The 55,356-nt window shown below is 74.5% G+C and carries 49 protein-coding genes, 3 pseudogenes and 3 riboswitches (1 of these 55 only partly in view); of the genes and pseudogenes, 25 read left to right on the top strand and 27 right to left on the bottom strand.

What is annotated here, in order from left to right; genetic code table 11:
- Positions 1–1,903: the 5' portion of a GMC oxidoreductase gene (locus ACFRAV_RS18450; RefSeq protein WP_382556766.1), read on the bottom strand. The gene continues 599 nt to the left of window position 1, outside the view; the window shows 1,903 of its 2,502 coding nt (coding positions 1–1,903); it begins with the start codon at positions 1,901–1,903; its stop codon lies off the left edge, out of view.
- Between the two features lie 200 nt (positions 1,904–2,103).
- Entirely contained in the window at positions 2,104–2,847 is a 744-nt protein-coding gene (locus ACFRAV_RS18445) for a metallophosphoesterase (protein WP_382556763.1), read from the bottom strand.
- A gap of 157 nt (positions 2,848–3,004) precedes the next feature.
- Here ACFRAV_RS18445 and ACFRAV_RS18440 point away from each other — a divergent pair, with 157 nt between their 5' ends.
- Entirely contained in the window at positions 3,005–3,631 is a 627-nt protein-coding gene (locus tag ACFRAV_RS18440; protein WP_382556809.1) for a CGNR zinc finger domain-containing protein, read from the top strand.
- A gap of 28 nt (positions 3,632–3,659) precedes the next feature.
- Here the strand turns inward: ACFRAV_RS18440 and ACFRAV_RS18435 are convergent, their stop codons facing one another.
- Positions 3,660–6,065 carry an ATP-binding cassette domain-containing protein gene (locus ACFRAV_RS18435; protein ID WP_382556761.1) on the bottom strand — a complete coding sequence of 802 codons (2,406 nt, stop codon included), beginning with the start codon at positions 6,063–6,065 and terminating at the stop codon, positions 3,660–3,662.
- Between the two features lie 341 nt (positions 6,066–6,406).
- Between ACFRAV_RS18435 and ACFRAV_RS18430 the strand changes: the two genes are divergently transcribed.
- Both ACFRAV_RS18430 and ACFRAV_RS18425 read left to right on the top strand, forming a co-directional pair.
- On the top strand, positions 6,407–6,778 hold the full coding sequence (locus ACFRAV_RS18430) for a phage holin family protein (RefSeq protein ID WP_382556808.1): 372 nt from the start codon (positions 6,407–6,409) through the stop codon (positions 6,776–6,778).
- Positions 6,775–7,077 carry a DUF3618 domain-containing protein gene (locus ACFRAV_RS18425; protein ID WP_382556759.1) on the top strand — a complete coding sequence of 101 codons (303 nt, stop codon included), beginning with the start codon at positions 6,775–6,777 and terminating at the stop codon, positions 7,075–7,077. Before ACFRAV_RS18430 ends, ACFRAV_RS18425 begins: the two co-directional genes overlap by 4 nt.
- Before the next feature lie 205 nt (positions 7,078–7,282).
- On the opposite strand, the pseudogene ACFRAV_RS18420 reads toward ACFRAV_RS18425, so the two are convergent.
- Positions 7,283–8,335: pseudogene (locus ACFRAV_RS18420) on the bottom strand (shikimate kinase); the annotation flags it as partial.
- Between the two features lie 383 nt (positions 8,336–8,718).
- Here ACFRAV_RS18420 and ACFRAV_RS18415 point away from each other — a divergent pair.
- The 5 genes from ACFRAV_RS18415 to ACFRAV_RS18395 all read left to right on the top strand — a co-directional run bounded on the left by ACFRAV_RS18415 (position 8,719) and on the right by ACFRAV_RS18395 (position 16,961).
- Positions 8,719–10,116: a condensation domain-containing protein gene (locus ACFRAV_RS18415; RefSeq protein ID WP_382556756.1), complete on the top strand. Its 1,398-nt coding sequence runs from the start codon at positions 8,719–8,721 to the stop codon at positions 10,114–10,116.
- A 135-nt stretch (positions 10,117–10,251) separates the two neighbouring features.
- Positions 10,252–10,380, top strand: a riboswitch (cobalamin riboswitch).
- A gap of 41 nt (positions 10,381–10,421) precedes the next feature.
- Positions 10,422–14,018 (top strand): cobaltochelatase subunit CobN, encoded by a 3,597-nt coding sequence (gene cobN, locus ACFRAV_RS18410; RefSeq protein WP_382556806.1) that lies wholly within the window; start codon positions 10,422–10,424, stop codon positions 14,016–14,018.
- Complete coding sequence (gene cobF / locus ACFRAV_RS18405) at positions 14,015–14,758, top strand: precorrin-6A synthase (deacetylating) (protein WP_382556754.1); 744 nt, start codon at positions 14,015–14,017, stop codon at positions 14,756–14,758. Before cobN ends, cobF begins: the two co-directional genes overlap by 4 nt.
- Positions 14,755–16,236, top strand: coding sequence for a cobyric acid synthase (locus tag ACFRAV_RS18400; RefSeq protein ID WP_382556751.1), 1,482 nt, complete (start codon positions 14,755–14,757; stop codon positions 16,234–16,236). Before cobF ends, ACFRAV_RS18400 begins: the two co-directional genes overlap by 4 nt.
- Positions 16,233–16,961, top strand: coding sequence for a cobalt-precorrin-6A reductase (locus tag ACFRAV_RS18395; RefSeq protein ID WP_382556748.1), 729 nt, complete (start codon positions 16,233–16,235; stop codon positions 16,959–16,961). Before ACFRAV_RS18400 ends, ACFRAV_RS18395 begins: the two co-directional genes overlap by 4 nt.
- Before the next feature lie 12 nt (positions 16,962–16,973).
- On the opposite strand, the gene ACFRAV_RS18390 is transcribed toward ACFRAV_RS18395, so the two are convergent.
- From ACFRAV_RS18390 to ACFRAV_RS18360, 7 genes and pseudogenes are all read right to left on the bottom strand, one after another.
- Complete coding sequence (locus tag ACFRAV_RS18390; protein WP_382556746.1) at positions 16,974–17,351, bottom strand: signal peptidase I; 378 nt, start codon at positions 17,349–17,351, stop codon at positions 16,974–16,976.
- Between the two features lie 11 nt (positions 17,352–17,362).
- On the bottom strand, positions 17,363–18,073 hold the full coding sequence (locus ACFRAV_RS18385) for a hypothetical protein (protein WP_382556744.1): 711 nt from the start codon (positions 18,071–18,073) through the stop codon (positions 17,363–17,365).
- A 163-nt stretch (positions 18,074–18,236) separates the two neighbouring features.
- Entirely contained in the window at positions 18,237–19,244 is a 1,008-nt protein-coding gene (locus ACFRAV_RS18380) for a cobalamin biosynthesis protein (RefSeq protein WP_382556741.1), read from the bottom strand.
- Positions 19,226–20,239 (bottom strand): Rv2231c family pyridoxal phosphate-dependent protein CobC, encoded by a 1,014-nt coding sequence (gene cobC, locus ACFRAV_RS18375; RefSeq protein ID WP_382556804.1) that lies wholly within the window; start codon positions 20,237–20,239, stop codon positions 19,226–19,228. Before cobC ends, ACFRAV_RS18380 begins: the two co-directional genes overlap by 19 nt.
- A 42-nt stretch (positions 20,240–20,281) precedes the next feature.
- Positions 20,282–21,604, bottom strand: a pseudogene (locus tag ACFRAV_RS18370) (cobyrinate a,c-diamide synthase); the annotation flags it as partial.
- 65 nt (positions 21,605–21,669) lie between these two features.
- A complete protein-coding gene (cobO, locus tag ACFRAV_RS18365; RefSeq protein ID WP_382556738.1) occupies positions 21,670–22,284 on the bottom strand; it encodes a cob(I)yrinic acid a,c-diamide adenosyltransferase in 615 nt (204 codons plus the stop codon).
- Positions 22,284–24,401 (bottom strand): VWA domain-containing protein, encoded by a 2,118-nt coding sequence (locus ACFRAV_RS18360; protein WP_382556735.1) that lies wholly within the window; start codon positions 24,399–24,401, stop codon positions 22,284–22,286. The genes cobO and ACFRAV_RS18360 overlap by 1 nt, the downstream gene beginning before the upstream one ends.
- 42 nt (positions 24,402–24,443) lie before the next feature.
- Positions 24,444–24,590, bottom strand: a riboswitch (cobalamin riboswitch).
- Positions 24,591–24,622: 32 nt separating this feature from the next.
- Between ACFRAV_RS18360 and cbiE the strand changes: the two genes are divergently transcribed.
- Positions 24,623–25,888: a precorrin-6y C5,15-methyltransferase (decarboxylating) subunit CbiE gene (cbiE, locus tag ACFRAV_RS18355; protein WP_382556733.1), complete on the top strand. Its 1,266-nt coding sequence runs from the start codon at positions 24,623–24,625 to the stop codon at positions 25,886–25,888.
- Here cbiE and cobM read toward each other — a convergent pair.
- From cobM to ACFRAV_RS18335, 4 genes are read right to left on the bottom strand one after another with little or no spacing between them, the layout of a single operon-like run.
- Positions 25,860–26,627 carry a precorrin-4 C(11)-methyltransferase gene (gene cobM, locus ACFRAV_RS18350; RefSeq protein WP_382556731.1) on the bottom strand — a complete coding sequence of 256 codons (768 nt, stop codon included), beginning with the start codon at positions 26,625–26,627 and terminating at the stop codon, positions 25,860–25,862. The two genes, cbiE and cobM, sit on opposite strands and share 29 nt — an antisense overlap.
- Entirely contained in the window at positions 26,624–28,201 is a 1,578-nt protein-coding gene (locus ACFRAV_RS18345) for a precorrin-2 C(20)-methyltransferase (RefSeq protein WP_382556729.1), read from the bottom strand. Before ACFRAV_RS18345 ends, cobM begins: the two co-directional genes overlap by 4 nt.
- Complete coding sequence (locus ACFRAV_RS18340; RefSeq protein WP_382556727.1) at positions 28,198–28,890, bottom strand: precorrin-8X methylmutase; 693 nt, start codon at positions 28,888–28,890, stop codon at positions 28,198–28,200. The genes ACFRAV_RS18345 and ACFRAV_RS18340 overlap by 4 nt, the downstream gene beginning before the upstream one ends.
- Entirely contained in the window at positions 28,887–29,774 is an 888-nt protein-coding gene (locus ACFRAV_RS18335) for a hypothetical protein (RefSeq protein ID WP_382556724.1), read from the bottom strand. The genes ACFRAV_RS18340 and ACFRAV_RS18335 overlap by 4 nt, the downstream gene beginning before the upstream one ends.
- 54 nt (positions 29,775–29,828) lie before the next feature.
- Positions 29,829–30,034, bottom strand: a riboswitch (cobalamin riboswitch).
- A gap of 54 nt (positions 30,035–30,088) precedes the next feature.
- Here ACFRAV_RS18335 and ACFRAV_RS18330 point away from each other — a divergent pair.
- Positions 30,089–30,934 (top strand): DUF1028 domain-containing protein, encoded by an 846-nt coding sequence (locus ACFRAV_RS18330; RefSeq protein WP_382556723.1) that lies wholly within the window; start codon positions 30,089–30,091, stop codon positions 30,932–30,934.
- A gap of 286 nt (positions 30,935–31,220) precedes the next feature.
- Here ACFRAV_RS18330 and ACFRAV_RS18325 read toward each other — a convergent pair whose 3' ends face one another.
- From ACFRAV_RS18325 to ACFRAV_RS18315, 3 genes are all read right to left on the bottom strand, one after another.
- Positions 31,221–31,988, bottom strand: a complete 768-nt coding sequence (locus ACFRAV_RS18325) for an alpha/beta fold hydrolase (RefSeq protein ID WP_382556722.1) — start codon at positions 31,986–31,988, stop codon at positions 31,221–31,223.
- 63 nt (positions 31,989–32,051) lie between these two features.
- Positions 32,052–32,633, bottom strand: coding sequence for a GNAT family N-acetyltransferase (locus ACFRAV_RS18320; RefSeq protein WP_382556720.1), 582 nt, complete (start codon positions 32,631–32,633; stop codon positions 32,052–32,054).
- Between the two features lie 62 nt (positions 32,634–32,695).
- Complete coding sequence (locus ACFRAV_RS18315) at positions 32,696–33,220, bottom strand: YcxB family protein (RefSeq protein ID WP_382556718.1); 525 nt, start codon at positions 33,218–33,220, stop codon at positions 32,696–32,698.
- A gap of 165 nt (positions 33,221–33,385) precedes the next feature.
- Here ACFRAV_RS18315 and ACFRAV_RS18310 point away from each other — a divergent pair, with 165 nt between their 5' ends.
- From ACFRAV_RS18310 to ACFRAV_RS18285, 6 genes are all read left to right on the top strand, one after another.
- The gene (locus tag ACFRAV_RS18310; RefSeq protein WP_382556717.1) at positions 33,386–34,465 is read left to right on the top strand and encodes an MFS transporter; all 1,080 of its coding nucleotides are present in this window, start codon (positions 33,386–33,388) and stop codon (positions 34,463–34,465) included.
- Entirely contained in the window at positions 34,462–36,762 is a 2,301-nt protein-coding gene (locus ACFRAV_RS18305) for a molybdopterin oxidoreductase family protein (RefSeq protein ID WP_382556715.1), read from the top strand. Before ACFRAV_RS18310 ends, ACFRAV_RS18305 begins: the two co-directional genes overlap by 4 nt.
- A gap of 8 nt (positions 36,763–36,770) precedes the next feature.
- Positions 36,771–37,370: a 4Fe-4S dicluster domain-containing protein gene (locus tag ACFRAV_RS18300; protein ID WP_382556713.1), complete on the top strand. Its 600-nt coding sequence runs from the start codon at positions 36,771–36,773 to the stop codon at positions 37,368–37,370.
- Positions 37,367–38,044, top strand: a complete 678-nt coding sequence (locus tag ACFRAV_RS18295; RefSeq protein ID WP_382556710.1) for a ubiquinol-cytochrome c reductase iron-sulfur subunit — start codon at positions 37,367–37,369, stop codon at positions 38,042–38,044. Before ACFRAV_RS18300 ends, ACFRAV_RS18295 begins: the two co-directional genes overlap by 4 nt.
- Entirely contained in the window at positions 38,041–38,424 is a 384-nt protein-coding gene (locus ACFRAV_RS18290; protein ID WP_351116850.1) for a hypothetical protein, read from the top strand. Before ACFRAV_RS18295 ends, ACFRAV_RS18290 begins: the two co-directional genes overlap by 4 nt.
- 160 nt (positions 38,425–38,584) lie before the next feature.
- Complete coding sequence (locus tag ACFRAV_RS18285) at positions 38,585–39,778, top strand: nitrate/nitrite transporter (protein ID WP_382556802.1); 1,194 nt, start codon at positions 38,585–38,587, stop codon at positions 39,776–39,778.
- On the opposite strand, the gene ACFRAV_RS18280 is transcribed toward ACFRAV_RS18285, so the two are convergent.
- Complete coding sequence (locus ACFRAV_RS18280) at positions 39,762–40,712, bottom strand: aminoglycoside phosphotransferase family protein (RefSeq protein WP_382556708.1); 951 nt, start codon at positions 40,710–40,712, stop codon at positions 39,762–39,764. The genes ACFRAV_RS18285 and ACFRAV_RS18280 overlap by 17 nt on opposite strands.
- Positions 40,713–40,969: 257 nt before the next feature.
- Between ACFRAV_RS18280 and ACFRAV_RS18275 the strand changes: the two are divergent.
- Positions 40,970–42,241, top strand: a pseudogene (locus ACFRAV_RS18275) (molybdopterin-dependent oxidoreductase); the annotation flags it as partial.
- An 84-nt stretch (positions 42,242–42,325) separates the two neighbouring features.
- Here ACFRAV_RS18275 and ACFRAV_RS18270 read toward each other — a convergent pair.
- On the bottom strand, positions 42,326–42,745 hold the full coding sequence (locus ACFRAV_RS18270; RefSeq protein ID WP_382556706.1) for a VOC family protein: 420 nt from the start codon (positions 42,743–42,745) through the stop codon (positions 42,326–42,328).
- A 204-nt stretch (positions 42,746–42,949) separates the two neighbouring features.
- On the opposite strand from ACFRAV_RS18270, the gene ACFRAV_RS18265 reads away from it, so the two are divergent.
- Entirely contained in the window at positions 42,950–43,384 is a 435-nt protein-coding gene (locus tag ACFRAV_RS18265; RefSeq protein WP_382556704.1) for an MscL family protein, read from the top strand.
- Positions 43,385–43,407: 23 nt separating this feature from the next.
- Here ACFRAV_RS18265 and ACFRAV_RS18260 read toward each other — a convergent pair whose 3' ends face one another.
- The gene (locus tag ACFRAV_RS18260) at positions 43,408–44,127 is read right to left on the bottom strand and encodes a TetR/AcrR family transcriptional regulator (RefSeq protein ID WP_382556702.1); all 720 of its coding nucleotides are present in this window, start codon (positions 44,125–44,127) and stop codon (positions 43,408–43,410) included.
- Between the two features lie 123 nt (positions 44,128–44,250).
- Between ACFRAV_RS18260 and ACFRAV_RS18255 the strand changes: the two genes are divergently transcribed.
- Genes ACFRAV_RS18255 through ACFRAV_RS18245 form a run of 3 tightly spaced genes read left to right on the top strand, consistent with a single transcriptional unit; the run spans position 44,251 to position 46,072 of the window.
- Positions 44,251–44,715, top strand: coding sequence for a hypothetical protein (locus ACFRAV_RS18255; RefSeq protein ID WP_382556699.1), 465 nt, complete (start codon positions 44,251–44,253; stop codon positions 44,713–44,715).
- Positions 44,716–44,741: 26 nt separating this feature from the next.
- A complete protein-coding gene (locus ACFRAV_RS18250; protein WP_382556698.1) occupies positions 44,742–45,212 on the top strand; it encodes a low molecular weight protein-tyrosine-phosphatase in 471 nt (156 codons plus the stop codon).
- Complete coding sequence (locus ACFRAV_RS18245) at positions 45,209–46,072, top strand: fructosamine kinase family protein (RefSeq protein ID WP_382556695.1); 864 nt, start codon at positions 45,209–45,211, stop codon at positions 46,070–46,072. Before ACFRAV_RS18250 ends, ACFRAV_RS18245 begins: the two co-directional genes overlap by 4 nt.
- 13 nt (positions 46,073–46,085) lie before the next feature.
- Here ACFRAV_RS18245 and ACFRAV_RS18240 read toward each other — a convergent pair whose 3' ends face one another.
- The 5 genes from ACFRAV_RS18240 to ACFRAV_RS18220 all read right to left on the bottom strand — a co-directional run bounded on the left by ACFRAV_RS18240 (position 46,086) and on the right by ACFRAV_RS18220 (position 51,137).
- Complete coding sequence (locus tag ACFRAV_RS18240; protein WP_382556692.1) at positions 46,086–47,126, bottom strand: hypothetical protein; 1,041 nt, start codon at positions 47,124–47,126, stop codon at positions 46,086–46,088.
- 54 nt (positions 47,127–47,180) lie between these two features.
- The gene (locus tag ACFRAV_RS18235; protein ID WP_382556690.1) at positions 47,181–47,738 is read right to left on the bottom strand and encodes an isochorismatase family protein; all 558 of its coding nucleotides are present in this window, start codon (positions 47,736–47,738) and stop codon (positions 47,181–47,183) included.
- Positions 47,739–47,866: 128 nt separating this feature from the next.
- Positions 47,867–49,063: a fumarylacetoacetase gene (gene fahA / locus ACFRAV_RS18230; protein WP_382556688.1), complete on the bottom strand. Its 1,197-nt coding sequence runs from the start codon at positions 49,061–49,063 to the stop codon at positions 47,867–47,869.
- The gene (locus tag ACFRAV_RS18225) at positions 49,060–49,941 is read right to left on the bottom strand and encodes a hypothetical protein (RefSeq protein WP_382556686.1); all 882 of its coding nucleotides are present in this window, start codon (positions 49,939–49,941) and stop codon (positions 49,060–49,062) included. Before ACFRAV_RS18225 ends, fahA begins: the two co-directional genes overlap by 4 nt.
- A complete protein-coding gene (locus ACFRAV_RS18220) occupies positions 49,938–51,137 on the bottom strand; it encodes a homogentisate 1,2-dioxygenase (protein ID WP_382556683.1) in 1,200 nt (399 codons plus the stop codon). The genes ACFRAV_RS18225 and ACFRAV_RS18220 overlap by 4 nt, the downstream gene beginning before the upstream one ends.
- Positions 51,138–51,524: 387 nt before the next feature.
- Between ACFRAV_RS18220 and ACFRAV_RS18215 the strand changes: the two genes are divergently transcribed.
- Positions 51,525–52,241 carry an IclR family transcriptional regulator gene (locus ACFRAV_RS18215; protein ID WP_382556681.1) on the top strand — a complete coding sequence of 239 codons (717 nt, stop codon included), beginning with the start codon at positions 51,525–51,527 and terminating at the stop codon, positions 52,239–52,241.
- A gap of 159 nt (positions 52,242–52,400) precedes the next feature.
- On the opposite strand, the gene ACFRAV_RS18210 is transcribed toward ACFRAV_RS18215, so the two are convergent.
- Positions 52,401–53,030, bottom strand: a complete 630-nt coding sequence (locus ACFRAV_RS18210; protein WP_382556679.1) for a CAP domain-containing protein — start codon at positions 53,028–53,030, stop codon at positions 52,401–52,403.
- A gap of 219 nt (positions 53,031–53,249) precedes the next feature.
- Here ACFRAV_RS18210 and ACFRAV_RS18205 point away from each other — a divergent pair, with 219 nt between their 5' ends.
- The 3 genes from ACFRAV_RS18205 to ACFRAV_RS18195 are packed head-to-tail and all read left to right on the top strand — an operon-like array spanning position 53,250 to position 55,302.
- Positions 53,250–53,714: a phage holin family protein gene (locus ACFRAV_RS18205; RefSeq protein ID WP_382556676.1), complete on the top strand. Its 465-nt coding sequence runs from the start codon at positions 53,250–53,252 to the stop codon at positions 53,712–53,714.
- Positions 53,711–54,736: a DUF3618 domain-containing protein gene (locus ACFRAV_RS18200; RefSeq protein ID WP_382556674.1), complete on the top strand. Its 1,026-nt coding sequence runs from the start codon at positions 53,711–53,713 to the stop codon at positions 54,734–54,736. The genes ACFRAV_RS18205 and ACFRAV_RS18200 overlap by 4 nt, the downstream gene beginning before the upstream one ends.
- Before the next feature lie 26 nt (positions 54,737–54,762).
- A complete protein-coding gene (locus ACFRAV_RS18195; protein WP_382556672.1) occupies positions 54,763–55,302 on the top strand; it encodes a hypothetical protein in 540 nt (179 codons plus the stop codon).
- Positions 55,303–55,356 lie beyond the last annotated feature (54 nt).

The raw sequence follows: 55,356 nt of genomic DNA, 5'->3' as shown, positions 1-55,356 counted from the left end.
TGAAGGAGAGGGCCGTGGGCCGCCCACCGGCGGGTGAGCCTGCGGGTGGGTCGGCGGGTGAGTCGTCGGGCGGCCGGCTCCCGGGGGTGTCCCGCGGGTCCGTGGGGGTCGGGGTGCCGGCGTCGGGGTGGCGGGGCGTGGAGGCTTCCTGTTCCAGGAGGCGGTCGCAGGCGCGGTCGGCGAAGGCGGCGATGGTCAGCGACGGGTTGGCGCCGACCGGGCCGGGCAGCGCCGAGCCGTCCAGGACGTACAGGCCGGGGAAGCCGAAGACCTCGCCGAAGGAGTCGCAGACGCCCTCGCCGGGGTGCCGGCCCATGGGGGCGCCGCCGAGGGGATGGACGGTGATCACCCGGTGCGACCACCACAGCGGGTTGTCGTGGAACTCCGCCCCCAGTTCGGCGCCGAGGTCGCTCATGACCGACCGCAGGCGTTCGAAGTAGCGCAGTGACGTCGCGGTGGTCCAGTCGACGTCGAGGTAACCGTTGCGCAGGCCCATCCGGCCGTCCGGCACGTCGCGGCCCATGCCGAGCAGGGGCAGGGAGGCGTCGGAGAACTCGGCCGGTCCCAGCAGCGTCGACATCCGGCGGCTGATGTTGCTCTGCGGGCTGCGGCTCAGCCGTGCCCGCAGCCGGTGGGCGGCGAACGCGAGCATCCGGCGGGTGGACCCGGGCATCTGGGCGGCCTCGGCAAGCCAGTCGACGAACGCGGGGTAGCCCGCGTCCTCGACGTAGAAACCGCGCCGGTCGCGGCTTCCGCCGTCGGCCCCGTCGTGTTCGGCCCCGTCGTGTTCGGCCCCGCCCTCCCCGTCGAGCGTGTCGCCGACGCGCACCGCGCTGGTGATGACCGGTCCGGTGCTGCCGCGCAGGCTGCGCGGCGCGCCCTGGGCGTCGGTGGCGTGCAGGAGCAGGCCGAGCAGGTCGCCGTTGCCGCAGAAGCGGGTGCCCAGTGCGGCGCTGATGCCGGGCAGCGCGGCGCGGTTGCGCAGCAGCAGGTAGCTGGAGCCGAAGGTGCCGGCCGCGAGGACCAGCGTGCGGCAGGCGATCCGGCGGACGGGAAGCCGGTCGGTCGGCGTCCGCCGGCCTTCCGCCTCCTCCTCGTGCACGACGTAGCGCACCTCGTAGCCGCCGCCCGGCCGGGGCGAGAAGCCGCGCACCTCGCAGCGGGTGCGCAGGTCGGCGCCGTGATGGTGGGCGGCCGACAGGTAGGTGTGGTCCAGGGTGTTCTTGGAGCCGTAGTTGCAGCCGACGTCGCACTCGCCGCTCAGGCGGCAGGTGCTCCGGGGCAGGCCGTGGAGGTTGCCGTAGTCCGGCTCGTCGATCGGTGCGCCGGGCACCGGCGGGGCGCCCGGCCGGGACGCGAAGGTCACCGCGAGCGGGGGCCGCGAGACGGGGAGACCCGCTCCGTCCGCGGCCTCGTGCAGCGCGACGGTCTTGGGGGTGTCGGTGTAGGGGTAGGGGGTGGCGCCGAGCATCCGCTCGACGCGGTCGTAGTGAGGGTCGAGGTCCTGCCGACCGAGCGGCCAGTTCTCGTAGCCGCCGCCCGGCAGCGGTGACTCGTGGACGAACCAGTGCTCGTCCTTGCGCAGGAGGACGTTCGCGTAGATCAGGGAGCCGCCGCCGAGCCCACTGGAGACGACCCCTTCGAGGCCGCGGAAGGACCACAGGTCGAACAGGCCGTGCAGGCCTTCGCTCGGGTCCCAGAAGTTGCGGGACATCGCCGCGGGCGAACGGGCGAAGCTGCCGGGTGGGTACGGCTTGCCCCGCTCCAGCAGCACCACCGACCGCCCGCCCTCGGCCAGGCGGTGCGCGGCGACGGACCCTCCGAAGCCCGAGCCGACCACGACGGCGTCGGTCGTCTCCGTGGCGGTGGGCGGGCGCTGGGCGGGACGGTTGTGGCTGGCCATCGGATCTCCCGGAGTCCGACTGCGGCCCCCTGCTTCCATCGTCGTGCCACCGCACGGCGGGCGCAACGGCAGCCGCGGGGCGTGCGGCGCACCGGAGCCGCGGACCAACGGGGCGGACACGCACCGTGGTTGGCCGGGTTCGGTGCGGATCGGCTGCCCGCCGGGAGCCGGCCGCGCGACCGCCTCCCGGCGGCCTCCGGTCAGACCAGGACGCGGTAGTGCGTGGTCAGGCGTCCGTCGTCGTCCAGCACGTGGAAGGCCAGGCCCGGGGGCTGGTCGCGGTCGGCGGGCGCGTCGCCCTCCCACGGGAGGCGGAGGGTCCAGGTGACGGCCGGGCCGACGATCACGGGGCGGCCGGCGAAGGTGGAGGCGGCCGCCGTGTGCGCGTGGCCGGTGAGGAGGGCGACCACGGCGGGGTGCGCCTCCAGCAGGGCGGCGAGGTCCTGGGGTCGCTGGAGCCTGCAGGAGTCGGGCAGCGGGTGGTGGAGGTCCACCGGCGGCTGGTGGAAGGCGAGGAGCGCGGGCACGCCCTCCGGCAGGGCGGTGAGCTGGGCGTGGGCCCACTCGAGGGTCTCGCCGTCGAGCAGGCCTTCGTCACGGCCGGGGACGGTCGCGTCGATCATCAGGACGGCGGCCCCGGCGACGTGGTGGACGCGGTTGACGGGGCCGGGAGCGGGCTCCTCGCCGAGCAGGGCCTTGCGGTAGGCCCCCCGCGCGTCGTGGTTGCCGGGGCAGGTGAGGACGGGGAACGGGGCCTGGAGGATGCGGGCCGCCTCCTCGTACTCCGCCTCCGTGCCGTGGTCGGCGATGTCGCCGGTGACCAGCACCGCGTCGACCGGGCGGGGCAGCGCGCGCAGGTGCTCCATCACGCGTTCGGCACGTCGGGTGGCCCGCTCGCTGCCGTCCAGGTGTAGGTCGCTGATCTGTGCCAGCAGCACCGTCATCCCGCGCCTCCTTCGGCGGCCCTGCCGCCGGTCGTCGCCGGGACGCCTCGCCCCGGCTTGCCGCACTAACGGAAAAGCTCGTGTTTGCCGTTAGTGACACTAGAGTGCGCCCGTGGCTGTCGGCAACCGGCCGGCGGAACGGCGGAAGGGGACCCTGGTGGGGCGGTGGCTGGCGCTGGAACTGGCGAGCACGATCCGCCACGACGGCGACGGCGGCGTCGCGGACGATCTGGCCACCGTGGCGGGCGCCGCCCGCTGGCTCCACGGGTGCGCGGATCTGTTGTCCGGGGACCTGCCGGAGGGCGGGGTCGTGGCGGACGAGGCCCTGCGGGAGGAGATCGTCGGGGTACGGCGGGCGGTCCGGGCCCTCTTCGCGCGGGCGGTCGCCCCCGGGCCGCCGAGCCCCGCCGACTCGGCCCGTCCGATGCCCTTCGACGAGGCGCTGGACCGGCTGAACACGGCCGCCGCGCGTGCGGCGGTGACGCCGCGGCTGGAGTGGCCCGAGGAGGGCGCGCCGGCCGTCCGCGTGCTGCCCGCGCAGGAGTCCCCCGCCTCGCGGCTGGTGGCGGCGCTGGCCCGCGACGCGATCGGTTTCCTGGCCGGGCCGCAGCGCGAACTGCTGCGGGCCTGCACGGCGCCGCGCTGCGTGCGGTACTTCGTGAAGAGCCACGGCCGGCAGGAGTGGTGCAAGGTCTCCTGCGGGAACCGCGCCCGGGCGGCCCGCCACTACCGGCGTCACCGCACGGAGGCGCAGGACGGCCCCGACGGCCCCGCCCCGTCCTGAGACGCGGGCGGGGCGGTCCGGCGGCGGATCATCCGGCGGTGTAGGCCGCCAGGTGCTCGGCGGTGACGGTCGCGCCGGAGGCGACCAGGTCGGCGGGGGTGCCCTCGAAGACGACGCGGCCGCCTTCGCGGCCCGCGCCGGGACCGAGGTCGACGATCCAGTCCGCGTGCGCCATCACCGCGAGGTGGTGCTCGACGACGACCACGGACTTGCCCGAGTCCACCAGCCGGTCCAGGAGGGTGAGGAGTTGTCCGACGTCGGCGAGGTGGAGGCCGGTGGTCGGTTCGTCGAGGACGTAGACGCCCCCCGGATCGCCCATGTGCGTGGCGAGCTTCAGGCGCTGGCGTTCGCCGCCGGAGAGGGTCGTCAGGGGCTGGCCCAGGGTGAGGTAGCCGAGGCCGACCTCCTCGAGCCGGGTGAGGACGCGGTGCGCGGCAGGCGTGCGGGCCTCTCCGGCGGCGAAGAACTCCAGCGCCCGGGACACCGGCATCGCGAGGACCTCGCTGATGTCGCGGCCGCCGAGGCGGTACTCGAGGACGGCCGGCTGGAAGCGCTTGCCCTCGCAGTCCTCGCAGGGCGTGGAGACCCCCGCCATCATGGCCAGGTCGGTGTAGATGACGCCGGCGCCGTTGCAGACCGGGCAGGCGCCCTCGGAGTTGGCGCTGAACAGGGCGGGCTTGACGCCGTTGGCCTTGGCGAAGGCCTTGCGGATCGGCTCCAGCAGCCCCGTGTAGGTGGCCGGGTTGCTGCGTCGCGAGCCGCGGATCGCGCCCTGGCCGACGGAGACCACGCCCGCCTCTGCGGCGAGCGGGCCGCCCACCAGGGATCCGTGCACCAGTGAGCTCTTGCCGGAGCCGGCGACCCCGGTCACCACGACGAGGACGCCGAGCGGGATGTCGACGTCCACGTCATGGAGGTTGTGGGTGCGCGCGCCGCGGATCTCGAGCTGCCCGGTGGGGGTGCGCACCTTCTCCTTGAGGGTGGTGCGGTCCTCCAGGTGGCGCCCGGTGACGGTGGCCGAGGTGCGCAGGCCCTGGACGGTGCCCTCGAAGCAGACGGTGCCGCCCTCGGTGCCGGCGCCCGGGCCGAGGTCGACGACGTGGTCGGCGATCGCGATCGTCTGCGGCTTGTGCTCGACGACCAGCACCGTGTTGCCCTTGTCGCGCAGGCGCAGCAGCAGGTTGTTGACCCGCCGGATGTCGTGGGGGTGCAGGCCGACGGTGGGCTCGTCGAAGACGTAGGTGACGTCGGTGAGACTGGAGCCGAGGTGGCGGATCATCTTGACGCGCTGGGCCTCCCCGCCGGACAGGCTGCCGGTGGGACGCTCCAGGGCGAGGTAGCCGAGGCCGATCTCGACGAAGGAGTCGAGGACGCCGCGCAGGGCGGTGAGCAGCGGGGCCACCGAGGGCTCGTCGAGTTCGCGGATCCAGGCGGCGAGTTCGCCGATCTCCTGGGAGCAGAGGTCGGCGATGCTGCGGCCGCGGATGCGGGAGGAGCGGGCCGCCTCGTTGAGGCGCGTGCCCTCGCACTCGGGGCAGGTGACGAAGGTGACGGCCCGGTCGACGAACTCGCGGATGTGGGGCTGCATCGCGTCGCGGTCCTTGGAGAGGATCGACTTGCGCAGCTTGGGGATGAGCCCTTCGTAGGTGAGGTTGGCGCCCTCCACCTTGACCTTGACGGGTTCGTGGTGGAGGAAGTCCTCCATCTCCTGCTCGGTGAAGTCGCGGATGGGCTTGTCGGGGTCGAAGAAGCCGGACGCCGCGTAGATCCTGGCGGTCCACCAACTGTCGGACTTCCAGCCGGGGATGGTGAAGGCTCCCTCGCTGATCGACTTGCTGTCGTCGTAGAGCTGGGAGAGGTCGATGTCCGAGACGGCTCCCCGTCCCTCGCAGCGCGTGCACATGCCGCCCGCGCGGGAGAAGGTCTGCTTGACGGTCTTCTGGTTGCCGCGCTCGACGGTGATGGCGCCGCTGGCCCGCACGGAGGGCGTGTTGAACGAGAAGGCGTTGGGCGGGCCGATGTGAGGGTCGCCGAGACGGCTGAACAGGATGCGCAGCATGGCGTTGACGTCGGTGACGGTGCCGACGGTGGAGCGGGGGTCGGCGCCGATGCGTTCCTGGTCGACGACGATGGCCGTCGTCAGACCTTCGAGGACGTCGACGTCGGGCCGGGCGAGGGTCGGCATGAACCCCTGGACGAAGGCGCTGTACGTCTCGTTGATCAGGCGCTGGGACTCGGCGGCGACGGTCTCGAACACCAGGGAGCTCTTGCCGGAGCCGGAGACGCCGGTGAAGACCGTGAGGCGGCGCTTGGGGATGTCGACGCTGACGTCACGGAGGTTGTTGACGCGGGCGCCGTGCACCCGGATCACGTCGTGGGTGGCCGAGGCGGGTGCGTGTCTGCCGTCCGTGGTCGTGGTCCCGGCTTCGCTCATGACGTCCTCCAACGTGGCGGGGAAGAGGGGGAAGGGCTGGTCCGGCGGCGGCGCAGGGGCGATCGGCGTCCGCGTTCCGCTGGATCGCGGTCGCCTTCACCCCAAGATCGGCCACGCCGGCAACACTAGACGCCCGCACCGACAACGCGGGCTCTTTCCCCTGTACCGGCCCGGCCTGCCCTGAATCGGCTCCTTCGGGGTATTCGCGTGCTCACGCGACGGGCGGTGCGCCGCCCGTCGTCCTGGACGACGAGCGAGGACGGGAGGTGATCGTCGTGTCGACCATGCAGCAGCCCCCGGCCGGCGGCGGCCGCAGCGGCGCCCATGGCGCCGACGAGCCGATGGGCGAGTTGGTGCAGCGCGCGTCGCAGCAGCTGACGGAGCTGGTACGCGGCGAGATGAAGCTGGCGCAGGCGGAGATGAAGGAGAAGGGGCGGCGCTACGGCAAGGGCGGCGGACTGTTCGGCGGCGCCGGGGTGGTCGGCTTCCTGACGCTGCAGGCGCTGGTGGCCACCGTGATCGCCGGCCTGGCGGTGCCGCTGCCGGTGTGGGCCGCCGCGCTGATCGTCACCGTGGTGCTCGGCGCGATCGCCGCGGCGATGGCCCTGAGCGGCAGGAAGCAGATCAAGGAAGGCGCACCGCCGACGCCCGAGGAGACGGTGCGGAGCGTGAAGGCCGACGTGGCCGAGATCAAGGAGAGCGTGAAGCGATGACCCAGCCGTCGAACGACGAGTCCACCGCCGCCGGCGAGGAGGATCTGCGGGACCATGTGGAGGCGACCCGCCAGGAGCTCGGGAAGACGGTCGAGGCGCTCGCGGCCAAGGCGGACGTCAAGTCCCGGGCCCAGGAGAAGGCCGCCGAGGTCAAGGGGCAAGCCGCCGCCAAGGCCGGCGAGTTGAAGGTCAAGGCGGCGCAGGGAGCCCGGGCGGCACGGGACCACCGTGCCCTGCTGCTGACGGCAGCGGGCGTGGTCGTCCTGGTGTGGCTGGCGCGCCGTCGCTCGAAGGGGTGAGCGGAAGAGGGTGCCGGACTCCGGCCGGGCCATGGTCGGGCCGGAGTCCGACGTGAGACGGGGGTGCCGGCGCGGCTGTGGACGCCGGCACCCCCGAGGCCGTTCCGGTCGCCACCCTCCTGCCGGCGCGGGCCTGTCCTCCTGGGCGCCCGGCCTGCACCGGGCCCTCGTCCGCCTGGACGGAGGCAACCTTCGTCCGCGCCCCTGCGTCGAGGACCGCCTCGGCGACCTCTTCGGGCGTGCGCCCGTCGGTGGCGACCACCACGCGGGCGACCTCGGTGTACAGGTGGCGACGGGCCTCCATCAGCTCACGCCACTGCTTGCGCGGGTTGACCGTCAGCAGCGGGCGGGCGACGTTCAGCCCGGTGCGCCGGACGGCCTCGTCGACGTCCATCGAGAGGTAGACGACCGGGTGCGCGGCCAGCAGGGCCCGCGAGTCGGCGTCGAGGATCGCGCCGCCGCCGAGGGCGAGGACGCCCTCGTGCTCGGCGAGCGCGGCGGCGACGGCCGCCTTCTCCAGGGCCCGGAAGTGCTCCTCGCCGTCGTCGACGAAGATCTCCGAGATCGCGCGGCCCGCCCAGGTGCCGAAGGCCAGCTGTCCGTTGGCCTCCTGCCCGAGCTCCGGGACGAGTTGTCGCTCCACCCCCACCGAGTGGTCTCCGGCCTTGGGGATGAACAGCGGCCGCACCACCCAGGCCCGCGGCGCAAGAACCTGCTCGGCCTGCTCGACGAGTGCCGCACGGATGGGCGACCAGTCCCAGGTGGAGCTGCTGATGAAGTGGTGCAGGCTCTGTTCCACCGCAGCCCCGCCGGTGAGAGTGGCGATGTTGCGGATCGACTTGCGCCCCTGGGCCGCCAGCAGGCCGCCCAGATACTGCCGGGCCCTCAGCCTCTGATCACTGCGGCGCAACGACGAGAAGAGCACCGCACCCAAGTCGTCGCGCCCATGGCCGACCAGGTGGACGTCTGCGCGCGTCCGGTGGCTGGCGACGACTTGCGCGTTCACGGTCTTCCTCCGCTCTCCGACGTCAACGGCCTCGCCACCACACTGGCCGCTCGGGGCGCGGGAAGGGGAGGTGCTCCGGGAACACACCTGTGCCGGTGGGCGGTCGTCGGGCCCCCGAACGGTGACCGATGCGCAGGTCGCCGCAGTGGTCACCGGCGCGCTGGAGTCGGCGCCGAAGAGCTCTGCGCACCAGCCGCACCGGTCGGAGACGTTCGAGCTGTCGACCCGTCCGGGGCTGCGTGGGCATCGCATCGTCTCCGACTGCGCCATGGCCGGGTCGAGGTCGATCACGGTCGCCCCGAACAAGGTGCAGGAAGCGGTCGGAGGAGGTGGACAAGTGGTGACTCCCGGGTCGTCGGTCCGGCGGGAGCCCGCGGCGAACTTCCCACGCCGGACGGGGTTTTGGGGGCGCCGGGAACACACTCGCGACCGCGGGCCGCGGTCGCGTCCGCGGCTCGACCCGTTTCCTCGCTCTCGGCCGCCTCGTTGGGCATGCGTCGAAGAAGCCCGGGCGGACGAGGCTTCGGAGGTGGTCGGCGGGGACGAGGGCTCGTGTTCGCCGTCGGGAGCCGGGCCGGTGAACGGGCCGACGCGAGGTTCCGCCTTCTCCGCCCCCTACGAAGGGAAACGCCCCGGTGCGAGTGACCGACATTCAGCGGTGCGACGTGCGCCCCGGACTGCTCGTCGAGTGGACGCTCAGTCCGGACACCGTCGAGGCGGCCGCCGGCCTGCCGGAGGACTCCCGGCCGCCCGCCTACGTGCAGGAGTCGCACATCAGGACGGCGCGGTCGGTGCGGGAGGACGGCCTGTTCGTGCCGACCTGGGTCGGCGCGGCGTTCGACATCCCCGGCACGGTCGACCTGGAGGCGCTGCAACGGGCCTTGTACGACTGGACGTTGCGGCACGAGACGCTGCGCAGCGGGTTCCGCTGGGACCAGGGCGTGATGCGGCGGTTCACCCTCGGGGCCGGGGCGGTGCGACTGCACCGCGAGGTGGTGGGCGCCTTCGACGACGCGCAGCGGCTCGTCGCCCACCTGCAGGACCGGTTCGACGTCGCCGCGGACGCCCTGGACTGGCCGAACTTCCTCTACGCGGCGGTGGTCCGGGCGGACTGCACCAGTGTGTACATGGCCTTCGACCACAGCAACGTGGACGCCTACTCCCTGCACCGGATCCCGGCCGAGGTCCACGAGTTCTACGCCGCGGCCGTCGAGGGCCGGGCGGTGGCACAGCCTCCGGCGGGCAGCTACGTGGACTTCTGCGAGGCCGAGCGGGCGGACGCGGACCGGGTCGACGACGGTCACGAGATCGTGGCGCGGTGGCGCGAGTTCGTCTCGCGGTGCGACGGGCAGTTGCCCAACTTCCCGGTGGACCTCGGTCTGGACGCCGTGGAGGGCAAGCTCCCGACGCAGAAGCTGCTGCAGGACACGCTGGTGGGGGCGGAGGACGCGGCGGCGTTCGAGGCGTACTGCCGCCCGTTCGGCGGAAGCCTGGTGGGCGTGCTGGCCGCGACGGCGGTGCTGATGCGGGAGATCTCGGGCACGTCGGTGTACCGGACGGTGGTGCCCTTCCACACCCGGGCGCAGTCGCGGTGGCAGGACTCGGTGGGCTGGTACGTGGGCGGGGTGCCCATCGAGGTCGACCTCTCCGACGGGGCGGGGTTCGAGGAGGCGCTGCGGCGGGTGCGGGCCGCGCTGCGGGGGAACCGGAGGCTGGCGCGGATGCCGATCGCCCGGGTGCTGCGGCTGCTGGGCGCGGAGTTCCGGCCGCGTTCCCCCGACCTGTACTCGATCGTGTCGTTCGTCGACGGGCGTGGGGTGCCGGGCTCGGAGAGGTGGGACGAGCTGCACGCGTACGGGCTGCTGCGGGTGTCGTACGGGGACCAGGTGTGCGTGTGGGTGAGCCGCGTGCACGAGGGGCTGCAGTTCGCCGCGCGGTACCCGGACACCGGGCCGGCACTGCGGAGCATGGAGTGGTACCTGGAGGGGCTGCGCGAGACCGTCTCGCGGGTGGCGCGAACGGGCAGCGCGTAGGGGCGCGGCGCGTGGGGCGGGCGAGGGCGTGGGGCGGGCGGCTGGGGCCGCGGGCGCCGAGGCGGAGGGCCCTGACCCGCAGCGGGCAGAGGTCCTGGTGCGCGGCGGGCAGGGGCCCTGGTGCGCGGCGGGCGGTCACCCGGATAGGGTGAGGGCCACTTCCCGTGGTGCAGGAACCCGGTGCGATTCCGGGGCGGTTCCGCCACTGTGACGTTCCCCGTTCGGGGACGCAGCCAGACACTGGCCACGGGTCGTCCGACCGTCGTACGGGGCGAGAACCCCGAGGGAGGATCACGGCCTTGACCGTGCCTGTTGCGCTGCTGTCCACGTCCGACACCGATCTGCTCTCCGCGCGGGCCAGTGGCGCCGCGTACGTGTGGGCCAATCCGTCCCGGGCCTCCGACGAGGAACTCTCCGCCGTGGTCGACGGCGCCGCCCTGGTGGTGGTCCGGCTGCTGGGGTCTGCGCACGACCTCTGGCCGGGACTCGCGGCCGTCCGTGAGCGGGGTACGCCGCTGGTGGTGCTGGGCGGCGAGCTCCAGCCGAGCGCCGAGCTGATGGAGCACTCCACCGTGCCCGTCGGCGTGGCGGCCGACGCCCACCGGTATCTCGCGGAGGGCGGGCCGGCGAACCTGCGGCGGCTGCACGCGTTCCTCTCCGACACCGTGCTGCTCACCGGCGAGGGCTTCGAGCCGCCGGAGGCGGTGCCGCTGTGGGGGTTCGCCGCGCGGGAGGACCGGACCCCGGCGACGGTCGACGGTTCCCTGCCGAAGGTGGGGATCCTGTACTACCGGGCCCACGAGGCCGGCGGCAACGCGGCGTTCGCGCACACCCTGGCCGACGCGGTGGACGCCACCGGTCGTGCCGTGGGCGTGCCGGTGTTCGCCGGCTCGCTGCGGTCGGCGCCGGACGAGCTGTACGCGGCACTGGCCGGTTTCGACGCGCTGGTGGTGACGGTGCTGGCGGCCGGCGGCAGCGTCCCGGCCTCGGCGGGCGCGGGCGGCGACGACGAGGCCTGGGACGTGGAGCGGATGGCCACGCTGGACGTCCCGGTGCTGCAAGGGCTGTGCCTGACGAGTTCCCGTGAGGAGTGGGCGGCGTCGGAGGACGGCGTCACGCCGCTGGACTCTGCGAGCCAGATCGCCATCCCGGAGTTCGACGGGCGGATCATCACGGTGCCGTTCTCCTTCAAGGAGATCGACCGGGACGGCCTGCCGCGCTACGTCGCGGACCCGGAGCGGTGCGCCCGGCTGGCGGGCATCGCGGTCAACCACGCCCGGCTGCGGCACGTGCCGAACGGGGAGAAGCGCATCGCGGTGGTGCTGTCGGCCTACCCGACCAAGCACTCCCGGATCGGCAACGCGGTCGGTCTGGACACCCCCCGCTCCGCGGTGCGGCTGCTGCGGCGGCTGCGCGCGGAGGGCTACGACCTGGGCGCGGAGGGCGACCTGCCGGGTCTCGACCTGCCCGACGACCAGGAGGCGGGGGACGCGCTGATCCACGCGGTGATCGCCGCCGGCGGCCAGGACGAGGAGTGGCTGACCTCCGGTCAGCTCACTGACGCCCATGTGCGGATCACCGCCGAGGAGTACGCGGCGTGGACGGCCGGCGTGCCGTCCGTGCTGCGGGACGCGATGACCGAGGCCTGGGGCCCGGCTCCGGGCCGGCTGTTCGTCAACGAGGCCGGGGAGATCGTGCTGGCCGCGCTGCGGGCGGGCAACGTGGTGGTGCTGGTGCAGCCGCCGCGCGGCTTCGGGGAGAACCCGGTGGCGATCTATCATGACCCGTCGCTGCCGCCGAGTCATCACTACCTGGCGGCGTACCGCTGGCTGGAGAACGGTTTCGGCGCCGACGCCGTCGTCCACCTGGGCAAGCACGGATCGCTGGAGTGGCTGCCGGGCAAGAACGCCGCGCTGTCGGCGGCCTGCGCCACCGACGCCGCGCTGGGCGGGATGCCGCTGGTCTACCCGTTCCTGGTGAACGACCCGGGAGAGGGCGCGCAGGCCAAGCGGCGGGCGCACGCCACCGTCGTGGACCACCTGATCCCGCCGATGGCGCGCGCCGAGTCCTACGGCGACATCGCGCGCCTGGAGCAGCTGCTGGACGAGCACGCGAACATCGCGAGCATGGACCCGGCGAAGCTGCCGGCGGTGCGGGGCGAGATCTGGTCGCTGATGCGCGCGGCGGAGCTGCACCGCGACCTGGGTCTGGAACAGCGCCCGGACGACGAGGAGTTCGACGACTTCCTGCTCCATGTCGACGGCTGGCTCTGCGAGATCAAGGACGCGCAGATCCGCGACGGCCTGCATGTGCTGGGCGAGGCCCCGGCCGGTGGGGCCAGGGTCAACCTGGTGCTGGCGATCCTGCGGGCGGCCCAGGTGTGGGGCGGCGTCGGCGGGGCCGTGCCGGGGCTGCGTGCGGCGCTGGGACTCAAGGCCGACGACGCCTCGGCCGCGGTCGACGGGGTGGAGGCGCGGGCCCGGGAGCTGGTGGAGCGGATGGAGGCCGCGGGCTGGGACCCGGCGGCCGCCGCGGCCCTGCACGACGACCCGGAGGTGCGGCGGGTGCTGGAGTTCGCCGCCGAGCAGGTCGTGCCACGACTGGCCCGTACCACCGAGGAGCTGGACCACGTGGTGCACGCCCTCGCGGGCGGGTTCGTGCCGGCCGGGCCGTCGGGTTCGCCGCTGCGCGGGCTGGTGAACGTGCTGCCGACCGGACGCAATTTCTACACCGTGGACCCGCGGGCGGTGCCGTCACGGCTGGCCTGGCAGACGGGTCAGGCGATGGCGCGTTCGCTGGTGGAGCGGCACCTGGCGGACACCGGGAGTTATCCGGAGTCGGTGGGCCTGTCGGTGTGGGGGACGTCGGCGATGCGCACCTCGGGCGACGACGTGGCGGAGGTGCTGGCGCTGCTGGGCGTGCGGCCCGAGTGGGACGAGGCGTCCCGGCGGGTGTCGCGGCTCGAGGTGGTGCCTCTGGAGGAGCTGGGACGCCCCCGGATCGACGTCACGGTCCGTATCTCCGGGTTCTTCCGCGACGCCTTCCCGCACGTGGTGGCGATGCTGGACGACGCGGTGCGGATGGTCGCCGTGCTGGACGAGCCGGAGGAGCGCAACTTCGTGCGGGCGCACGCCCGGGCGGATCTCGCGGTGCACGGCGACGAACGCCGGGCCACCACGCGGATCTTCGGCTCGAAGCCGGGCTCCTACGGGGCGGGCATCCTGCAGTTGGTGGAGTCGGGCAGCTGGCGCGACGACCGGGATCTCGCCGAGGTGTACACGGCGTGGGGCGGCTTCGCCTACGGCCGGGGCCTGGACGGCGTGCCGGCCGCGGACGACATGCGGGCCAACTACCGCCGGATCAAGGTGGCGGCGAAGAACGTCGACAGCGCCGAGCACGACATCGCGGACTCCGACGACTACTTCCAGTACCACGGAGGCATGATCGCCACGGTCCGGGCGCTGACCGGCGCCGACCCCAAGGCGTACGTGGGCGACTCGACCACACCGGACGCCGTGCGCACCCGGACGCTGGCGGAGGAGACGGCCCGGGTGTTCCGTGCCCGGGTGGTCAACCCGCGGTGGATCGCGGCGATGCGGCGCCACGGCTACAAGGGCGCGTTCGAGCTGGCGGCGACGGTCGACTACCTCTTCGGGTTCGACGCGACGGCCGGCGTGGTGCACGACTGGATGTACGAGAAGCTGGCCGCCGAGTACGTCCTGGACCAGGAGACGCAGGAGTTCCTGCGGCACTCCAACCCGTGGGCGCTGCACGGCATCGTGGAGCGCCTGCACGAGGCGGCGGACCGCGGCCTGTGGGCGGAGCCCGATCCCGAGACCCTGCGGGCGATGGCCGAGGTGTACCTGGAGGTCGAGGGCGAGCTGGAGGAGCGGTCCGAGTGAGCGCCGCGGTGAGGGTGCGGATCCTGGGCATCGGCATGGGGCCGCGGCATCTGACCGCCGAGGTCGTCGACGCCCTGCGGGGCTGCGACTACGCGGTGGCCGCCCGCAAGGCGGCGGACGACGGGCTGCTGGAGGCGCGCCGCGTGGTGTGCGCGGCGCACGGGGTGGAGCTGGTGGAGGTGCCGGATCCGGAGCGTGACCGGCGCGACCCGAAGGACTATCCGGGGGCGGTGGCGGCCTGGCACGAGGCCCGGGTCGCCGCCTACGAGGGGGTGCTGGCCGCGCGCGGGGGGACGGCGGCGTTCCTGGTGTGGGGCGATCCCTCGCTGTACGACTCCACGGTGCGGATCGTGGAGCGGATCGCCGCGCGCGGCGTGGTGCCGGTGCAGTACGACGTGCTGCCCGGGGTGAGCGCGCCGCAGCTGCTGGCGGCGCGCCACCGGATGGTGCTGCACGAGGTGGGGCGGCCGGTGCACGTGACGACGGCCCGCCGGCTGGCGGCCGCGGTCGCGGAGGGTCAGGAGAACATCGTGGTGATGCTGGGCGCTCAGCCGCGGTTCGAGGGGCTGGCGGACTGGTCCGTGTGGTGGGGGGCCAATCTCGGCACGGACGGCGAGGAGCTGGTGGCCGGGCGTGTCGGGGAGGTGCTGCCCGAGATCCTGCGGGCGCGGGAGCGGGCGCGGCGGGCGGCCGGGTGGGTGATGGACGTGTGTCTGCTGAGGAAGGGCGCGGTGGCGTGAGCGGGCTGTTGGTGGCGGGAACCACCTCGGACGCCGGGAAGAGCGTGGTGACGACGGCGCTGTGCCGGGCGTTCGCCCGCCGGGGGCTGCGGGTGGCCCCGTACAAGGCCCAGAACATGTCGAACAACTCGATGGTGTGCCGGGGCCGCGACGGGGTGACGGCCGAGATCGGGCGCGCCCAGTGGGTGCAGGCGGTGGCGGCGCGGGCGGTGCCCGAGCCGGCCATGAACCCGGTGCTGCTGAAGCCGGGCACCGACCGGCGCAGCCATGTGGTGCTGATGGGGCAGCCGGCCGGGGACGTTTCCTCGTCGAACTGGGAGGCGGGGCGCCGTCATCTGGCGCGGGCGGCGCACGCCGCCTACGACGACCTGGCCGCGCGGTACGACGTGGTGGTGGCCGAGGGCGCGGGCAGCCCCGCCGAGATCAATCTGCGGGCCGGTGACTACGTGAACATGGGGCTGGCCCGGCACGCCGGGCTGCCGGTGGTGGTGGTCGGGGACATCGACCGGGGCGGGGTGTTCGCCTCGATGTACGGCACGGTGGGGCTGCTGGAGCCGGCCGACCAGGCGCTGATGGCCGGGTTCGTGGTCAACAAGTTCCGCGGTGACGTGGGTCTGCTGCGGCCCGGTCTTCAGGACCTGGAACGGCTCACCGGGCGCCGGGTGTTCGGTGTGCTGCCGTGGGATCCGGGGCTGTGGCTGGACTCGGAGGACGCCCTCGACCTGGAGGGCCGCCGGGCGCGCGGGGACGCGGTGCGGCGGGTGGCCGTGGTGCGGCTGCCCCGGGTCAGCAACTTCACCGACGTGGACGCGCTCGGCCTGGAGCCGGACCTGGACGTGGTGTTCGCGTCGGGGCCCGGGGACCTGTCGGACGCCGACCTGGTGGTGCTGCCGGGGACCCGCTCCACGCTGGCGGACCTCGCGTGGCTGCGGTCGCGGGGCCTGGACCGGGCGGTGGTGGAACATGCCCGGCGAGGGCGTCCGGTGCTGGGCGTCTGCGGGGGCTTCCAGATGCTGGGGCGGGTCGTCGCCGACCGGGAGGGCGTCGAGGCGGAGCCGGGCGCGTCCGCGGAGGGACTGGGGCTGCTCGACGTGCGGACGGACTTCTCGGCGGAGAAGACGCTGCGGCTCCCGGAGGGCTCCGCGCTGGGGGCGCCGGCGTCCGGCTACGAGATCCACCACGGTCGGATCACCGTGGGCGACGGTGCCGAGGAGTTCCTGGGCGGGGCCCGGGCGGGCAACGTGTTCGGGACGATGTGGCACGGCAGTCTGGAGGGCGACGCCTTCCGGTCGGCGTTCCTCGGCGAGGCGCTGGGGTGCGCGCCCTCGGGGGTGCGGTTCGCCGAGGCGCGCGAGGCCCGGATCGAGGGTCTCGCCGACCTGGCGGAGGAGCACCTGGACGTCGACGCGCTGGTGGCGCTGGCACGCGACGGGGCTCCGGCCGGGCTTCCGGTGCTGCCGCCCGGGGGTGTGCGGTGAGGCTGCTGCTGCTGGGCGGGACCTCGGAGGCGCGGGAGCTGGCAGCGCTGCTGGTGGACGCCGGGATCGACGTGACGACCTCGCTGGCGGGCCGGGTCGCCCGGCCCCGGCTGCCGGTGGGCGCGGTGCGGATCGGCGGCTTCGGCGGCGTGCACGGGCTGCGGGCGGCGCTCGCCGGCTACGACGCGGTGGTCGACGCGACGCATCCGTTCGCCCAGGGGATGAGCGCCAACGCCGAGGCGGCGTGCGGGAGTTCGGGGATGCCGCTGCTGCGGCTCGAGCGGCCGGGGTGGGAGCCGGATCCGGCGTGGTCGTACGTCTCCTCGCACGAGGAGGCCGCGGGGCGCGCGGCGGAGCTGGGGGCGCGGCCCTTCGTGACGGTGGGGCGGCAGGAGCTGCGCCGGTTCGTGCCGGCTCTGGCGTCGAGTGCCGTGCTGGCACGGGTCGTCGACGTTCCCGACCTCGAACTGCCCGCCGCGTGGCGGCTGGTGACCAGCCGGGGGCCTTATTCCCTCGACGGCGAGCGGGAGTTGTTCCGCGAGCACGGCGCGGACGTGCTGGTGACCAAGGACTCCGGGGGCACGTACACCTGGCCGAAGATGCTGGCCGCGCGCGAGCTCGGCGTCCCCGTGGTGGTCGTCAGGCGGCCGCCGGGCGCGGCGGGCGTGCCGGTGGTCCACGACGTGGCCGAGGCGTTCGCCTGGGTCCGTGCCGCGGCCGGCTGACCGGCCCGGCCCTCATTCCTCCCCGGCCGCGGGCACCGCGTAGCCGGGGACGGAGGGCCAGCGCACGGTGAGCACCACCGACTCCTCCTCCGCGACCCAGGAGTGGTCCACGCCCTCGCCCCACACGACGTAGTCGCCCTGCCGTTCCAGCACGACGCTGCGGTGGGGGAACTCCACCCGGAACCGCCCGCTGACGAGCACCTGCAGCGCGGTGCGCTTCTCGCCGCGCACCCACTGGGCCCGTCGGTCGCCTTGGGGGTGGACGCCCCATTTGATCTCCAGGGCCTCACTGTGCCGCGGGTCGCCCGGCTCCTTGAAGTGCCCGAGCAGCCAGCCGCGGTCGAGGGCCGCGTCCTGGCCGGCGTTGCCCGTGTACACGCTGTCGTCCATGGCCTCGGACGTTAGCAGCCGCCCGACTCCGACCTGCGGCGCTGGGCCGTGGCGCCGCCCGGGAAGCGGTACCGCTCGGAGCGCGGGTCCTTGCCCGGGCGCTCGTCGGTCAGCGTGAGGTCGAGCCCGGGCCGCAGGGATGCCGGCGCGCTGAAGGTCTCCGCCAGCAGGCCGAAGGAGTGCTCGGCCGTGCCGAAGATGCCGGCGTCCGGCTGGAAGGTGATCACCGTGGCGTCCCCGGCGGTGACCCGGCCCGTCGGCGTGGGCGGGTTCGTCGCGACGCCGCGTTCGTAGTGCTGGGTCCAGAGCACCCCTTGCCGCCGGACCTCAGCGACCAGACGGCTCGACAGAGCGTTGGTGACGACGGGTCCCAGGGCGACCGCGGCGCAGCACACGCCCTGTCGATCGGCAGGGCGGCGCGTGGCAACGGACAACAGGTCCTGCAGCGTCGGGCTCCCCGTGTCGCCGTCCGCCGCGACGGGAACGCCCCAGCCGTCGACGGCGACGCGCACCCAGCCGTCCGACCGCAGGGTGACGTCAACACGTTCGCCGTGTCCGGCGAGGACCTCGTTCACCGCCCAGTCGGAGAGCTCGAACAACTGGTGGTGCAGCCCCTGCGGCCCCGTCGACAGCACGTACATGCCGGGGCGTCGCCGGATCGCCTGTAGGGGTTCCACCACCTGGATGTGGCTCGCGTCGTACACGACGTCGTCCTGACCCATCCGTACCCCCCGCAGCCCCCCGGTTGGATTCACATTCTAGGTTCGCGCCCCGGGAGGAGCGGGCGCTGCTTCCGGCTCGAAGGTCCCGTGGCCTCCTGTGCCCGTCGATCTCCGGCCGCTCGGCGAACGGGTCGCGACCGCCCGGCATGTCGCGGCCGGCACCTCACCAGGGCCGTGCGCGCCACCGTTTCCGGCGGAGCCCGGGTGCCGGATGTGCAGACCCCGCCCACGCCGCCGCGAACCCCGCCGCGGTGAGCGCCGCGCCGAGGCCGACGCGGCGGGCCAGGGTGGTGGCGCGGGGAATGTCGGGTGGGATGGGGGGCGGGCCGTCGCCCATGGTGGGGCGGTGTTCGGTGCCGGAGGCGTAGTGGTTGGTGCCGCCGAGGGTGAGGCCGAGGGCGCCGGCGAAGGATGCCTCGACGACGCCCGCGTTGGGGCTGGGGTGGCCGGCCGCGTCGCGACGCCATGCGCGGAGGGGCGCGGCGGGGCCACCGGGTGAGGTGGCGGCGGTGAGCAGACCCGCCAGGCGGGCGCCGGGGAGGTTGAGGAGGTCGTCGAGGCGGGCGGAGGCCCAGCCGAACCGTTCGTGGCGCGGGGTGCGGTGGCCGACCATGGCGTCGAGGGTGTTGGCGGCCCGGTAGGCGATCAGGCCCGGGACGCCGGCGAGGGCGCCCCAGATGAGGGGGGCGACCACGGCGTCCGAGGTGTTCTCGGCGACGGACTCGACGACGGCCCGGGCGACCTGTCCCTCGTTCAGCGTGGTGGTGTCGCGGCCCACCAGGGAACGGAGCCGGCGCCGGGCGGCGGGCAGGTCGGGGGCGGCGAGGCGGGCGTGGACCGCGGACGCCTCGCGTTCCAGGGACCGTCCGCCGAGGACGGCCCAGGTGGCCAGGGCGGTGACGGCGACGTGCGTCACGGGACGGCGGGCGGCGGCCCGTTCCACGGCGATGCCGAGGGCCGCGACGCCGCCGACCAGCAGCGCGGTATAAGCCGCGCCCCGGGCCCGGGAGTCGGCGTGAAGCCGCCGTTCCAGGGCCCCGGCGACGGTGCCGAAGCCGGCGACCGGGTGGAAGCGGCGCGGGTCGCCCAGCAGCCGGTCGGCGGCGTGCCCCAGGAGGAGACCGGCCGCACGGGTGCTGCCGCGGGACGTGCTCACACGGGAGTGGCGCATGCCCGCACCTCCGCGAGGGCGTCGAGGAAGCGGCGGGTGGTCTCCGGCGGCCGCACCGCGAGGCGGATCCAGGAGGCGTCCAGGCCGGGGAAGGTGTCGGCGCGCCGGGCGGCGACGCCGTGCTCGCGGAGCAGGCCGTGCAGCCCCTCTCCCGGCCGGGCGAGGACGAAGGGGCCGCTGGAGGGGGTGAACGGCACCCCGGCGGCTCTCAGCCCGTCCTGGAGGAACTCCCGCCAGGTGACGAGCTGTTCGGCCCGCGCTCGGGCCTCGGGGAGCGCCTCGGGTGCGGTGCAGGCGACGGTGGCCGCGACGGCGGGGGACGACAGCGCCCAGGGGGTCTGGGCGTGGGCGAGTTCCCGCACGACGGCCGGGTCGCCGACGACGTACCCCGCGCGTATGCCGGGGATGGACCAGTGCTTGGTGAGGCTGCGGATCACCAGCAGTCCTTCGGCGCGCTCGTCGGCCAGGGACTCGGGCTCGCCGGGGACGGCGTCCATGAATGCCTCGTCGACGACGATCAGGCGGCCACGGCGGCGCAGCGCGCGCAGTGTGGCGGCCGGGTGGAGGGCGCCGGTGGGGTTGGTGGGGTTGCCGATCACCACCAGGTCGGCGTCCTCGGGGACGGCGGCCGCATCGAGGGCGAACCCGTCCTCGGGGCGGCAGAACACGCTGGTGACGGTGTGTCCGGCCTGTTCGAGGGCGGCGTGGGGCTCGGTGAACTGCGGGTGGACGACCACCGGGCGCCGCCAGGGGCGCAGGCGGGCGACGAGGGTGAACGCCTCGGCGGCGCCCGCGGTGGGCAGCGCCTCCTGCGGCGGCCGGTGGTGGCGGCGGGCGACGGCCCGGCGGGCGGGTTCGGCGTCGGGGTAGGCGGCGGCGTCGGCGATGCTGTCGTGCAGCGCGCGGTCGAGCCAGTCGGGGCGCTCGCCCGGGTAGACGTTGACGGCGAGGTCGAGAAGTCCTCCGCGGGCCTCGGAGTCGCCGTGGTGACGCAGCGGGTCCCAGGCGGCGGGGCCGCCGGGTCGCGGGGCGCCGGACGCGCCCGCGCGGTGGACGGCGTCGGCGAACCGCTGGGCGAGCCGGGGATGGCCGGCCCAGTGGACGTGCAGGTAGGAGGCGTGCAGCGTCGGTGAGGCGAAGCCCTCGGGGCGGCCGTCGATCTCCCAGGCGGGGGTGGTGGCGCAGGCGCCGGGGGCGGTGCGGGTGCGGTGGAACTCGTGCCCGGTGACCCGCTCCCCCGCCCTGGTCAGGAGGGTGTCGCCGGGCGAGGTCGCGTGCGGGTAGCGCAGGGTGAGGCGTCCGGTCATCGCGGCCTGGGCGGGGACGACGCCGGCCATGGGGGTGTCGTCGAGGGCCTCGGTGAGGTAGAGCAGGCCGGCGCATTCGGCCACGGTGGGCAGGCCGTCCCGGACGGCCTCCCGGACGGAGGTCAGCAGGGGCGCGTTGGCGGCGAGTTCGGCGGCGTACACCTCGGGGAAGCCGCCGCCGAGGTAGAGGCCGCGGGTGCCGGGGGGCAGGGCGGGGTCGGTCAGCGGGTCGAAGGCGACGACCTCGCAGCCCGCGGCGGCCAGGAGTTCCTCGGTCTCGGTGTAGCGGAAGGTGAAGGCGCGGCCGCCGGCCACGGCGACGACCGGGCGTTCGCCGCCGGGCGGCGCGGTGACCTCGTCGGCCGGGCTCCAGGCCACGGCGTCCAGCGGCGGTGCGCTGCGGGCCAGGGCGAGGACGGCGTCGACGTCGACGTCCCGGGCGATCCGCTCGCCGAGCCGGCGGACGGCGCGGGCGGAGTCCTCGCGTTCGGCGGCGGGGACGAGCCCGAGGTGGCGGGAGGGGGTGCCGATCTCCTCGTCGCGGTGCACGACGCCGAGCACCGGCAGCCGCAGCGAGCGGCGTATCTCGGCGACGTTGCGCTCGGAGCCGGCCTTGTTGAGGATGACGCCGACGACGTCGACGGCGGGGTCGTAGGAGGCCATGCCCTCGACGATCGCCGCGGCCGAGCGGGACATCCGGGAGACGTCGACGACCAGGACGACCGGCGTGCGGGTGAGGGCGGCGACGTGGGCGGTGGAGGCGAAGCCGTCCGTGCCGATCCGCCCGTCGTGCAGGCCCATGACGCCCTCGACCACGGCGACGTCGGCGCCGCGGGCTCCGTGCAGCAGGAGCGGCGTGACGCGCTCCTCCCCCACCAGGTGCGGGTCGAGGTTGCGGCCGGGGCGGCCGGTGGCGAGGGCGTGGTAGCCGGGGTCGATGTAGTCGGGGCCGGTCTTGTGACCGCTGACGGTGTGACCTGCGGCGCGCAGCGCGGCCATCAGGCCGGTGGCGACGGTGGTCTTGCCCTGGCCGGTCATCGGGGCGGCGATCATGATCCGGGGCAGCGGCGCGGGGCCGGCCCCGCGCGGGGCCGGCGAGGGCCCGGGCCGGGCGTGCGTCACCATTCGATGCCTCGCTGGCCCTTCTGCCCCGCGTCCATGGGGTGCTTGACCTTGGTCATCTCGGTGACCAGGTCGGCGGCCTCGAGCAGTCGCGGGGCGGCCCGGCGTCCGGTGATCACCACGTGCTGGCGGCCGGGGCGCTCGCGCAGGGCGGTGACGACGTCCTCGACGTCGATCCAGCCCCAGGCGAGGGGGTAGGTGAACTCGTCGAGGACCAGCAGGTCGTGGGTCTGCTCGGCCAGGCGCCGCTTGATCTCGGCCCAGCCTTCGGCGGCGGCCGTGGCGTGGTCCTCGGTGTCGCCGTGCTTGCGTGTCCAGGACCAGCCGGATCCCATCTTGTGCCACTCGACGGGACCGCCCTCGCCGGTCTCCTCGTGGAGGCGGCCCAGGCGCTCCAGGACCGTCTGCTCGCCGATGCGCCACTTGGCGGACTTGACGAACTGGAAGACCCCGATGTTCCAGCCCTGGTTCCAGCCGCGCAGGGCGAGGCCGAAGGCGGCGGTGGACTTGCCCTTGCCGTCGCCGGTGTGGACGATCAGGAGGGGCTTGTTGCGGCGCTGGCGGGTGGTGAGTCCGTCGTCGGGCACGACGGTCGGCTGTCCCTGGGGCATCAGGCGGCCCTCTCTCGGACGGCGGTGCTCAGCGCGTCGGCGCTGACCTCGCGGACGGGCAGGTGGTCGGCGTGCAGGCGGGCGGCCAGGCCGGCGGCCAGGCCGAGCCGCAGGGGTCCGGACTCGCTGTCGACCACCACGGTGCTGACGCCGAGGGAGGCGACCTGGTCGGCGGCCCGCAGCGAGCGGGCGACGGCGTCCTTGCCGCCGGTGGCGCGGCCGTCGGTGACGACGACCAGCAGGGGACGCAGCCGCGGGTGGCGCCGGCGTTCGCGGGCGACGACGCGGGCGGCCTCCAGCAGTCCCTCGGCGAGGGGGGTGCGGCCGCCGGCCGGGAGGTCGTCGAGGCGGGCGGCGGCGATGTCCACCGAGTGGGTGGGGGGCAGGGAGAGTTCGGCGGCCTGCCCGCGGAAGGTGATCAGGCCGACCTTGTCGCGGCGGCGGTAGGCGTCGAGGAGCAGGGAGAGGACGGCGGTCTTGACCTGGCTCATGCGCTTGCGGGCCGCCATGGAGCCGGAGGCGTCGACGCAGAAGAGGATCAGGTTGGCCTCGCGGCCCTCCCGGACGGCGGTGCGCAGGTCCTCGCCGCGCAGCCGCAGCGGGCCGTCGGCGCGGCCGGTCCGGGTGCGGGCCGCCGCCGCGCGCACCGTCTCGACCAGGTGGAGGGAGCCTCCGGCGTCCTGGCCGGGCCGGGTGACGCCGACCCGGCGGCCCCGGCTTCCCAGGGCGCGGCTGCGGCGGCCGTCGGTGCCCTCGCCGGTGCCCCGCACGGTGAACAGGCGGGGGCGGTAGGGGGCGGTGGCCTTGACGGTGGTGTCCTGCGCGGTTCCGCGGGCGGGGGGTGAGGCGGGGAGCCGGTCGGCGTCCGCGTCGGGGGCGTCGTGCGGTCCGGCAGCGGGCACCGGGGCCTCCGGGGTGGCGCCGTCGGGGGCCTGACCGCCTTCGGCGCCGCCTCCTGTCTCCCCCGGGTCGCGCGGGTCGGGTGCGTCCTCCCCGGGTCCGTCTTCGCCGGGCCCCTCGTCGCCCGACCCGTCCGGGCCGTCGTCGGCCGGGGGCTGTGAGGGCGGCGGGTCCGGCGGCAGCTCGTCGTCGCCCAGGATCCGGTCGAGCAGTTCCTCGTCGAGCCCGGGCGCGTCGAAGGGGTTGCGGCGGCGCCGGTGCGGCAGGGCGAGCCGGGCGGCGCGGCGGATGTCCGCGCGGGTCACGGTGGTCCGGCCGGCCCAGGCCGCGTGGGCCACGGCGGTGCGGGCGGTGACGATGTCGGCGCGCAGCCCGTCGACGTCGAACGCGGCGCATATCTCGGCGATCTTGGTGAGCGCGGTGTCCGGGAGGAGGACCCGGCCGAGCCGTTCGCGGGCCGCGGCCACCCGGGCCGCCAGGGCGTCCTCGGCAGGGCGGTGGCGGGCCGCGAAACCGGCCGGGTCGGCGTCGTAGGCCATCCGCCGGCGCACCACCTCGGCGCGCGGCGCGGGGTCGCGGGGCGCGGCGACCTCGACGGTGAGGCCGAACCGGTCGAGGAGCTGCGGCCGCAGCTCGCCCTCCTCGGGGTTCATGGTGCCGATGAGCAGGAACCGGGCGGCGTGCTCCACGGAGAAACCGTCGCGCTCGACGGTGACCCGCCCGGTGGCGGCGGCGTCCAGCAGCAGGTCGACCAGGTGGTCGGGGAGGAGGTTGACCTCGTCGGCGTACAGGATGCCGCGGTGGGCGCGGGCCAGCAGGCCGGGCTCGTACGCCACCTTGCCGTGCGCGAGGGCCTTCTCCAGGTGCAGGGAGCCGAGGACGCGGTCCTCGGTGGCGCCGACGGGGAGTTCGACGAGCCGCACCGGGCGGCTCTCCACCGGGGCGCCCGCCGCGAAGGGGCCGTCCGGCGAGGCGTCGTCGGGGTCGGCGGGGTCCGTGGAGAAACGGTCCTCGGGGTGGACGTCCACGGGCGGCAGCAGGGCGGCCAGCGCGCGGGCGGCGGTCGACTTGGCGGTGCCCTTCTCGCCGCGGACCAGGACGCCGCCGATCGCGGGCGAGATGCCGGTCAGGACCAGGGAGAGGCCGAGGTCGTCGAGTTCGCCGGCGTCGCAGCCGACGATCGCGGAAAAGGGGTAGTGCGAACGCACCAATGGCATGTGAGGCTCCCGCTCGTTTCGCCATCCGTATGGGGGCGGGCGCGAGGCCGGTCTTCGGACTTGCCGAGTCCTCGTGAGCGAGGCTCGGTTCACCGCAGCGGGCCTGTGCCGGAATCTCACCGGGCTTCCCAGATTCTCCCCGTCGGCCGTCCTCACCGTTTCCGATGGCTGGGCCGTAGGGGCACCTCGTGCCTGTGAGGGACCACGATAGCGTCACCGGCATGACGATCGGCACGCCCCCTCCCCCCGCCAGCACGAACACCGCCTCCCGGGCCGCCGTTTCCCGGATCACCGTCGTCGGCGTGACCGCCGACGGCTGGCCCTCGCTGCCCGAGCGGCTGCGGCGCACGGTGCTGGAGGCGGAGGTGGTACTGGGCGGGCGACGGCATCTGGCGATGCTGCCGGAGGTGACCGGGCAGCGGCGTGAGGCGTGGCCGTCGCCGCTGCGCGAGGGCCTGCCCCCGCTGCTGGCGTCGCTGGGCGGGGCGCGGGTGGTGGCGCTGGCCTCGGGCGATCCGCTGGTGTCCGGTATCGGCTCAACGCTCGTCGATCTGCTCGGAGTCGGCAGGGTGCACGTCGAACCGGCGGTTTCCTCGGTGGCGTTGGCGCGGGCCCGCATGGGATGGCCGTCGGAGCGGTGCGCCGTGGTAACCCTGGTGGGCCGTGATCCGCGGTTGCTGCTGCGGGAGTTGGCGCCCGGGCACCGGGTGCTGGTGCTGTCCTCCGACGCCGGGACCCCGGCCGCGGTGGCGGCGCTGCTGGCGGGCGCGGGGTACGGGCGGAGCGTGATGACGGTGCTCGGCGACCTGGGCGCGGACCGGGAGTCGCGGCTGTCGGGCACGGCCGACGACTGGCTGGCCTCGCCGCCCGGCGAGGCGCCGGCCCTGAACGTGCTGGCGCTGGAGCTGGCGGGGCCGCCCGCCCACGGTCTGGTGGCGGGGCTGCCGGACGACGCGTTCGAGAACGACGGCCAGCTGACCCGGCGTGACCTTCGGGCCTCGGCGTTGGCACGGCTGGCGCCCGCGCCGGGACAGCACCTGTGGGACGTGGGCGCGGGCGCCGGATCGGTGGGCATCGAGTGGATGCGGGCGCACCCGACCTGTGCGACCACCGCCGTGGAGGCGAACGCCGGGCGCGCCGCCCGCGTCGCCCGCAACGCGGGCCGGCTGGGCGTGCCGGGGCTGCGGGTGGTGACCGGGCGCGCCCCGGACGCGCTGGCCGGACTGCCGTCGCCGGAGGCGGTGTTCATCGGTGGCGGGGCCACCCGGCCGGGCGTCCTGGAGGCGTGTCTGGGGGCGCTGCGGCCGGGCGGCCGGCTGGTCGTGCACGGGGTGACGCTGGAGACGGAGACGCTGCTCGCGGACGCCTACCGCCGCCACGGCGGGGAGTTGACCCGCCTGGCGGTGGAGACGACGGCGCCCATCGGTTCGTTCACCGGATGGACGCCGGCGCGGACGGTCACCCAGTGGAGCCTGACGGTGGGCTGAGGCGGGGGCGGGCCGGGTCGTAGAGGAACGACTCGCCGCCGGGGGCCGGGTCGAGCGCCCGGCCCACCAGGATGACGGCGGCCTGCCGCAGGCCGGCCGTCTCCACCGCGTCGGCGATGTCCGCGACGGTGCCGCGCAGCACCGATTCCTGCGGCTGGCTGGCCCGGTGGACGACCACCACCGGACAGTCGGCGCCGTACTCGGGCGCCAGCTCCTCCATCAGTTCGCGGATCCGGGTGATGGCCAGGTGCAGCACCAGGGTGGCCCGGGTGGCGGCGAACGCGGCCAGCGACTCGGTCGCGGGCATCGCGGTCGACCGGGCCCGGGTGCGGGTGAGGACCACGGACTGGGCGAGCAGCGGGACGGTCAGCTCCCGCCCCGCCACGGCCGCGGCGGCGGCGTAGGCGGGGACGCCGGGGGTGACGTCCCAGGGGACGCCGTGGGCGTCCAGGCGGCGGGTCTGCTCGGCGAGGGCCGAGTACAGCGAGGGATCGCCCGAGGTCAGGCGTACGACCTCCTGGCCCTGCCGGTGGGCGTCGACCAGGTGCTCGGTGATCCGGTCCAGGTCGAGCCGCTGGGTGTCGACCAGTTCGGCGCCGGGCGCGCAGTGGTCGAGCACCAGCGGGTCGAGGTAGGTGCCGGGGTAGAGCACCGTTCCGGCCGCGGCGAGCAGTCGCACCGCCCGGACGGTGAGCAGGTCCGCGGCGCCGGGGCCGGCGCCGACGAAGTGGACGGTCACGGCTTCACCCACCTCGGTGTCCAGACCCGGCCCGACGCCGAGACGCGGGTGCCGGAGGCGCCGACGATCAGCAGGCAGCGCATGTCGATGGTCGCGGGGTCGAGTTCGCCGAGCGTGGTGACGGTCAGCGACTCGCCGGGCCGTCCGACGCCGCGGCCGACCACGACGACGGTCTCCGGCGCGCGGTGTTCCAGCAGGACGCGGCGCGCGGTGGCGATCTGTTCCGTGCGGGAGCGGGAGGCGGGGTTGTACACGGCCAGCGCCAGGTCGGCCTCGGCGACGGCGCGCAGGCGGCGTTCGACGACGTCCCACGGCTTGAGCCGGTCGGAGAGGCTGACGACCGCGAAGTCGCCGCCGACGGGCGCGCCGGCCCGTGCGGCGACGGCCTGGACGGCGCTGACGCCGGGCAGCACCCGCACCGGCACGTGTCGCAGGTCCGGGTCCTCGGCGGCCTCGAAGACGGCGGTGGCCATGCCGAAGACCCCGGCGTCCCCGCCGGAGACCACCGCGACGCGCTCGCCCCGTGCGGCCAGCTCCAGGGCCAGGCGGGCACGTTCGAGCTCCACGGTGTTACCGGAGGCGTGTCTGGTCAGGCCGGGTCGCTGGGGGACCCGGTCGACGTAGGGGCCGTAGCCGACGACGTGGTCGACCTCGGAGAGCGCGGCGGACGCCTCGGGGGTCAGCCAGGCATCGGGGCCGGGGCCCAGGCCGACGACCAGCAGCTCGGCCGCCGAGGCCGCCGTGATCGCCGGGGTCGCCGCGATCGCCGAGTCCGGCCTGGCGGAGACGGTACCGCGCGGCGCGGATCCCGTGAGGGCCCTGGCCTGCTCCCCGGGGGTGCGTGAACGGGCCCCGTTGCGGCTGTCGCCGGTGACGAGGATCAGCGAGAAGTACGGCACGGTGGACGGGTCCACCTCGGCGACGGGCAGGCGCCGTTCGCCCTCCATGGAGGCGCGTTCGACATAGACCGCGTGGTCGAGCCGCCCCGCCGCCTCCAGCGCGCGGCGCACGGCCGGGAAGGTGCGTCCCAGCTTCATCACGACGGCGGCGTCGGTGTCGGCGAGCCGGCGGGCGAGCTCCGGTTCGGGCAGGGTGCCCGGGAGCACGGTGAGCACGTCGGTCTGCCGGGAGAGCGGGGCCGCGGCGGTGGCCGCGGCGGCGGCGAACGCCGGGACGCCGGGCACGATCTGTGTCTCGAACCGCTCGGCGAGCCGGTCGTGCATGTACATGTACGACCCGTAGAACAGCGGGTCGCCCTCGGAGAGCAGCACGACGTCGCGTCCGGCCTCGAGGTGGGCGGCGAGCCGGGCGGCGGACTCCTCGTAGAAGTCGGCCAGGGCTCCCGTGTAACCCCCGGGGTGGTCGGTGGCGCCGGTGGTGACCGGATAGGTCAGCCGCTCCTCGACCGCGGTGTCCGGGATGAGCGAGGCCGCGATGCGGCGGGCGTTGGACTCCTTGCCGCGGCCCGCGTGGTAGGCGACCACGTCGGCGGAGGCGATCAGCCGGGCCGCCTTGAGGGTGATCAGTTCGGGGTCGCCGGGGCCGACGCCGACTCCGTGGAAACGTCCGGTCACTCCTCCTCCTTGGCGAGTGCGTTGAGGGCCGACGACGTCATGGCGGAGCCGCCGCGGCGGCCGTGGACGGTGACGTACGGGATGTCGATGCCGTGGGTTCCGGCGAGTTCGGTGAGGGCCTGCTTGGACTCGGCGGCGCCGATGAAGCCGACCGGGCAGCCCACGATCGCCGCGGGGCGGGGCGCCCCGTCGACGAGCATCTCCAGCAGGTGGAACAGGGCGGTGGGGGCGTTGCCGACGGCGACCACGGCGCCCTCCATCAGCGGTTCCCAGAGGGAGACGGCCGCGGCGGTGCGGGTGGTGCCCCAGCGGCGGGCGAGAGCGGGCACCCGCTCGTCGCCGAGCAGGCAGAGGACATCGTTGTCGCGTGGGAGTCTGCCGCGGGTGACTCCGGTGGCGACCATGGTGACGTCGCAGAGGATGGGCGCGCCCGAGCGCAGGGCGGTGCGCGCGGCGGGCACCAGTCCGGGGTGGATCACCAGGTCGTCGGCGAGGTCGACCTGGCCGGCGCCGTGGATCATCCGCACGGCGAGCCGTTCCGCCTCGGCGGGGACGTGGTCCAGGCGGGCCTCGCGGCGGATGGTGGCGAAGGAGTCGATGTAGATGGCCGGGCCGTCGGCGAGGTAGTCGTAGTGCCGGTCGGGCCTGCGGGGCTCGGCGGGGCGCCCGGATGCGGTGGTGGCGCTCATGCGGCGGCTCCCGGGACGATCACACCGCGCCAGGGGGTGACGGTGAGTTCGGTGGCGCCCGCCGCGTGGGCCTCGTCGACGAGCCGGGCGACGTCCTCGGAGCCGAGCCCCGAGTCGGGGACGGGCACGTGCCGTCCCCCCTCGGGCAGCGGGCCCGGTGGCAGGGGTGGTTCGGGGCTCGGAAGTCCTGGGTCCGGGGCGGCCGACTCGCCGAGCGGTTCGGGCAGTTCGACGATGTGCCAGGGGGCGGCGGGGCCGATACCCCGGGCGTCCATGAAGCGCCGGGCGAGCCCGGTCAGGGCCGGCGCGGCCTCGGACAGCGGGACGCGGGGGCCCCAGCCTTCGCCGACGCGCAGCTGCGCGGTGCCGTCGTCCAGGGCCACCAGGCCGAGGTCGCAGGTGCGGGTGACCAGGTCGCCCCGGCCGTCGTCGAGGACGAACAGGAAGCGTGCGGGCAGGCCGGCCAGGCACGGCTCGGCGCACAGCAGCCGGTCGAGTTCGGCCGCCACCGGGCCGAGGTCGGCGCGCCCGCCGGCCGCACCGGTGCGGGGCGAGACCATGACGTTCCTGACGAGTTCGTGGGTGCGCGAGGGCAGCAGGCCGGTGGCTTCGACCGCGTCGAGGAGGGCGCTGCCGAGGCGGCCCTGGTTGCTGGGCAGGGCCCGTATCTGGAGGTTGGCGCGGCCCGTGACGTGGACCCGGCCGTCTCCGTGGCGTTCGGCTACGGCGGCGAGGGCGGTGAGGGACTCCGTGGGCAGGCGGCCGCCGATGAGGCGCAGCCGGACCAGGAGACCGTCCTCGGCCTGCCAGGGGCGCAGCACGCCCGGGCAGCGGTCGCGCCGGGCACGCCGGGCGGACAGGAAGGCGGAATCCATCGGGGACATACGAGTCCTTCGAGGTCAGGGGCCCGTTCGCGGGGTCCTCGGTCGACCTGGCGGCCCGTCACCGCCAGCGCCAGCAGGTCTTCGGACTCGGGTTCCTCCGGTTCGGGCGCCTTCCCGGAGCGTCGCTCCAGTGGCTGCGCGGCGCCTGTTGCGCCCGCACGTGCCCGACCGTCACCCTCACCGCTGCGCGTCAGTCCCGGAATCTCACCGGGTTCCCTGACCCCACCTCGTGGAGTTCGACTGGCGCGACGAGCCTACCGTGCCGGGCGGACGGCGTGGGTGGGGGCCTCGAAGCGGGGGGTTAAGGTCCGGCCATGACTTTCTCGATCGTTGCGCGCAGTGCGGACGGGACCTGTTTCGGGGTCGCCGTCGCGTCGAAGTTCCTCGCCGTGGGGGCGGCCGTTCCGGGGGCGCGGGCGGGGGCGGGCGCGATCGCCACGCAGGCGCTGGCCAACCTCGCCTACCGTCCGGACGGCCTGGGTCTGCTGGCCGAGGGCCGCTCCGCCGGGGAGACGCTGAAGGCGCTGCTCGCCGCCGACGAGCGGCGCGACGACCGGCAGGCCGGGGTGGTCGACCGGGAGGGCGGCTCGGCGACCTGGACGGGGCGGGCCTGCATGACGTGGGCGGGCGGCGCGTCCGGGCCGAACTACGCGATCCAGGGCAACATCCTGACCGGCCCCGAGGTGGTGCGGGCCATGGAGGACGCCTGGCTGGCGGCGGACGAGGAGCTTCCGCTGGCGGGGCGGCTGCATGCCGCGCTGCTGGCGGGCGACCGTGCGGGCGGGGACAGCCGGGGGCGGCAGAGCGCCGCCCTGCTGGTGGTGTCGCCGGGCGGCGGGTACGGCGGCGGCAGCGACGTGCTGGTGGACCTGCGGGTCGACGACCACGCCGATCCGTCGGCGGAGCTGGGCCGGCTGCTGAAGCTGCACGACCTCTACTTCGGCCGGCCGGACCCGGGGACGTTGCTGCCGCTCACCGGTGAGCTGGCCGAGGAGGTGGCGGGGCGGCTGGACGCGCTGGGTCACCGCGGGGTGGAGCTGGAGGTGGCGCTGTCGGAGTGGGCGGGGATCGCCAACCTCGAGGAGCGGCTGGTCGACGGGGCGATCGATCCGCTGGTGCTGGAGCAGCTGCGGGCGGCCGGGGAGGACGCGGGGGCGTAGCCGCCGGGTGCGGCGGCGCGCCCTCGGGCGACGCGGTCGCGATCGCCCCCGCGGGCGACACGTCCTGACCGGGCCGCGCTCGGACCGGCGGCGCGCCCTGCCCCGGGCCCCGTACTCCCCCGCCCGGCACACGCGGCGCGGCCCGGCGGCGCGGCGCGGCCCGGCGGCGAGGCGCGGCCCCGTCGCCCGGTGGGGCCCCGTCGCCCGGTGGGGCCCCGTCGCCCGGTGGGGCCGCGCGACGTGCCCTGAGCCGAGGGGCCCGTCCTGTGCCGCGCGGCCGGGGAGGTCAGCGGGCGTCGAGGAAGGCGGACAGTTCGGCCACGAAGGCCGGGTCGCGGACGGCGCCGAGGTGGTCGCCGCGCAGCACCCGCAGGGTGGCCTCGGGGAGGGCGTCGGCGAGCACCTCGGGCCGGGCGGCGAGCGGGTCCTCGCCGCCGGCCAGCAGCAGGGTGGGAGCGGTGACCTCGGCCAGGGGTATCGGTCGCTGGTGGATCGCCCGGGCGTGCGCGGCCAGGGCGAGCCGGTCGCCGTCGATGGCGTCGACGAAGGCGCGGAACGCGGCGGCGGCCGGGTCCTTCACGGTCCCCGCGTCGTCGACGCTCAGGGCGTCCACCAGGACGTCGCCGCCGATCACCCGGCTGTCCACTCCCCCGAGTTCGACCACGGCGGCTCCCACGCCCCCGATCACCAGGCGGCGGACCCGGCGGTCCTGTGCGGCCGTCAGCAGGCTGACCACGGCGCCCATGGAGTAGCCGACGAGGTCGTAGGCATTCTCCCCGAGATGGTCCATCAGCTCCTGCAGATCCTCGGACATGCGGGCCTCGCCGTAGCGCGCCGGGTCGTGGGGCTTGGCGCTGCGTCCGTGGCCCCGGGCGTCGAGGGCCAGGACCCGGCGGCCCGTCTCGTTGAGGAGTCGTACCACGCCGGGGGCGACCCACTCGACGTCGGAGTCGGCGATGAAGCCGTGGTGCAGGACGATCGGCGGCAGGTCGGACTCCGCCTCCCAGAGCTGGTAGTGGATCTCGAGGTCGTCGGAGGTCTTGAAGAAGGGCATGCCGGTGCTCCGTTCCGGTCGGGGACAGGGGTGTCTCGAGTGTCGCGTGCCGGCCGGGGCGGGTCAGCCGTCGCGGTGACGGACGTGGACGTGGCCGGGGTCGGGGAACCGCGGTGGCCAGGGCGGCAGGACACGGCCGAGGGGGTAGCCGCAGCGTGCGGCGACCCGGCAGGAGGCGTGGTTGGACTCCTGGTGGGTGAGCTCCAGGGCGGTCAGCCCGTCGAAGGAGGCGAACGCCCAGCCGGTGAGCACCTCGAGGGCGCGCGGGGCCACGCGACGGCCGCGGGCCCACGCGGCGGTCCAGTAGCCGACCTCCCCGACGGGGGCGCCGGGGTGCGGGACGCGCACCACCACCTGGCCCGCGACGCCTCCGGACGCACCGAGGGCGTCGGCGTCGTCCCCCGGAACGGCTGTCTCCTCCACGACCGCGAAGGAGAACCGCTCCCCACGCCCGGCCGCCTCCTCCTGCGCGTCGATCCAAAGGCGGGCCGCGGCCACGTCGTCGAGCGGGTCGGTCAGCCACCGGCGCATGGCGTCGTCCCGGTGCGCCTCGACCAGGGGGGCGGCGTCCGCCGGTCGCCAGGGACGCAGGTGGAGGCCGTGGGCCGGGGCGGGGGAACGAGGGGCGGGGTACGTCGCACGCATGCCCGAAGCCTCACACGGCGCCGCGGGCTCGCGCGGCCGTTTCGGTCAGATCGCCGTTTCGGTCAGATCGGCAGGTCCGCGACGGGCCGGTTCTCCAGCAGGGTGCGCAGCCGGTCCCCGGAGCCCTCCTTCGGCAGGACCGCCAGGCAGGACTGGGCGCGGTCGTCCCCGATCAGCAGGAACAGGTGCTCCGTCTCCAGGTGGCGGGCGACCTCCGTCCAGGCGTACCGCCGCTGCTCGCCGCCCTCGGTGACGCGCACGCCGTCGGCGTCGAGGCGGACCCGCTGCCCACCGTTCTCCGCGGCCCTGGCGGCGGCCCGGCCGGCCTGCGCCCTGGGCAGGAAGACCAGGGCGAAGAAGAGGTAGGCGACGCCCATCACCAGGGACAGCACGGTGACCGAGCCGCCGCGGACGCCCACCGCCATGACCGCGACGGTCAGCGCGAGGGTGAGGGCGAGCCGGAGACGGCCCACCCGGGTGGAGCGCGCGTGGGCGCGGTGCGCCTCGCGGAAGTCGCGGGCGGTCGGGGTGCTCCGGAGGTCGATCCGGTCCGTCCGGGTGTTCTTCTGCCGGTTGTCGGTGGTCACGTGGGTTCGGCTGCCTGTTCTGTCGTGCGGGGGTGGTCCGGGGCGGGGGTGCCGCACCGAGGGATCGACGGCGGGGATGCCGCCGGGGGGACCGGTGGAGTGAGACATGCCCGCCCGAAGGTACAAAAGGGGCACTCCCGGCCCACCCTCTCCTAGTGTGCCCGTGTGAGCGAGTCCAATCCCCCGCCCGTCGCGCCAGGGCCCGCGCGTCGCCTCGACCGGCTCTCGGTGGCCGGCCGGGCGACCCTCGCGGGCACCGTGGCGGCCGTCCTGCTGATCCTGGCCATCGTGTTCGGCAGCAGACTGCTGCGGGACTTCGACTCCGCGCTGCTGCCCTACGCGGCCGCCTCCGTCTTCCTCGTCTTCGGGCTGGTGTACCGGTACACCGTGTGGGTCTCCTCGCCGGCCGCCCGCCGCCTCTTCCAGAAGGGCTGGCGTTCCTTCTTCTCGGTGGAGAACTTCCGCCGGGCGCCCACCGCGGTGCCCCGGATGATCGCCACCTACCTCGGCTTCCAGAAGTTCCTGGGCGCCCGCTCGCACGGCCGCTGGGCCGCGCACCAGCTCATCTTCTGGGGCTGCGTGCTGGCGGCCCTGATCACCTTCCCGCTGACCTGGGGCTGGTTCACCTTCACCTCCCCCACCGGCTCCGGTCCGCGGTACGAGTGGCGGATGTGGGGGGTGAAGCTGCTGACGTTCGACTCGCTGAGCGTCTTCGGCTGGCTGCTCTTCCACGGCCTGGACATCGCGGCGGTGCTGGTGATCCCGGGGGCCACGTACTTCCTGTGGCGGCGGATGCGCGACCGTGGGGCGATGACGGGTCAGCGGTTCGCCTACGACCTGCTGCCGCTGATCGCCCTGGTGGTGATCTCGGTGACGGGGCTGCTGCTGACCTTCTCGGCGATCTTCCTGCACGGTCAGGGCTACGAGTTCCTGATGGTGCTCCACATGATCGCGGTGGTGTTCACCCTGATCTACCTGCCGTTCGGCAAGTTCTTCCACATCGTCCAGCGCCCGGCGGCCGTGGGCATGCAGCTGTTCAAGTACACCGACCGGCAGGACGAGAAGGCGTTCGCCTGCCGCCGCTGCGGCACCACCGTGGACACCGCGGCCTACGTGGAGAACCTCCGCGGCACCATGCGCGACCTGCGGCTCGAGTTCGACGAGTGGACCGAGTACTGCCCGCGGTGCAAGCGGGTGCTGCGCGGGTCCGCCTATCTCGAGAACGTGAAGAAGGGCTACAAGTGAACCGGCCGACCGTTCCGCTCGACCCCACGCCGGCGCCTCCGGGGGCGCAGTCCTTCCGTGACGCGGGCGGCATCCCCGCCGACCGGTGGCACGCGGACCAGCGGGGCGAGACGCTGGTCCCCACCCACTGCTGCTTCTGCGGCGTGCAGTGCGGCATGTACCTGCGGGTGAACGAGGCGGGCCGGGTCTTCGGCATGGAGCCCCGCAACCACGACATCAACCGGATGCGGCTGTGCCCCAAGGGCGTCAACGCCTACCAGCAGATCAACCACCCGGAGCGGCTGACCGCTCCGCTGATCCGCAGTTCGCGCGACGAGCCGTTCCGGGAGGCGAGCTGGGAGGAGGCGCTGGACTTCACCGCGGGTGAGATCCGGCGCGTCCAGGAGACCTACGGCGCCGACGCCTTCGGGATGCTGGGCGGGGCCAGCCTGTTCACCGAGAAGACGTACCTGGTCGGCAAGTTCGCCCGGGTGGCGCTGAAGACGCGGCACGTGGACTACAACGGCCGGCTGTGCATGGTGTCGGCGGCCGCCGCCAACAAGGCGGTGTTCGGCATCGACCGGGCCGGCAACCCGTTCGCCGACATGCTGGTGACGGACTGTCTGCTGGTGGCGGGCGGCAACATCGCCGAGTGCTTCCCGGTGCTCACCCAGTACGTCTGGGGCGGGCGCGACCGCGGCGCGAAGCTGATCATCGTGGATCCGCGGGAGACGGCCATCGCGCGGACGGCGGACATCCATGTCGCGCTGCGTCCGGGCACCGACTCGGTCTTCTTCAACGCCGTGCTGCACGTGATCGTCGAAGAGGGGCTGGTGGACGAGGAGTTCGTCGCCGCGCACGCCACCGGCTGGGACGAGGTGGTGCGCTGCGTGCGGAACTATCCGCCGTCGCGGGCCGCGGAGGTCTGCGGGATCCCCGAGTCCCAGGTGTACGAGGTGGCCCGCATGTTCGCGGGCGCGGGCAACGCGATGGCCTGTCACGCCCGGGGCATCGAGCACCAGACCCAGGGTGTGGAGAACTGCCTGAGCGTGGTCAACCTGATCGTGGCGACCGGCAACGTGGGCCGCCCGGGCGCGGGTTACGGCACACTGACGGGCCAGGGCAACGGGCAGGGCGGCCGGGAGCACGGCCAGAAGTCGGACATGCTGCCCGGCGGTAGGGACCTGAAGAATCCGGAGCACCGCCGGCAGATCTGCGAGATCTGGGGCATCGACGAGGCCGAACTGCCGGGTGTGGGCACGTCGATGATGGAGATGGTCTGGCAGATGCAGCGCGGTGAGATCCGCGGGCTGCTGGGCGTGTGCAACAACCCGCTGGTGTCGCTGCCCAACCACGCGACCGTGCAGGACGGATACGACCGGCTGGAGTTCCACGTCCAGCTCGACTTCTTCCTCTCCGAGACGGCCGCCAACGCCCACGTGGTGCTGCCGGTGACGGTGTGGGCGGAGGACGAGGGGGTGACCGCGAACGCCGAGGCCCGGGTGGTGAAGCACAACAAGGCGCAGGAGCCGCCGCCGGGGGTGCGCACCGACACCTGGGTGCTGTGCGAGCTGGCGCGGCGGCTGGGCGTCGGGGACAAGTTCGCCTTCTCGGGGTCGCGGGACGTCTTCGAGGAGCTGCGGGTGGCGACGGCCGGGGCGCTGGTCGACTACTCGGGCATCACGTACGAGCGGCTGGAGGAGACCGGCGGCATCTGCTGGCCGTGCCCGTCGACCGACCATCCGGGGACGCCGCGGCTCTTCGAGGACCTGCGCACCTACCACCCGGACGGCAGGATGCACCTGCAGACCGTGGAGTGGCACCCGCCGGCGGACGTCTACACCGCCGAGTACCCGCTGACCCTGACCACCGGCCGGACGGTGGCGCACTTCCTGTCGGGCACCCAGACGCGCAGACTCGGCGGTCTGGTGGAGCAGACGCCGCGGCCCTGGGTCGAGGTGCACCCCGCACAGGGTTTCCGCAACGGCGACCCGGTGCGGGTGGTGACCCGGCGCGGCAGCGCGGTGTTCCCGGCGCTGGTGACCGAGGCGATCCGGCCGGACACCGTGTTCGTGCCCTACCACTGGCCCTCGCCGGCGTCCGCCAACGTGCTCACGGTGGACGCGCTGGACCCGCGCTCGCGGATCCCGGAGTACAAGGTCGCCGCCGCCAGGCTGGAGCTCGCGGAGCGGCTCGACGAGGTGCCGCTGCCGCCGGTGCCGCCCGGCCGGGCCTCCTACGAGGAGGTCCAGGTCTCCCTGTCCGACCCGTTGCCGCCGTCCGCGTCGCAGGGCCGCGGTACCGCGGAGAGGAGCTGACGCCAGTCATGATGGGCCGCACCATCTTCATCGATCCGGGCCGCTGCATCGGCTGTCAGGCCTGTGTCTCGGCCTGCCGCGAGTGCGACTCGCACCGCGGCAAGTCCCTGATCCACCTGGACTATCCGCAGGAGGGCCTGTCGACGGCGGCGCTGCCGACGGTCTGCATGCACTGCGAGGACCCGGTGGCGCCGTGCGCCGAGGTGTGTCCGGCCGACGCGATCCTGGTGACGGCCGACGGGGTCGTGCAGGAGGCGGACACCACGCGCTGCATCGGCTGCGCGAACTGCGTCAACGCCTGCCCGTTCGGCGTCCCCAAGATCGACCTGACGGCGAAGCTGCAGTTCAAGTGCAACCTCTGTTACGACCGCACGGCGTTCGGCCTGGCGCCGATGTGCGCCACCGTCTGCCCGACGGGCGCGCTGTTCTACGGGACGGTGGAGGAACTGCGCGAGGAGCGGCCGGGCGTGCAGGTGGTGGACGAGTTCACGTTCGGGCAGAGCACGGTGCGCACCGGGGTGGCCATGGTGGTGCCCGCCGAGCGGGCCCGGTGGCCGGTCCCGGGCGGCCTGCCGGTCGTCGAGGTGAACGGGGTGGACGTGCGATGAGCGTGACCGAGCAGGGCCCCGGGCCGGATCCGGGCGCGGGGCCGGACGACGGGGACGGTGGCGGGCGGCCGGGCGGGGAGCAGGACCACGACGCGGCGCAGGAGGCGATGCGGGAGCGGATCGCCGCGCACTCGCTGACCACCCGACGGGACTGCCTGCGGCTGGTGGCGACCGTCTCCGGCGGCCTGGCGGTGGGCGGGGTCGCGGTGGCGGCGGGCGTGCTGCACCGGCACGGGGACAGTGGCGGGGAGCAGCCGCCGCGGGTGCGGATCGCGGACCGGATCGAGCCGGGGCAGTCGGTTGCGTTCCGGTACCCGGAGGAGGACGACCGGGCGGTGGCCGTCCGGCTGGGCGACGGAACGCTGGTCGGCTATTCGTCGGTGTGCACCCATCTGGCCTGCGGGGTGATGTGGCGGGCGGACCGGGGCGACGAGGGCGAGCTGTACTGCCCGTGCCACGAGGGCGTGTTCGACGCGCGGACCGGCGAGGTGACGGCGGGCCCGCCGCCGCGGCCGCTGCCGCGGGTGTACCTGACCGAGGAGCAGGACGGCAGCGTGTGGGCGTTCGCCACGGCCCGGTCGGGTGAGAACGTGACCGACGCGCTGTGCCGGCAGTTCCACCAGCCGGAGCTGCGGCGGCAGCTGGGCTGTCCGGGAGAGGGTGAGGACGGATGAGCGAGGACGCCTCCAGGCGCCGTTCGATCGGCTTCGGCAGTGCGGGGTACCGGCCTGCCGCGGACCGGCGGCTCAACCGCCCGCTGGACGAGCGCTATCCGCAGATCCGGCCCACCAGCGGCTACGGCGACGGACGGATCCGGCACACGGGCCCCGGTCCGGGCGCCGGCAGCGAGCAGGAGCCGGAGCGGGCCTCGAAGCTGTCTGCGCGGCTGGTGCTCGCCTTCTCGGTGCTGGCGGGCCAGTTGTGGGGGCTGACGGTGGTGGTCAACACCTGGATGTCGGGGCAGGTCGGGACCGCCTGGTGGGGCGCGGCCTTCCTGGTGCTGTCGTTCCTGGTGGTGCTGGGGCTGTGGTGGCTCGATCCGAAGGACCGGTGAACGGCCCCGGGCGGGAGCGGCGCGTCCGGTTCGGGCGGGGGTCGTGGGGGTGGCGGGGCCGGATGAGAGGCCGCCGTCCGGAGTAGTCCGCCGGGCGGGCGCCCAGGCCGCTTCCTAGCGTGGAACCGTGAATCGACCACAGGGGTCCGCGGCGGACGCGGTGACGACGGCGGACGCCGACCGGGTTCCCGGGGCGGCGTACCGGAATCTGCTCACGGCGACGGTCGGGTTCGCGCTCACCTTCTGGGCGTGGAACCTGATCTCGCCGCTGGCGGGCGACTTCGGGCAGCGGCTGTCACTGAGTTCGTTCCAGCAGTCGTTCCTGGTGGCGGTGCCGGTGCTGGTCGGCTCGCTGGGCCGGATCCCCGTGGGCGCGCTGACCGACCGGTACGGGGCCAAGCTGATGTTCCCGCTGGTCTCGGCCCTGACCATCGTGCCGGTGCTGCTGGTGATCCCGGCGCGCGACTCCTTCGGCCTGATGATCGTGGTGGGCTTCCTGCTGGGTCTGGGCGGCACCACCTTCGCCATCGGCATTCCGCTGGTCAACTCGTGGTTCCCGCCGTCGCGCCGAGGGCTGGCGCTGGGCATCTTCGGCATGGGCATGGGCGGTGTGGCCCTGTCCGGCTACTTCACCCCGCGGATCGCCAAGCACGGGGAGACGCTGCCGTTCCTGGTGGTGGCGGTCGCGCTCGCCGTGTACGCGGTGGCCGCGTTCTTCCTCATCAGCGACCGGCCGGGCCGGACCGTGCCGACGGCCTCGCTGGCCTCCCGGCTGGGGCAGGCCGCCCGCCTGCGGGTCACCTGGGAGCTCTCCGCGCTCTACGCGATCGGGTTCGGCGGCGTGGTGGCGTTCGGCGTCTACCTGCCGTCCTACCTGAAGACCTGGTACGAGCTGAGCCCGACGGACGCCGGCACCAAGGCGGCGGGCTTCGCGCTGGTGACGGTGATCTTCCGGCCGCTCGGCGGCTGGCTGTCCGACCGGATCCATCCGGCGATCGTGACGGCCTGCGCGCTCGCCGTGGTGGCGTTGTTCGCCGTCGTCCAGGCCTTCGACCCGCACCTCTACCCCGTGGGGACGATCTGCCTGCTGGTGATGGCGGCGGGACTCGGCACCACCAGCGGCAGCGTGTTCGCGCTGGTCTCCCAGGTGACGCCGCAGCAGCAGGTCGGCTCGGTCACCGGTGTGGTGGGCGCGATGGGCGGGCTCGGCGGCTTCGTTCCACCGCTGCTGATGGGCGCCATCTACAGCTCCAAGGACTCCTACTCGATCGGCTTCATGCTCCTGTCGGACCTGGCGCTGGCCGGGTGCGTGTACGCGTACGGGCGGATGCGCAACGTCAGGCCTGCGGCGTGAGCGTCGGGCGGCGGCGTGCGGGTGGGACGGCCTCGTCCTCGATGAGGGCGAGGAGCGTCGAGCGGGCCAGCTCGGACATGACCGGGTTGGTCTCCCGGTAGTACCAGAGGCAGCCGATGGCCTGGGCGAAGGCCCAGCCCTTGCCCCGGTCCCAGGCCGCGTCGTCGGCGCCGAGCGCGAGCCGGAACGCCTCGCGGGCGGTGGGGCCGAGATGGTTCCAGGCGGGCTGGAGGTCGAGGGCGGGATCGGCCACGCCCGCCTGCCCGACGTCGATCACTCCGGCCAGCCGGCCTCCGTCCGCGAGGAGGTTGCCGGGCATCAGATCACCGTGCGTCCACGTGTCGGGCTCGGTGCGGGGCGTGCCGCGCAGGCGCTCCCACAGACGGCCCAGGGTGTGCGTGTCGATCAGCTCCCGGCTCCGCTCGAGCCCCTGGGCGACGTAGTCGTCGTGTGCGGTGAGGACGCCCCCGCGGCCCCGGCCCGGGAACGTCCGGCCCTCGGTGTCCAGGGCGCGGACCTGCAGGACGAAGTGGGCCAGGTCCTCGGCGAAGGCGGTGGAGTCGTGGACGTCTGCCGCCGTGGCGGTGGTGCCGGGGATCCAGTGGTAGACGCTCCACGGCAGCGGGTAGTGCGCTCCGGGTTCGCCGAGGGCGGCGAACCGCGGGGTGGGGACGCGCGTGGCGCCCTCGATCCTCCGCGCGGCGTCGATCTCCCGCCGGATCTCCTGTCGCTTGGCGTCCGCGTCGTCGCCGAGGAGCGGGAGCCGGGCGACCAGCTCGTCGCCGATGCGGAAGAGCGCGTTCTCGGTGCCGTCCGAGGGGCAGGCACGGACCGGGAGTTCCTTCCACCGGGGGAACTGTGCGGCCACCAGGGCCGCCATCTGCTCCTCGGTGACCAGGAGTTGACCGGGATGCATGAGTGAGGAGGTCGGCATGGCCGCATTCTGCCCCCGAGGGCGTCCGACGCACCCGCGGATTTCCGGGGAGGGACGGTGGAGGGACGGGGCCTGTGCGGCGGGCGGGGTGACTGAGGCCCCGCCCGCCGCGTTGCCGTGACCATGATCCGGGTTGCCCGCGTCACGGCCGCCAAACGGATGAGCCCGCGCGCAGGCACCGGGCGCGGGGTCCGTTGGCGGTGCCGTGGCGGGGGTACCGGTGACCGGTTCGTCGGCCTGAGGCAGGAGGCAGCCGCATGGACGAGACGGTGGACCGGATCGCGTTTCCGTGGGGCGGGCGGACGCCCTACGACCGGCACGGGGTGTGGCCGGAACGGGTGGACGCCTTCCTGGCGGACGGGGTGGACCCCGCGTCGGTGGAACGGTGGGTGCAGACGGCCTCGATCCTCCACTCGGACGGGGACGCCATGGACGTCGCGGTCCGCGACGGCCGCATCGTCGGCGTGCGCGGCCGGGCCGTGGACCGGGTGAACCGCGGCCGGCTGGGCCCCAAGGACCTCTTCGGCTGGCAGGCCAACGCCTCCGCCGACCGGCTGACCAGGCCGCTGGTCCGCGAGGGCGGGGAGCTGGTGGAGTGCGACTGGGACACCGCCATGGAGCGGGTGGTGCGCCGATCCCGCGAGCTGCTGGACGAACGCGGCCCGGGGTCGATCGGCTTCTACACCTCGGGGCAGCTGTTCCTGGAGGAGTACTACACGCTCGCCGTCCTCGCCCGGGCCGGGATCGGGACGAACCATCTCGACGGCAACACCCGGCTGTGCACCTCCACCGCGGCGGAGGCGCTGAAGGAGTCGTTCGGCTGCGACGGTCAGCCCGGCACCTACGACGACATCGACCACGCCGACGTGATCGCCCTGTTCGGCCACAACCTGGCCGAGACCCAGCCGGTGCAGTGGATGCGGATACTGGACCGCATGGAGGGCGCCGACCCGCCGCGGCTGGTCTGCGTCGACCCGCGCCCCACCAGGGTGGCCCGCGCGGCCGCCGTGCACCTGGCACCCCGTCCGGGCACCAACCTCGCGCTGCTCAACGCGCTCCTGCACGAGATCGTGCGCAACGGGTGGATCGACCGGGGCTACATCGACGAGCACACCGTGGGATTCGACGAGTTGGCACGGCAGGTACGCGACTGCACGCCGTCCTGGGCGGCCGGGATCTGCGACGTTCCGCAGGGGCGCATCCGTGAGGCGGCCGAGCTCCTGGGGGCGGCGGACCGCCTGCTGTCGACGGTGCTGCAGGGCGTCTACCAGTCCCACCAGGCCACGGCCACCGCGGTGCAGGTCAACAACCTGCACCTGATCCGCGGCATGCTGGGCCGGCCGGGGGCGGGCGTGCTGCAGATGAACGGTCAGCCGACCGCCCAGAACACCCGCGAGTGCGGGGCCGACGGCGACCTGCCGGGCTTCCGGAACTGGCAGAACGACGCCCACGTCGCCGATCTCGCCCGGGTGTGGAACGTGGAGCCGGCGGCCGTCCCGCACTACGCTCCCCCGACGCACGCGATGAGATGCGGTGGACCAACACGATGATCAAGAACCTGGCGCCCCAGGTGCTCACCGCCCTGTGACCCGGGGCCTGTCCGGCCACCGGGGTCACGACGTCGAGATGTTGACCATCCAGTCGATGCCGAACGCGTCGGTGCAGGCCCCGAACTCGTCGCCCCAGGGCTGGCGCTCCATGGGGACCGTCACCGTGCCGTCCTTCGCCAGCTTCTCCCACCAGCCGCGCAGCTTCCCGGCGTCGTCGCCGGTCAGGGCGACGGTCACGGCGCTGCCCCGCCGGTACTCGCCCTCGGGCGGGACGTCGGCGCCCATCAGGGTGGGGCCGGACTCCGACTCCAGGCTGCCGTGCATGATCTTCTCCCCCTGTTCCGGCGGGAGTTCGGCGCCCATGTCGAGGGCGTCGTAGCGCATCAACTCCAGTTCGCCGCCGAAGACGGTGCGGTAGAACTCCATCGCCTCCCGAGCGTTCCCGTCGAAGTTGAGGTACGGGCTGATGTACGCGTTGCTCACCACGGCCTCCTCGCCCCCCTGCGCGAAACGGACCGGTCCATCGTGCCCCGAGGCGTACAGGAGGACCGGTCCGGCGCGCGGGAAGGGTCCCCCGGCCGAACCCGCCGGCCGCACGGCGGGTCGGGCCCGCCACCCGTGCCGGCTCTGCCACCCGAACGGACGGGCCGGGCTGCGGCGCCCGGGACGCCGGTCGATCATGAACGGGTGATCAAAGGGTTCAAGAGCTTCCTCACCCGCGCCGACGTGGTGGTCGCGGCGATCGGGCTGATCGTCGCGCTGGCCTTCTCCACGCTGGTCAAGGCCTTCACCGACTCCGTCGTCGACCCGGTGGTCGCCCGGTTCCAGGGCGGCGCCTCGATGGGCCTCGGCCTGCAACTCGGCGACGAGGGGAACCAGGCCACCTATGTGGACCTGGGGGCGTTCATCTCCGCGCTGATCTACTTCCTGATCTTCATGGCGGTGGTCTACCTGGTCATCGTGGTGCCCTACCGGAAGGTCCAGGCCCGCCGGGGACTGGAGGTCTTCGCCGACGAGAAGCCGGTGAAGACCTGTCCGGCCTGTCTGCAGGAGGACATTCCGGAGGGCGCCTCGAAGTGCAGGTACTGCGGGACCGAGCAGCTGCCGGTCCGGGTGGGCTGAGGGAAGGGCGTGTCACCGCGGGATCAGCCGGCCGCGCCGGGAGCGGTGATCCCGCGCAGCAGCATGTCGCCGAGGGCCTCGGCGTCCTGCTCCCCGGCGTCGCGGGTGATGCCGCCGACGGTCAGGGCGAACGGCTGGAACGTGACGGCGTGCAGCAGCGTCCCCGCGACGAGGCGGTGGTCGAGTCCGGGGCGCACGGCGCCGTCGGCGGCCGCCCGGTCCAGCAGTTCCTCGAGCACCGCGCGCAGCGGGGCGAACGCCCGCGCCATCCCCTCGGGATGCTCCGTGAGCAGCTGCCGGGCCGGTTCCGGCATGCCGAGGACGGCGTGCTCGCGCGCCCTCTCCCCGCCCCCGGGGCGCGGCCGGCACAGGCGGGCGTACTCCGGCGAGAAGCGGCGCAGACGGGCTGCCGCGTCCGGCTCCTCGGCGAGCGTCTCGCGCAGTCGGTCGGCGGCCCTGCGCGCCGACTTCTCGAAGAGGGCCAGCAGCAGTTCGTGCTTGCCGGTGAAGAGCTGGTAGAAGCTGCGCAGCGACTGACCGGAGGTCTTCACGACGTCCTGGACCGTGAAGTCCCCGCCCGGGCGGGCGGTGAGGAGTTCCAGCGCGGCGTCGACGAAGCGCCGTGCCCGCTGCTCGGCCCGTGCCCGGTCCGGGTCCGCCGGCCGGGCGACGGCGAGCTCGCGCGGGCCGGCGGAGGGGGTCCGCGCGGCCTCGGGCTCCGCCGGCGGAGGGTGCGCTGTCATGCGGCGATCCTAATGTTCGACAGGGACACGGTGCCGGAGGCGGTCGTCCCGGGCGGCGGGCGGCTCGGCGGCGCGGTAGCGTGCCGGAACCGGACCCGGCGACTTCCTCCCCCGGAGGGCAGCATGCGTGATCCCGTACCGCACCCCGCCCTTCGGCGGCTGCAGCCGCTGGTCGGCGTCTGGGACATGTACGCGCGGGGCACGGACGTCGGACCGGTGCGCACCGAGTTCGCCTGGCTGGAGGGCGGCGCCTTCCTTGTACAACGCGCCTGCCTCGGGCCGGAGACCGTGCTGCCCGAGGACTGGCGGGGGCGCGCCCCCTTCCCCACGTCCTGCGTGACCGGGTACGACGACACCACGGACGGGTTCACCGTCCTGTACGCCGACGGGCGGGGCGTGGCCCGGGTCTACCGGGCCGACCTGGTGGACGGGGTGTGGCGGCAGTGGCGGGCGGCGCCCGGCTTCCACCAGCGGTTCGCCGCGACCGTCGACCCGGAGGGCGCCTCGCTGACCGGCGCGTGGGAGTTCGACGCGGACGGCACGGCCTGGCGGCACGACTTCGACGTCACGTTCCGCCGGGTCCGCTGACGGCCCGTCCGCCGTAGGCTGGGCGGGTGCACCTCACCTTCGTCTGCAGCGGAAACATCTGCCGCTCCCCCTCCGCCGCCCTCGTGGTCGCGGAGCATCTGCGCCGGGCGGGGCTCGACGACCGGGTCCGGGTGACCAGTGCCGGCATCGGCGACTGGCACGTCGGGGAGCCCGTCGATCCGCGTTCCGGCGGCGCGCTCGCCGCCCGGGGCTATCCGACCGGCCACGCGGCCGCCCAGGTCGGCCCCGAGCATCTGGACGCCGACCTGTTCCTCGCCATGGACCGTACGCACGAGAAGGCGCTGCGCCGTCTGGTCGCGGACCCCTCGCGGGTCCGGCTGCTGCGCTCCTTCGACCCCGCCGCCGTGACCTCCGGCGACCTGGACGTTCCGGACCCGTACTACGGAGGGGGCCAGGGCTTCGAGGACGTCCTGGACATGATCGAGGCGAGCGTCCCCGGTCTGCTCGCCTGGGTCCGCGAGCACCTGGCCGGATGACCGTCGAGGACGGGCCGGGGGCCGCCGCGGCACGCCTGACCGGCCGTCGGGCCGCCGGGGAGCGGCGTGCGGCGGGCGGGCCGACCGAGGTGGAACTGGACGACGGCCGCCGGGTGATGGTCAAGCGCGGCGAGGACGCCCGGGCGGTGCTCGCCGAGGCCGCGGGGTTGCGCTGGCTCGCCGGGGCGGGGGCGGTCCGGGTGCCGGTGGTGCACGGCTGGGACGACCGGTGGCTGGTCAGCGACCTGGTCGCCGAGGGCCGTCCGGATCCGGGCGCCGCGACACGTTTCGGCCGGGAGCTCGCCGCGCTGCACGCCTCGGGCGCGGACGCCTTCGGCGCCGCCCCGCCCGGCGGGCCGGCGGAGGCGTACATCGGGGCGGCGCCGATGCGCAACGAGCCCGGCGAGCGGTGGCCGGCCTGGTACGCGGAGCACCGGGTGCTGCCCTACCTGCGCCGGGCGGTCGACGAGGGCGTCCTGCGGGCGGCGGAGGCGGCCGTCGTGGAGCGGGTGTGCGAGCGGCTGCCCGAGCTGTCCGGGCCCCAGGAGCCGCCCGCCCGGCTGCACGGCGACCTGTGGAACGGCAACGTGCTGTGGGGCGCCGAGGGAGAGGTCTGGCTGATCGACCCGGCCGCGCACGGCGGGCACCGGGAGACCGACCTCGCCATGCTCCAGCTGTTCGGCTGCCCGTACCTGGACCGGGTGCTGGCCGGCTACGACGAGGCCGCGCCGCTCGCCGACGGCTGGCAGGGGCGGGTGCCGCTGCACCAGTTGTTCCCGCTGCTGGTGCACACGGTGCTCTTCGGCGGCGGTTACGCCGCGCAGACGGTCACGGCCGCCAGGGCGGCGCTGGCGGCCTGACCGGACCGGGGCGTCAGGACGCGCGGCGGTAGACGGCGGCGGGGCCGATGACCGTCGGGCCGAACCGGTCGCGGATGTCGTCCGCGGCCTCCTCCGCCGCCAGCCGGGCCTCCCGCGCCTCGTCCAGGCTGATCTGCCGGGCGACCTGCTCCGCGTCCAGCAGGTCCTCCGCCCTGAGGCCTATCCCCGTCAGCCGCCCTCGCTGCAGCCCCGCCGCGTCCATCAGCTGGTAGGCGAGGGCGCGCAGGTCGTCGTCGTGGCCCGAGGGTTCCGGCAGGCGGCGGGTCTTCTCCCAGGCGCCGCCCGCCGCGAACCGCAGGGTCAGCCGCAGCCCGCGGGCAGCCTGGCCGCGACGGCGCAGCAGGAGCCCCAGCCGGACCACCAGGTCGAGCAGGGCCGCCCGGACCTCCGCGCCGTCCAGGGTCTGCCGGGGGAAGGAGTGGCTCACCGTCGCCGAGGCCGGCAGTTCACGCGGCACCACGGGCCGGGGGTCGATCCCCCGGGCCCGCTCCGAGGCGGCGCGCCCCGCCGTCCCGCCGAGCAGCCGCTGCACGGTGGCCGGCGGCAGTCCGGCCAGCAGCCCCACCCGGTCCACGCCGTACTCCCGCAGCGCCGACGCCTGACGGCGGCCGACGCCGTGCAGCGCCTCCACCGGCAGGGGGGCGAGCCAGGCGGCGACGCCCTCGGCCTCCACGGCCACCACGCCGCCGGTGGCCGCCCCGTCGCGGGCCGCCTGCCCGGAGGCGGTGGCCGCGACCGCGATCGTGGGGCCGATGCCGATCCGCAGGTCGACGCCCAGCCGGGATATCGAACGGATGCGCAGCACCTCTCCGAGCCGCCGCACCTCCTCGATCCGGTCGCCGTCCACGCCGTGGCAGCGCAGGGCTCCCCTCAGGTCCACCAGCGCGGCGGAGGGGGGCGACGCCTGCACCACGGGGGACAGATCCCCCAGCAGCTCCAGGACCTGCCGGTAGACCGCCTCGGGCAGCCGCTCGGGGCAGCGCACATGCATCACGCACCCCGTGCCGGTTCCGGTCCCGCCGCTGCTGGTCATCGTTCCCACCTCCCCCACCACGTTATCGAACTAGAATTCGAACACGCGAATCGTTTACGCCCCCCAGAAGTCGATCTCCTTGCTCTCCAGGGTCCCGGCCACGCGGCCGGGCGCCTTCTGGAAGGACCAGTAGAGGTTGGTGTGCGCGACGACCTCGGCAGGGGCGGGCGCGCCCCACCGGGTGAGGTCCACGGTGGTGTGCGCGTCCGAGACGAGCATCGCGTCGTAGCCCCGGGCCAGGGCGCCGTGCAGGGTCGAGCGGACGCACATGTCCGTCTGGGCCCCGGTGACGAAGAGCCGCGCCACTCCGCGCTCGGCCAGCACCGCGTCGAGCCGGGTGGCCTCGAACGCGTCCCCGTACTCCTTCTCCACCACCGGCTCACCCGCGGCCGGGCGGAGCTCCGGCACGATCTGCCAGCCGTCGCCGCCCGCCGGCATGTCCTCGCTCTGGTGCCGCACCCAGACCACCGGCACCCGCTCGGCGCGGGCCTTCTCCACCAGCGCGCCGATCACCCCCACCACCGCGTCGCGCTCGTACGCCTCCGCGACCACGGCGTTCTGCACGTCGACGACCAGTAACCCGCTCTTCAGGCGGCCTTCGAGAGTGCTCATGAAGGCTCCCCACCTCGATCCCACGTTCCGACTTGTGACCGGGACCACACTACTGGCCGTCGCCGACAACGCCCCTGGCCCAGCACTCCGCGGTGAGAGGACAGGGCGCAGGACTCCGGGCTCCGGGCTCAGACGGCGGGCAGGATCCGCCCGGTGACCGACCCGAACCCGATCCGCACTCCGCCCGCGCCCGGTGCGGTGGCGCTGATCGTGACCTCGTCGCCGTCCTCCAGGAAGGTCCGCACCGTGCCGTCGGGCAGCTCGACGGGCTCCGCCCCGCCCCAGCTCAGCTCCATCAGCGAGCCCCGCTGGTCCTGGCCGGGGCCGGAGACCGTTCCCGAGGCGTAGAAGTCGCCGGTGCGCAGGGAGGCGCCGTTGACCGTCATGTGGGCCAGCATCTGGGCGGGCGTCCAGTACATGGCCGCGAACGGCAGGGTGGCGACCAGGTGTCCGTTGAGCCGGACCTCCAGGGTCAGGTCGAGCCCCCAGTCCTCCTTCTCCACCAGGTAGGGACGCAGCTCGTGCTCACGGGCCGGCGGGGTGACCCTGGCCTCCTCCAGCGCCTCCAGCGGGACCACCCAGTGACCGACGGAGGTCGCGAACGACTTGCCCAGGAAGGGGCCGAGCGGCACGTACTCCCAGTTCTGGATGTCGCGCGCCGACCAGTCGTTGACCAGCGTCACCCCGAAGACGTGCTCGCGGAAGTCGTCCGTCGGCACGGGGGCGCCGAGGACGGAGGGCGTGCCGACGACGAAGCCGACCTCCGCCTCGATGTCCAACCGGAGCGACGGGCCGAAGCCCGGGAGGGCCCCCTCGCCGGACGGCCGCTGCTGGCCGCTGGGACGCACCACGGGGGTGCCGGAGGGCACCAGGGTCCCGGCGCGTCCGTGGTAGCCGATCGGCAGGTGCTTCCACTGCGGGGTGAGCGGGTCGGAGCCGGGGCGGAACATCCGGCCGATGTTGGAGGCGTGGTGCTCGGAGGCGTAGAAGTCGACGTAGTCGGCCGGCTCGAACGGCATGCCCAGGTCGACGGCGTCCAGCCGGTGCAGGTGAGGTTCGACGCCGGGCCTGCGCGCCTCGTCGGTCAGCAGGCGGACGACCGCGGCGCGCACCTCCTGCCAGCGGGCCCGGCCCTGGGCCATGAAGGGGTTGAGCGAGCCGTGCGCGAAGGTGTCGTCGCCGAGGGCGGCCGCCAGGTCGAGGACCTGTCCGCCGATCGCGACGCCGACCCGCGCCTCGCCCCCGGCCGGGGTGAAGACGCCGTAGGGGAGGTTCTCCAACGGGAAGGGGGAGCCGTCGGGCACGGTGACCCAGGTGTGGTTCATGCGGGGTCCTTCGGGGTGTCGGGCGCGCCGAGCAGCAGGCGCGCCTGGTGGACGGGGGCGGCGGTGGAGCAGGAGCCGTAGGAGACCAGCACCCGGCGGACGGCCGCGGCCTCCTGGGCGCCGGTCGCGGCCGCGGCCCGGGCCAGTTCGGCGGGATCGCGGATCTCGAGGGTCCGGCGCACGGTCTCCTCGTCCTCGCCGCCCACCGCGGTCGCGGTGGCGAGCAGGAGGTTGAGGTAGCCGTGATGGGTGAAGCCCGTCTCCGGCGAGGTGTGGCGGACGGCCTCGTGAAGACCGGCCGTGGCCTTGAAGGGTGTTCCGGCCCGCACGCAGGCGTGCAGGAAGGCGGCGACCTGGGCGGTGTCCGGGAAGAGTTCGGCGCGCACGCCGCCGCAGCGCAGTTTGGCGCCCAGCGGCCGGACGCCCGGGCGGGCGGCCAGTTCGGCGAGCAGCGGGCGGGGACGCGCCTGCACGGTCGGCTCCGCGTAGAGGGGCACCTCGGCGGGCACGACGTCGAGGGCGGCGAGCAACGTGTCGAGTGCGGCCGCCTCGTCCTCGCCGTACGCGGCGAGCGGCGCCTCGACCAGGGCGATGCGCAGCCTCGGGTCGGCCAGGGCCCGGCGGCACGTGGCGGTCAGCTCCTCGGCGCCCAGGTCGGCGATCAGGCCGAGCGTGAACACCTCGTCCTCGCGCAGGAGTCCGGCCAGCTCGTCCACCCGCGAGGCGGGGGCCAGGAAGCGGTGCGTGTGCATCGCCTCCCCGGCCTCGAGGTCCGCGCGGTGGCGCGCCACGGCCCGGTCCATGGGCAGGGCGGTCGGCGGGAAGAGGCCGGCGTCGTCGACGAGGGCGCGCAGCAGTTCGGCGCTGCCGGTGCTCACGCGCGCCGCCCTCCGGACCAGCTCCAGGCGTAGACGCCGTCGTCGCACGCCTGCCCGCCTTCGCCGAGCTCCAGCGGACGGAAGGTGTCGACCATGACGGCGAGTTCGTCGAAGAACTCGGCGCCGATGGAGCGCTCGTAGGCGCCGGGCTGCGGTCCGTGGGTGTGGCCGCCGGGGTGGAGGGAGAGGGAGCCCTGGCCGATGCCGGAGCCCTTGCGCGCCTCGTAGTCGCCGCCGCAGTAGAACATGACCTCGTCGGAGTCGACGTTGGAGTGGTAGTAGGGCACCGGGATCGACAGCGGGTGGTAATCGACCTTGCGCGGCACGAAGTTGCAGATGACGAAGTTGTCGCCCTCGAAGACCTGGTGGACCGGCGGCGGCTGGTGGACCCGGCCCGTGATCGGCTCGTAGTCCTCGATGTTGAAGGTGTAGGGGTACAGGCAGCCGTCCCAGCCGATGACGTCGAAGGGGTGGTGCGCCTGCAGGAAGCGGGTGCCGACGATCCGGCCGCCCGCGCCGCGGTGCTTGACCAGCACCTCGACGTCGGTGCCCTCCTCGCGCAGCAGCTCGGTGGGGCCGTGCAGGTCCCGCTCGCAGTAGGGGGCGTGTTCGAGGAGCTGGCCGTAGCGGGAGAGGTAGCGCTTCGGCGGGGCGATGTGGCTGTTGGCCTCCACACAGTAGGCGCGCAGCGGGCCGTCGCCCTCGGGGATCCAGCGGTGCGTGGTGGCGCGCGGGATCAGCACGTAGTCGCCGGCCCGGGCGGTCAGCGTGCCGAAGACGGTCTCCACGCGGGCGGCGCCGGACTCCACGTACACGCACTCGTCCCCGACGCCGTTGCGGTAGAGCGGGGACGCCGTGCCGGCCACCACGTAGGAGATGCGCACGTCGGCGTTGCCGAGGACCAGGCGGCGTCCGGTGACCACGTCGGCGTCCTGCCAGGCGTCGTCCTTGAACAGCTCGTGCAGCTTCAGGTGACGCGGCTTCATGGGGTGGTTGGGCACCGTGCGGGTGTCCGGCAGCTCCCAGATCTCGGATCCGGTGATCGCGGACGGGATGTGGCGGTGGTAGAGCAACGAGGAGTCGGAGGAGAAGCCCTCCTCCCCCATCAGCTCCTCGTAGGCGAGGGCCTCGCCGTCGTACCGGAACTGGGTGTGCCGTTTGGGCGGAACGGCGCCCAGTGAGCGGTAGTGGGCCATGTCCGGCCTCCTTCGGTCGGTTCTGGGCGGGCCGGCCTCGACGCGTGGCGCCCGGGGTGGCGTGCGGCGCGGCCGGGTGCGCGCGAATCGCTGGGAGAAGGGGGCAGACACGCCGCGTCCGGCATGCCACACTCCTCTCGTCGCAGATAGCGAGACACCCTGTCGTGAATACCGCGACAACACCCTGCAACATCTCCGCACCGGACGCCTCCGGTCAAGATGTCTGCGGAAGTTTTCGCCCCACCGGACGCCACCGGGAGGTCTCCGGGACGTCACCGGACCCCACCGGAAGCGGCATCTCGACGACGTGGCGATGGGGCGATGGGGCGATGGGCGGCATCGAACGGACGAGGCGGCCGCCGAAGCGGCCGGACGAGGGGAGAGGACATGGCCACCGACGGCTCGCAGACACTCGAACGCGGACTCACCGCGCTCCGCCTGATCGCCGGCCGGCCGGAAGGACTGACGGCGGGCGAGGTGGCGTCCGAGCTGGGAGTGCACCGCTCGATCGCCTACCGGCTGCTGGCCGCGCTGGTGCGCCAGGGTTTCGCCCACAGGGACGCGACCGGCCGCCACCGCCCGGGCGTCGCCTTCTACACCTTGGCCGAACTGGCCCGCCCTCCCCTGCTGGACGCGGCACGGCCGGTGCTGCACGATCTCGCGGCGCACCTCGGCGTCACGGCCTGCCTGGTGGTGGCCGAGGCGGGCCAGGCGGTGGCCGTCGCCGTGGTGGAGCCGCCCGGGGTGGGCCCTCGCCTCTCGTACCGGGTCGGCAGCAGGGACCCGCTGGAGCGCGGGGCGGGCGGACTGGCCCTGCTGGCCGCACGGCCGGCGGCCGAGGGCGAACCGGAACGGGTCGCCGAGGTCCGCTCCCGCGGGTACGCGGCCACCGGTGAGGAGTTGATCCCCGGCGTCTTCGGCGTCGCCGCCCCGGTGGGCCGGGCGGTCGGCGAGGAGCCCGCCGCGGTCACCGTGCTGACCCACCGGAAGGAGCTCGCCGACGGGGCCGTCGCCGCCGTGCTCGAGGCCGCCACGCGCCTGGCCGGCACCCTCGCGGCGCCGTCCGTCGCGGGCGCCGGCGACGCGGACCACGGACGGGAGTGACCGTTCACGCGGACCCGCGCCAGGAGCGGCCCCGCCGCTCATTCGTCCGGCGAGGCGTCCGCCCCCGGGGCGTGGCCGGCCGCCGGGGTACCGCCGACGCGGGGCGCGAGGACGCGGTTCGCGCCCGGCTCCGGCCGGTGGAGGCCAGGGGCCGCCGCCTCACCTCCGGGGTCCGGAGGCCATCACCAGGGTCCACCAGGGTCCGCCGCGCCCCTGGACCACTCCGACGCCGGCGTGCGTGTACCGGCAGTTGAGGATGACGGCCCGGTGCGGGGCGCTGCGCATCCACGACCTCACCGCCCGGCGCGGCCCGGCGGGGCCGGCGACGACGTTCTCGCCCACCGGCCCCGGGCGGTACCCGGTGGCCCGGACCCGCTGCCAGGGAGTGCTGCCTCCCCGGCCCCGGTGACTCAGCCGCCCGAGACGGGACAGGTAGGCGCTGTGCCCGGTGGCCGCCCGATGGAGGGCCCTGCGCCCGCCGACGGGCCCGCACCCGGCCCGGGCGCGCTGCTGGTTGACGGCGGACAGGACGCGTGAGCGCGCCGACGCCCTTCCCGGTGACTGCGGGCGCGGCCGCCACGGAGTGATGCCGTCGCCCGGCCGGTGCGGGCGCCCCTGCCGGCCGTCGAAGAGCCAGGGAACCAGGTGGTGCGGGGTCCAGAGCCGCTGCTCGTGACGGTGAGGGGGAGGTTCCGCCAGGGGTTGCCCCGCCCAGGACGGCGTCGCCATGAGGGCCACCATCGCCAGGGCGATCCGCACCGTCGTTCCCGCTCTGCACAGCCCGGCCATTTCATCCCCTTTCGCGGTCATTGTCTTCCCGCGCATCTTGGCACGCCCCGCCCGGCGCGACGGACATCGGCCCGCACCCCTTTCGAGGGATCGTCCGCCGCGCGTAAACAGGATGTATACGGACAATTACGTACGGACATGTGTGCGACCCGGCGGTGACGCGGGTACTCGGGGCGTCGACCACGGGACCGCCCGGAACCGTCGGGAGGAGAAGCGACCATGACCACACTCGACTTCCACCGCCATCGCTCCAACGGGCACCGCACCGATACCCACGGCTCGCCGACCGGCACCGCCGACGCGCACGCGTCGGTGGGGCACCTGGTGCAGCAGGCCTCACGACAGCTCACCGACCTGGTGCGGGCCGAGATGCGGCTGGCGCAGACCGAGATGACGCAGAAGGGCAAGCGGTTCGGCACCGGCGGAGGCATGCTCGCGGCGGCAGGGATATTCGGGTTCCTGGCACTGGCGACGCTGGTGACGGCCGCCATCGCCGCGATCGCCATGGAGTTGCCGCTCTGGGCGTCGGCACTGATCATCGCGGGCGCGCTGCTGCTGATCACCGCCGTGATGGCACTGGTGGGCAGGACGATGATCCGCAAGGCGACCCCGGCGGCACCACGCCGGACGATGGCGAGCATGCGCACCGACGTGGCCGAGATCAAGGAAAGGACCCGGCGATGAGCAATACGCACACCCATCACCACACCCACGCGGGGCCTCACGGCCCGCACTGCGAGGACGAACTCCGCCGGGACGTCGAGGTGAAGCGGGAGGAGCTGGGCCACACGGTCGAGGAACTGGCCTCCCGCGCCGACGTGAAGGCCCGTGCCCGGTCCAAGCTGCGGGAGACGAAGCAGCAGGCCGAGGCCCGGCGGGCCGACCTGAAGACACGTGCCCTCCAGGCGAAGCAGCGGATCGGCTCCGCCTCCGCCGAGGAGGAGACGACCGCGTACCGGCCCGTGATGCCCCCGGCCCCGGGGACGTCCGGAACGACGGACACCGGCGCCTACCGCGTGGATCAGAAGGAGGGGTCCGGCAGCCGGAAGCCGTTGATCGCCGCGGGTGGCGCGGCGGCGCTGGCCGCCTGCGCGGCCGGGGTGATGCTGCGCAAGGGGAGCCACTCCCCCATGGGCGGCCACTCCCCCTTGGGCGGGCGCCATACGGGCCGGCACACCATGGGTCGCCCCGCCATGGGCGGTCACCGCATGGGCCGTCACGCCACGGGCGGTCACCGCATGGCCGGCTCCTCGTTGTCCAGGTTCACCCCGGGCGGGACGGGAGCGGGATCCTCCGGCGGACACGGGACGGGCTCGCTCGGCATGAGGTCCATGGCCTCCATGGGCGCGCTGAGGAGTGGCAAGGGAATGCTGAAGGGCCGTTCGGCGCCGACCGGCCGGATGCACCTCCCCGGCGGCCACGGCAACGTGCCCGGCGGATCGACGATGCGCGGCATGGCCCTGAAGAAGGGCGCCGCCATGGCCGGCGGCGCGCCGTTGGTGGGCGCGAGGATCGCCCAGCAGGGCGTGCGGAAGGGAGGCACGCTCATGCATGCCGGAGCCCGGGGCGGCGGACACTCCGCCGCGAGCGGTCTCAGGCACTCCCTGGCCCACACGGTGACCCCGGACCAGGGCATGGGCCACCGGCTGGAGCACGTCATGGGCCACGGCCACCACCATCACGGACCCAAGGGCCTGTGGCACTGACACCCCGCGTCCGGAAGGAGCCGACCATGACGGTCCGGCCCACGACATCCGCCCTGCTGGCGGCGGCCGTCGGCGCGGCGCTGGGGGCGCGCAGGTCCGCGGTGCGGCGGGCCGCCAGGTACGAGGCGAGCGCCGCCCGCGCACCGTGGCGTCGCAGCGCTCCCGACGGCCCGGTGGGCCGTACGACCGGCCGCTCCCCCATGCCGTCCACGACGCCGGAGCGTCCCGAGGCCGGTCCTCGGACCGACGACAGGACCACTCCCCGGAGCGACGGACGGACCGACGACCGGGGCGACGACCGGGGCGACGACCGGAGCGAGCTCCGCGCCGACGCCCGGACCGATTCCGAGGACCGTCCCCCGGCGGCCTCTCCACCCGCCACCCACCCGGCCGCGCCCGTCGGCGCCCCGGCCGCCCCCGCCGCCCCGACGGCACCCGTCGGCACGGCGGCGCCCGAAGGCCGGCCCGTGCCCGACGCCCGGCCGGAGGCGCAGACGATGGAGGAGGTGGGCCGGGACCTGCGCCGTTACTGGGACCGCATCCGGCCTCTGTATCCCGACGAGTGATCCGCGCGAGGGTCACCCGGACTCGGCGACGACCGCGAAGGAGTCATCGGACTC

The sequence above is a fragment of the Streptomyces sp. NPDC056600 genome, assembly GCF_042792855.1.
Taxonomy (GTDB): domain Bacteria; phylum Actinomycetota; class Actinomycetes; order Streptomycetales; family Streptomycetaceae; genus Streptomyces.
Note: the sequence above shows the minus strand (reverse complement) of the source record. Positions and strands in the feature narration are given on the sequence as shown.

What these genes read in the sequence shown, in the direction of transcription:
- ACFRAV_RS18445 (WP_382556763.1), bottom strand. Translation starts at nt 2,847, where the DNA reads ATGACGGTGCTGCTGGCACAGATCAGCGACCTACACCTGGACGGCAGC.
- ACFRAV_RS18435 (WP_382556761.1), bottom strand. Translation starts at nt 6,065, where the DNA reads ATGAGCGAAGCCGGGACCACGACCACGGACGGCAGACACGCACCCGCC.
- ACFRAV_RS18430 (WP_382556808.1), top strand. Translation starts at nt 6,407, where the DNA reads ATGGGCGAGTTGGTGCAGCGCGCGTCGCAGCAGCTGACGGAGCTGGTA.
- ACFRAV_RS18425 (WP_382556759.1), top strand. Translation starts at nt 6,775, where the DNA reads ATGACCCAGCCGTCGAACGACGAGTCCACCGCCGCCGGCGAGGAGGAT.
- ACFRAV_RS18390 (WP_382556746.1), bottom strand. Translation starts at nt 17,351, where the DNA reads ATGGACGACAGCGTGTACACGGGCAACGCCGGCCAGGACGCGGCCCTC.
- ACFRAV_RS18385 (WP_382556744.1), bottom strand. Translation starts at nt 18,073, where the DNA reads ATGGGTCAGGACGACGTCGTGTACGACGCGAGCCACATCCAGGTGGTG.
- ACFRAV_RS18380 (WP_382556741.1), bottom strand. Translation starts at nt 19,244, where the DNA reads ATGCGCCACTCCCGTGTGAGCACGTCCCGCGGCAGCACCCGTGCGGCC.
- cobO (WP_382556738.1), bottom strand. Translation starts at nt 22,284, where the DNA reads ATGCCCCAGGGACAGCCGACCGTCGTGCCCGACGACGGACTCACCACC.
- ACFRAV_RS18360 (WP_382556735.1), bottom strand. Translation starts at nt 24,401, where the DNA reads ATGCCATTGGTGCGTTCGCACTACCCCTTTTCCGCGATCGTCGGCTGC.
- cbiE (WP_382556733.1), top strand. Translation starts at nt 24,623, where the DNA reads ATGACGATCGGCACGCCCCCTCCCCCCGCCAGCACGAACACCGCCTCC.
- ACFRAV_RS18340 (WP_382556727.1), bottom strand. Translation starts at nt 28,890, where the DNA reads ATGAGCGCCACCACCGCATCCGGGCGCCCCGCCGAGCCCCGCAGGCCC.
- ACFRAV_RS18335 (WP_382556724.1), bottom strand. Translation starts at nt 29,774, where the DNA reads ATGTCCCCGATGGATTCCGCCTTCCTGTCCGCCCGGCGTGCCCGGCGC.
- ACFRAV_RS18330 (WP_382556723.1), top strand. Translation starts at nt 30,089, where the DNA reads ATGACTTTCTCGATCGTTGCGCGCAGTGCGGACGGGACCTGTTTCGGG.
- ACFRAV_RS18325 (WP_382556722.1), bottom strand. Translation starts at nt 31,988, where the DNA reads ATGCCCTTCTTCAAGACCTCCGACGACCTCGAGATCCACTACCAGCTC.
- ACFRAV_RS18320 (WP_382556720.1), bottom strand. Translation starts at nt 32,633, where the DNA reads ATGCGTGCGACGTACCCCGCCCCTCGTTCCCCCGCCCCGGCCCACGGC.
- ACFRAV_RS18300 (WP_382556713.1), top strand. Translation starts at nt 36,771, where the DNA reads ATGATGGGCCGCACCATCTTCATCGATCCGGGCCGCTGCATCGGCTGT.
- ACFRAV_RS18295 (WP_382556710.1), top strand. Translation starts at nt 37,367, where the DNA reads ATGAGCGTGACCGAGCAGGGCCCCGGGCCGGATCCGGGCGCGGGGCCG.
- ACFRAV_RS18290 (WP_351116850.1), top strand. Translation starts at nt 38,041, where the DNA reads ATGAGCGAGGACGCCTCCAGGCGCCGTTCGATCGGCTTCGGCAGTGCG.
- ACFRAV_RS18280 (WP_382556708.1), bottom strand. Translation starts at nt 40,712, where the DNA reads ATGCCGACCTCCTCACTCATGCATCCCGGTCAACTCCTGGTCACCGAG.
- ACFRAV_RS18260 (WP_382556702.1), bottom strand. Translation starts at nt 44,127, where the DNA reads ATGACAGCGCACCCTCCGCCGGCGGAGCCCGAGGCCGCGCGGACCCCC.
- ACFRAV_RS18255 (WP_382556699.1), top strand. Translation starts at nt 44,251, where the DNA reads ATGCGTGATCCCGTACCGCACCCCGCCCTTCGGCGGCTGCAGCCGCTG.
- ACFRAV_RS18245 (WP_382556695.1), top strand. Translation starts at nt 45,209, where the DNA reads ATGACCGTCGAGGACGGGCCGGGGGCCGCCGCGGCACGCCTGACCGGC.
- ACFRAV_RS18240 (WP_382556692.1), bottom strand. Translation starts at nt 47,126, where the DNA reads ATGACCAGCAGCGGCGGGACCGGAACCGGCACGGGGTGCGTGATGCAT.
- ACFRAV_RS18235 (WP_382556690.1), bottom strand. Translation starts at nt 47,738, where the DNA reads ATGAGCACTCTCGAAGGCCGCCTGAAGAGCGGGTTACTGGTCGTCGAC.
- fahA (WP_382556688.1), bottom strand. Translation starts at nt 49,063, where the DNA reads ATGAACCACACCTGGGTCACCGTGCCCGACGGCTCCCCCTTCCCGTTG.
- ACFRAV_RS18220 (WP_382556683.1), bottom strand. Translation starts at nt 51,137, where the DNA reads ATGGCCCACTACCGCTCACTGGGCGCCGTTCCGCCCAAACGGCACACC.
- ACFRAV_RS18215 (WP_382556681.1), top strand. Translation starts at nt 51,525, where the DNA reads ATGGCCACCGACGGCTCGCAGACACTCGAACGCGGACTCACCGCGCTC.
- ACFRAV_RS18210 (WP_382556679.1), bottom strand. Translation starts at nt 53,030, where the DNA reads ATGGCCGGGCTGTGCAGAGCGGGAACGACGGTGCGGATCGCCCTGGCG.
- ACFRAV_RS18205 (WP_382556676.1), top strand. Translation starts at nt 53,250, where the DNA reads ATGACCACACTCGACTTCCACCGCCATCGCTCCAACGGGCACCGCACC.
- ACFRAV_RS18200 (WP_382556674.1), top strand. Translation starts at nt 53,711, where the DNA reads ATGAGCAATACGCACACCCATCACCACACCCACGCGGGGCCTCACGGC.
- ACFRAV_RS18195 (WP_382556672.1), top strand. Translation starts at nt 54,763, where the DNA reads ATGACGGTCCGGCCCACGACATCCGCCCTGCTGGCGGCGGCCGTCGGC.